47 protein-coding genes and 7 pseudogenes (2 of these 54 only partly in view) are annotated in these 57166 nt (G+C 59.5%); 18 read left to right on the top strand and 36 right to left on the bottom strand.

Annotated features, from left to right (window positions below):
• The 3 genes and pseudogenes from AAHB66_RS11570 to nhoA all read left to right on the top strand — a co-directional run.
• Nucleotides 1-177, top strand: partial view of an ABC transporter substrate-binding protein gene (locus tag AAHB66_RS11570; protein WP_347116368.1) — the end only. The gene continues 750 nt to the left of window position 1, outside the view; 177 of the gene's 927 nt are visible here — the last part of the coding sequence; its start codon lies beyond the left edge, outside the window; the stop codon is at nucleotides 175-177.
• Nucleotides 178-215: 38 nt separating this feature from the next.
• Nucleotides 216-1872, top strand: a pseudogene (locus AAHB66_RS11565) (iron ABC transporter permease).
• A gap of 73 nt (nucleotides 1873-1945) precedes the next feature.
• A complete protein-coding gene (nhoA, locus tag AAHB66_RS11560) occupies nucleotides 1946-2791 on the top strand; it encodes an N-hydroxyarylamine O-acetyltransferase (RefSeq protein WP_347116366.1) in 846 nt (281 codons plus the stop codon).
• Between the two features lie 28 nt (nucleotides 2792-2819).
• Here the strand turns inward: nhoA and mazF are convergent, their stop codons facing one another.
• Nucleotides 2820-3146: an endoribonuclease MazF gene (gene mazF / locus AAHB66_RS11555; RefSeq protein WP_106992912.1), complete on the bottom strand. Its 327-nt coding sequence runs from the start codon at nucleotides 3144-3146 to the stop codon at nucleotides 2820-2822.
• The gene (locus AAHB66_RS11550) at nucleotides 3146-3394 is read right to left on the bottom strand and encodes an AbrB/MazE/SpoVT family DNA-binding domain-containing protein (protein WP_059307895.1); all 249 of its coding nucleotides are present in this window, start codon (nucleotides 3392-3394) and stop codon (nucleotides 3146-3148) included. Before AAHB66_RS11550 ends, mazF begins: the two co-directional genes overlap by 1 nt.
• Nucleotides 3395-3686: 292 nt before the next feature.
• Here AAHB66_RS11550 and AAHB66_RS11545 point away from each other — a divergent pair, with 292 nt between their 5' ends.
• On the top strand, nucleotides 3687-4136 hold the full coding sequence (locus tag AAHB66_RS11545; RefSeq protein WP_347116364.1) for a hypothetical protein: 450 nt from the start codon (nucleotides 3687-3689) through the stop codon (nucleotides 4134-4136).
• Nucleotides 4137-4292: 156 nt separating this feature from the next.
• Here the strand turns inward: AAHB66_RS11545 and narI are convergent.
• From narI to AAHB66_RS11515, 6 genes and pseudogenes are all read right to left on the bottom strand, one after another.
• Nucleotides 4293-4974 (bottom strand): annotated as a pseudogene (gene narI / locus AAHB66_RS11540) (respiratory nitrate reductase subunit gamma).
• Nucleotides 4971-5666, bottom strand: coding sequence for a nitrate reductase molybdenum cofactor assembly chaperone (gene narW, locus AAHB66_RS11535; RefSeq protein ID WP_347116362.1), 696 nt, complete (start codon nucleotides 5664-5666; stop codon nucleotides 4971-4973). Before narW ends, narI begins: the two are co-directional and overlap by 4 nt.
• Nucleotides 5666-7150: pseudogene (gene narH, locus AAHB66_RS11530) on the bottom strand (nitrate reductase subunit beta); the annotation flags it as partial. The pseudogene narH and the gene narW, both read right to left, overlap by 1 nt.
• A 60-nt stretch (nucleotides 7151-7210) precedes the next feature.
• Nucleotides 7211-10948 (bottom strand): annotated as a pseudogene (locus AAHB66_RS11525) (nitrate reductase subunit alpha); the annotation flags it as partial.
• A gap of 68 nt (nucleotides 10949-11016) precedes the next feature.
• Complete coding sequence (locus AAHB66_RS11520) at nucleotides 11017-12408, bottom strand: NarK family nitrate/nitrite MFS transporter (protein WP_347116360.1); 1392 nt, start codon at nucleotides 12406-12408, stop codon at nucleotides 11017-11019.
• A 199-nt stretch (nucleotides 12409-12607) separates the two neighbouring features.
• A complete protein-coding gene (locus tag AAHB66_RS11515; protein WP_347116359.1) occupies nucleotides 12608-13183 on the bottom strand; it encodes a TetR family transcriptional regulator in 576 nt (191 codons plus the stop codon).
• Between the two features lie 115 nt (nucleotides 13184-13298).
• Here AAHB66_RS11515 and AAHB66_RS11510 point away from each other — a divergent pair, with 115 nt between their 5' ends.
• Nucleotides 13299-14786: an MFS transporter gene (locus AAHB66_RS11510; RefSeq protein ID WP_347116357.1), complete on the top strand. Its 1488-nt coding sequence runs from the start codon at nucleotides 13299-13301 to the stop codon at nucleotides 14784-14786.
• A 324-nt stretch (nucleotides 14787-15110) separates the two neighbouring features.
• Here the strand turns inward: AAHB66_RS11510 and AAHB66_RS11505 are convergent, their stop codons facing one another.
• The 7 genes from AAHB66_RS11505 to AAHB66_RS11475 are packed head-to-tail and all read right to left on the bottom strand — an operon-like array spanning nucleotide 15111 to nucleotide 21562.
• Nucleotides 15111-16337, bottom strand: a complete 1227-nt coding sequence (locus AAHB66_RS11505; RefSeq protein ID WP_347116356.1) for a Zn-dependent hydrolase — start codon at nucleotides 16335-16337, stop codon at nucleotides 15111-15113.
• A complete protein-coding gene (locus AAHB66_RS11500; protein ID WP_347116354.1) occupies nucleotides 16334-16816 on the bottom strand; it encodes an L-2-amino-thiazoline-4-carboxylic acid hydrolase in 483 nt (160 codons plus the stop codon). The genes AAHB66_RS11505 and AAHB66_RS11500 overlap by 4 nt, the downstream gene beginning before the upstream one ends.
• A 17-nt stretch (nucleotides 16817-16833) precedes the next feature.
• Nucleotides 16834-17991, bottom strand: a complete 1158-nt coding sequence (locus AAHB66_RS11495) for a branched-chain amino acid ABC transporter substrate-binding protein (RefSeq protein ID WP_347116353.1) — start codon at nucleotides 17989-17991, stop codon at nucleotides 16834-16836.
• A 28-nt stretch (nucleotides 17992-18019) separates the two neighbouring features.
• A complete protein-coding gene (locus AAHB66_RS11490) occupies nucleotides 18020-18739 on the bottom strand; it encodes an ABC transporter ATP-binding protein (protein ID WP_347116352.1) in 720 nt (239 codons plus the stop codon).
• Nucleotides 18732-19499, bottom strand: a complete 768-nt coding sequence (locus AAHB66_RS11485; RefSeq protein ID WP_347116350.1) for an ABC transporter ATP-binding protein — start codon at nucleotides 19497-19499, stop codon at nucleotides 18732-18734. Before AAHB66_RS11485 ends, AAHB66_RS11490 begins: the two co-directional genes overlap by 8 nt.
• On the bottom strand, nucleotides 19496-20602 hold the full coding sequence (locus AAHB66_RS11480; RefSeq protein WP_347116349.1) for an ABC transporter ATP-binding protein: 1107 nt from the start codon (nucleotides 20600-20602) through the stop codon (nucleotides 19496-19498). The genes AAHB66_RS11485 and AAHB66_RS11480 overlap by 4 nt, the downstream gene beginning before the upstream one ends.
• Nucleotides 20603-20611: 9 nt before the next feature.
• Nucleotides 20612-21562: a branched-chain amino acid ABC transporter permease gene (locus AAHB66_RS11475; protein WP_347116348.1), complete on the bottom strand. Its 951-nt coding sequence runs from the start codon at nucleotides 21560-21562 to the stop codon at nucleotides 20612-20614.
• A 171-nt stretch (nucleotides 21563-21733) separates the two neighbouring features.
• Here AAHB66_RS11475 and AAHB66_RS11470 point away from each other — a divergent pair, with 171 nt between their 5' ends.
• Nucleotides 21734-22696, top strand: a complete 963-nt coding sequence (locus AAHB66_RS11470) for a LysR substrate-binding domain-containing protein (protein ID WP_347116347.1) — start codon at nucleotides 21734-21736, stop codon at nucleotides 22694-22696.
• 171 nt (nucleotides 22697-22867) lie between these two features.
• Here the strand turns inward: AAHB66_RS11470 and yddG are convergent, their stop codons facing one another.
• A complete protein-coding gene (gene yddG / locus AAHB66_RS11465) occupies nucleotides 22868-23755 on the bottom strand; it encodes an aromatic amino acid DMT transporter YddG (RefSeq protein ID WP_347116462.1) in 888 nt (295 codons plus the stop codon).
• 222 nt (nucleotides 23756-23977) lie between these two features.
• Here yddG and fdnG point away from each other — a divergent pair, with 222 nt between their 5' ends.
• Genes fdnG through fdnI form a run of 3 tightly spaced genes read left to right on the top strand, consistent with a single transcriptional unit; the run spans nucleotide 23978 to nucleotide 28570 of the window.
• A complete protein-coding gene (gene fdnG / locus AAHB66_RS11460; protein WP_347116345.1) occupies nucleotides 23978-27025 on the top strand; it encodes a formate dehydrogenase-N subunit alpha in 3048 nt (1015 codons plus the stop codon).
• 11 nt (nucleotides 27026-27036) lie between these two features.
• Complete coding sequence (gene fdxH, locus AAHB66_RS11455; protein ID WP_347116344.1) at nucleotides 27037-27921, top strand: formate dehydrogenase subunit beta; 885 nt, start codon at nucleotides 27037-27039, stop codon at nucleotides 27919-27921.
• Nucleotides 27914-28570 (top strand): formate dehydrogenase-N subunit gamma, encoded by a 657-nt coding sequence (fdnI, locus tag AAHB66_RS11450; RefSeq protein ID WP_347116343.1) that lies wholly within the window; start codon nucleotides 27914-27916, stop codon nucleotides 28568-28570. The genes fdxH and fdnI overlap by 8 nt, the downstream gene beginning before the upstream one ends.
• A 46-nt stretch (nucleotides 28571-28616) precedes the next feature.
• Here fdnI and AAHB66_RS11445 read toward each other — a convergent pair whose 3' ends face one another.
• The 3 genes from AAHB66_RS11445 to ppk2 form a co-directional block, all read right to left on the bottom strand.
• Nucleotides 28617-28940: a CcdB family protein gene (locus AAHB66_RS11445; protein ID WP_347116342.1), complete on the bottom strand. Its 324-nt coding sequence runs from the start codon at nucleotides 28938-28940 to the stop codon at nucleotides 28617-28619.
• Nucleotides 28940-29128 carry a hypothetical protein gene (locus AAHB66_RS11440; RefSeq protein WP_347116341.1) on the bottom strand — a complete coding sequence of 63 codons (189 nt, stop codon included), beginning with the start codon at nucleotides 29126-29128 and terminating at the stop codon, nucleotides 28940-28942. The genes AAHB66_RS11445 and AAHB66_RS11440 overlap by 1 nt, the downstream gene beginning before the upstream one ends.
• Nucleotides 29129-29305: 177 nt before the next feature.
• A complete protein-coding gene (gene ppk2 / locus AAHB66_RS11435; protein ID WP_347116461.1) occupies nucleotides 29306-30124 on the bottom strand; it encodes a polyphosphate kinase 2 in 819 nt (272 codons plus the stop codon).
• A 208-nt stretch (nucleotides 30125-30332) separates the two neighbouring features.
• Between ppk2 and araJ the strand changes: the two genes are divergently transcribed.
• The gene (gene araJ / locus AAHB66_RS11430) at nucleotides 30333-31508 is read left to right on the top strand and encodes an MFS transporter AraJ (RefSeq protein ID WP_347116340.1); all 1176 of its coding nucleotides are present in this window, start codon (nucleotides 30333-30335) and stop codon (nucleotides 31506-31508) included.
• A gap of 109 nt (nucleotides 31509-31617) precedes the next feature.
• Here araJ and AAHB66_RS11425 read toward each other — a convergent pair whose 3' ends face one another.
• The 9 genes from AAHB66_RS11425 to AAHB66_RS11385 form a co-directional block, all read right to left on the bottom strand.
• On the bottom strand, nucleotides 31618-32217 hold the full coding sequence (locus AAHB66_RS11425; RefSeq protein WP_347116339.1) for an NAD(P)H-dependent oxidoreductase: 600 nt from the start codon (nucleotides 32215-32217) through the stop codon (nucleotides 31618-31620).
• Between the two features lie 73 nt (nucleotides 32218-32290).
• Nucleotides 32291-32884 (bottom strand): TetR/AcrR family transcriptional regulator, encoded by a 594-nt coding sequence (locus AAHB66_RS11420; RefSeq protein WP_347116338.1) that lies wholly within the window; start codon nucleotides 32882-32884, stop codon nucleotides 32291-32293.
• Between the two features lie 98 nt (nucleotides 32885-32982).
• Complete coding sequence (locus tag AAHB66_RS11415) at nucleotides 32983-34074, bottom strand: alkylhydroperoxidase domain protein (RefSeq protein WP_347116337.1); 1092 nt, start codon at nucleotides 34072-34074, stop codon at nucleotides 32983-32985.
• A gap of 9 nt (nucleotides 34075-34083) precedes the next feature.
• A complete protein-coding gene (locus tag AAHB66_RS11410) occupies nucleotides 34084-35073 on the bottom strand; it encodes a putative FMN-dependent luciferase-like monooxygenase (RefSeq protein WP_347116335.1) in 990 nt (329 codons plus the stop codon).
• Nucleotides 35070-36671 carry an ABC transporter ATP-binding protein gene (locus tag AAHB66_RS11405; protein WP_347116334.1) on the bottom strand — a complete coding sequence of 534 codons (1602 nt, stop codon included), beginning with the start codon at nucleotides 36669-36671 and terminating at the stop codon, nucleotides 35070-35072. The genes AAHB66_RS11410 and AAHB66_RS11405 overlap by 4 nt, the downstream gene beginning before the upstream one ends.
• A complete protein-coding gene (locus tag AAHB66_RS11400; protein WP_347116333.1) occupies nucleotides 36668-37519 on the bottom strand; it encodes an ABC transporter permease in 852 nt (283 codons plus the stop codon). The genes AAHB66_RS11405 and AAHB66_RS11400 overlap by 4 nt, the downstream gene beginning before the upstream one ends.
• Nucleotides 37516-38460 (bottom strand): ABC transporter permease, encoded by a 945-nt coding sequence (locus AAHB66_RS11395; protein ID WP_347116332.1) that lies wholly within the window; start codon nucleotides 38458-38460, stop codon nucleotides 37516-37518. Before AAHB66_RS11395 ends, AAHB66_RS11400 begins: the two co-directional genes overlap by 4 nt.
• Before the next feature lie 10 nt (nucleotides 38461-38470).
• Nucleotides 38471-40090 (bottom strand): TIGR04028 family ABC transporter substrate-binding protein, encoded by a 1620-nt coding sequence (locus AAHB66_RS11390; protein WP_347116331.1) that lies wholly within the window; start codon nucleotides 40088-40090, stop codon nucleotides 38471-38473.
• A gap of 144 nt (nucleotides 40091-40234) precedes the next feature.
• Entirely contained in the window at nucleotides 40235-41437 is a 1203-nt protein-coding gene (locus AAHB66_RS11385; RefSeq protein WP_347116330.1) for an NAD(P)/FAD-dependent oxidoreductase, read from the bottom strand.
• Between the two features lie 200 nt (nucleotides 41438-41637).
• On the opposite strand from AAHB66_RS11385, the gene AAHB66_RS11380 reads away from it, so the two are divergent.
• Nucleotides 41638-42144 (top strand): Rrf2 family transcriptional regulator, encoded by a 507-nt coding sequence (locus AAHB66_RS11380; RefSeq protein WP_347116329.1) that lies wholly within the window; start codon nucleotides 41638-41640, stop codon nucleotides 42142-42144.
• A gap of 33 nt (nucleotides 42145-42177) precedes the next feature.
• Here AAHB66_RS11380 and adhP read toward each other — a convergent pair whose 3' ends face one another.
• Nucleotides 42178-43188: an alcohol dehydrogenase AdhP gene (adhP, locus tag AAHB66_RS11375; protein ID WP_337015059.1), complete on the bottom strand. Its 1011-nt coding sequence runs from the start codon at nucleotides 43186-43188 to the stop codon at nucleotides 42178-42180.
• A 274-nt stretch (nucleotides 43189-43462) separates the two neighbouring features.
• On the opposite strand from adhP, the gene AAHB66_RS11370 reads away from it, so the two are divergent.
• Entirely contained in the window at nucleotides 43463-44062 is a 600-nt protein-coding gene (locus AAHB66_RS11370; RefSeq protein ID WP_059307925.1) for an inorganic diphosphatase, read from the top strand.
• Between the two features lie 39 nt (nucleotides 44063-44101).
• On the opposite strand, the pseudogene AAHB66_RS11365 reads toward AAHB66_RS11370, so the two are convergent.
• Nucleotides 44102-45809, bottom strand: a pseudogene (locus AAHB66_RS11365) (ABC-F family ATP-binding cassette domain-containing protein).
• Nucleotides 45810-46234: 425 nt separating this feature from the next.
• On the opposite strand from AAHB66_RS11365, the gene AAHB66_RS11360 reads away from it, so the two are divergent.
• Both AAHB66_RS11360 and yajD read left to right on the top strand, forming a co-directional pair.
• On the top strand, nucleotides 46235-47449 hold the full coding sequence (locus tag AAHB66_RS11360; RefSeq protein ID WP_347116327.1) for an MFS transporter: 1215 nt from the start codon (nucleotides 46235-46237) through the stop codon (nucleotides 47447-47449).
• Nucleotides 47450-47502: 53 nt separating this feature from the next.
• Nucleotides 47503-47850, top strand: coding sequence for an HNH nuclease YajD (gene yajD / locus AAHB66_RS11355; RefSeq protein WP_106992874.1), 348 nt, complete (start codon nucleotides 47503-47505; stop codon nucleotides 47848-47850).
• 109 nt (nucleotides 47851-47959) lie between these two features.
• On the opposite strand, the gene AAHB66_RS11350 is transcribed toward yajD, so the two are convergent.
• The 4 genes from AAHB66_RS11350 to AAHB66_RS11335 all read right to left on the bottom strand — a co-directional run bounded on the left by AAHB66_RS11350 (nucleotide 47960) and on the right by AAHB66_RS11335 (nucleotide 50929).
• Nucleotides 47960-49657, bottom strand: coding sequence for an NAD-dependent malic enzyme (locus AAHB66_RS11350; RefSeq protein WP_347116326.1), 1698 nt, complete (start codon nucleotides 49655-49657; stop codon nucleotides 47960-47962).
• 174 nt (nucleotides 49658-49831) lie between these two features.
• Nucleotides 49832-49969 carry a stationary-phase-induced ribosome-associated protein gene (sra, locus tag AAHB66_RS11345; RefSeq protein ID WP_347116325.1) on the bottom strand — a complete coding sequence of 46 codons (138 nt, stop codon included), beginning with the start codon at nucleotides 49967-49969 and terminating at the stop codon, nucleotides 49832-49834.
• An 80-nt stretch (nucleotides 49970-50049) separates the two neighbouring features.
• Complete coding sequence (bdm, locus tag AAHB66_RS11340; RefSeq protein WP_106992870.1) at nucleotides 50050-50265, bottom strand: biofilm-dependent modulation protein; 216 nt, start codon at nucleotides 50263-50265, stop codon at nucleotides 50050-50052.
• A gap of 142 nt (nucleotides 50266-50407) precedes the next feature.
• Nucleotides 50408-50929 carry a VOC family protein gene (locus tag AAHB66_RS11335; RefSeq protein WP_347116460.1) on the bottom strand — a complete coding sequence of 174 codons (522 nt, stop codon included), beginning with the start codon at nucleotides 50927-50929 and terminating at the stop codon, nucleotides 50408-50410.
• A gap of 134 nt (nucleotides 50930-51063) precedes the next feature.
• Here AAHB66_RS11335 and AAHB66_RS11330 point away from each other — a divergent pair, with 134 nt between their 5' ends.
• Nucleotides 51064-51492 carry an OsmC family protein gene (locus AAHB66_RS11330; RefSeq protein WP_106992868.1) on the top strand — a complete coding sequence of 143 codons (429 nt, stop codon included), beginning with the start codon at nucleotides 51064-51066 and terminating at the stop codon, nucleotides 51490-51492.
• 37 nt (nucleotides 51493-51529) lie between these two features.
• Here AAHB66_RS11330 and AAHB66_RS11325 read toward each other — a convergent pair whose 3' ends face one another.
• On the bottom strand, nucleotides 51530-52435 hold the full coding sequence (locus tag AAHB66_RS11325; protein WP_347116324.1) for a LysR family transcriptional regulator: 906 nt from the start codon (nucleotides 52433-52435) through the stop codon (nucleotides 51530-51532).
• Between the two features lie 125 nt (nucleotides 52436-52560).
• On the opposite strand from AAHB66_RS11325, the pseudogene AAHB66_RS11320 reads away from it, so the two are divergent.
• A pseudogene (locus AAHB66_RS11320) lies at nucleotides 52561-53311 on the top strand (SDR family oxidoreductase).
• Here AAHB66_RS11320 and AAHB66_RS11315 read toward each other — a convergent pair.
• Nucleotides 53308-54288: a mannuronate-specific alginate lyase gene (locus tag AAHB66_RS11315; RefSeq protein WP_347116323.1), complete on the bottom strand. Its 981-nt coding sequence runs from the start codon at nucleotides 54286-54288 to the stop codon at nucleotides 53308-53310. The pseudogene AAHB66_RS11320 and the gene AAHB66_RS11315 overlap by 4 nt on opposite strands.
• Nucleotides 54289-54442: 154 nt before the next feature.
• On the opposite strand from AAHB66_RS11315, the pseudogene AAHB66_RS11310 reads away from it, so the two are divergent.
• Nucleotides 54443-55676: pseudogene (locus AAHB66_RS11310) on the top strand (diguanylate phosphodiesterase).
• Between the two features lie 203 nt (nucleotides 55677-55879).
• Nucleotides 55880-57166: the 5' portion of a methyl-accepting chemotaxis protein gene (locus tag AAHB66_RS11305; protein ID WP_347116322.1), read on the top strand. Its footprint extends 264 nt past the window's final position; only the first 1287 of its 1551 coding nucleotides appear in the window; it begins with the start codon at nucleotides 55880-55882; the stop codon falls past the right edge of the window.

The raw sequence follows: 57166 nt of genomic DNA, 5'->3' as shown, positions 1-57166 counted from the left end.
GTCCTGTCGCCGGAAGGCCAGGCGATGGTGGCTGATGCCTGGCTGATGCCGGCCCGCGGCGACGTGCAGGCCAAGCGCCCGCTGCTTAACGATCTGAAAATCCTGCCGACCAAAAGCGACGGTACAAGCGAACGCAGCGATATCCTCAAGCGTTTCAACACGCTCTTCACCTTATAATCACCTGACGGGGGCAACCCCGTCTTCAGGACTGTTTTGTGAATCCTAAATTCCTGTCGGTGACGACGCTGGCGCTGCTGGTGATCCTGGTGGCGTGTCCGCTCACCTTTATTCTGCTGCAGGCGGTGTTTCCGCAGTTCAGCGCCGGGATCTTCTCCGGCGCTTTTAGCGGCCTCGCAACCCTGCTGGCCGAGCCGCAACTGCCCACCATGCTCGGCGGTACGCTGCAGGTGGCCGTCGGCGTGGCTCTGGTTAGCGCCCTGATTGGCTTTCCCCTTGGCGTGGCGCGCGGGCTGCTTAACCTGCCGCTGCCCCGGCTGTGGGATCTGCTGTTTCTGATCCCGTTTTTAACCCCGCCCTATATCGCCGCGCTGTCGTGGATGCTGGTGCTGCAAACCAACGGCTATCTGCAACAGCTCACCGGCCTCAACCTGAATAATCTGCTGTTCAGCCAGACCGGAATTGTGCTGGTGATGGCCCTGAATATCTTCCCGGTGGTCTATTTCGCGGTGTCGCGCAGCCTGCTGGCCAGCGGGCAGCGTCTGGCGTTGGTAGCCCGGGTGCACGGCGCCACTCCCGGACGGGCGTTCTGGCATATCACGCTGCCGATGCTGTCGCCGTCGCTGGCGGCGGGGATGCTGCTGGCCTTCACCCTGGCGATTGAGGAGTATGGCGTGCCCGCAGCGCTCGGGACCCGCGCCGGGGTGTTGATGCTGACCACCGATATCGAGAAAAAACTGGCCGAATGGCCGATAGACCTGTCTGGCGCGTCGATGCTCTCGGTGGTGCTGGTGACTATCGCCCTGAGCGCCTGGTGGCTGCAGAAAAAGCTGACCGGCAATCAGGATGTGACCAGTATTACCGGCAAACCGACGGAGAACATGGGCGCGGATGCCGGGGGCTTTACCCTGCCGGTAGTGGCGCTGCTGGCCCTGGCCGGGTTTATCGCGGTGATACTACCGGGTGCTTCCATGGCCTTGTCCGGGGTGCTGGGCACCCTGTCGGGCGGGGTGACGCTCGCCAACCTGACCGCCTCTCACTATGGGGCGCTGTTCAGCCAGCAGGGGGGATGCCCTGTCGGCGCTGGGCACCAGCCTGTCGCTGGCGCTGGGCGCGGCCTGTATCACCGGGTTACTCGGCCTGCTGGCCGCCTGGCTGGTAGTGGTGCAAAAAATCAAAGGGCACGGGCTGCTGGATGCGCTGTCGCTGATGCCTGCCGCGCTGCCCGGCGTGGTGGTCGGGGTGGGGCTGATCCTGCTGTGGAACCAGCCGTTCTGGCCGGTCTCTCCCTATAACAGCTGGGCGATCCTGCTGCTCTCCTACTGTTGTCTGCTGCTGCCGTGGCCGGTGCGCTATGTCGGCAGCGCGCTGCGTCAGCTGGGTGGCAATCTGGAGCCTGCCGCGCGGGTGCATGGCGCGTCGGCATTGCAGGCGCTGCGCTTTATCGTCCTGCCACTGGTCTCTCCGGCGATGCTGGCGGCGATGCTGATGGTGTTTGCCATCGCCTCGCGGGAGCTGGTTACCTCGCTGCTGCTGGCCCCGGCGGGGACGCAAACCGTGTCGGTGTTTATCTGGCGGCAGTTTGAGCAGGGATCCGTCGGGCAGGGGATGGCGATGGCGACCCTGACGCTGCTCACCGGTCTGGTGTTGATGCTGACGGCGCTGGGGATCATGCAACGTACGACCCGCGGGTAAAAAAGCACTTTTGCGACAGTGGACGGGTAAAAATAGTTTATAAACAAGGAAGAACTGTAAAAGGAAACTCATTATGACCCCGTTTTTAAGCGCGTATTTCGCCCGTACCGGCTGGCAGCAGCCGGTTTCTGTGGATATCGACACCCTGCGGGCGCTACATCTGCAGCACAACAGCGCCATCCCGTTTGAAAATATTGATGTGGTGCTGCCGCGGGAGATCCAGCTCGACGATCAATCCCTAGTCGATAAGCTGGTCACCGCCCGGCGCGGCGGTTACTGCTTTGAGCAGAACGGCCTGTTCGAGCGGGCGCTGCGTGAGGTGGGGTTTAACGTCCGCAGCCTGCTGGGTCGGGTCGTGCTGGCGAACCCGCCGCAAATGCCGCCGCGCACTCACCGCCTGCTGCTGGTCGAGCTGAACGGCGAACGCTGGATCGCCGATGTCGGCTTCGGCGGGCAGACGCTGACGGCGCCGATTCGGTTGATCGCCGAAGAGGAGCAGGCGACGCCGCACGGTATTTACCGGCTGATCAACGATGGCCAGGACTGGGTGCTCCAGTTCCGTCACCATGACCACTGGCAGTCGATGTATCACTTCGATCTCGCCGCCCAGTATCAGACCGATTACGTGATGGGCAACTTCTGGTCCGCACACTGGCCGCAGTCCCATTTCCGCCATCATCTGCTGATGTGTCGGCATCTGCCGGACGGCGGCAAACTGACCCTCACCAACCTGCACTTTACCCACTGGCAGGACGGACACGTGGTCGAGCAAATCAACCTGCCGGACGCAGAGGCGCTGTATCAGCTGATGCAGGAGCGGTTCGGACTGGGTGTGGACGATCCGAAGTACGGCTTTTCACTGGCAGAACTCACGGCGGTGATGGCCGGGTTTGAAACCCATCCGCAGGCGGGCAAATAGTGTGGGAAGGGGCGTAAGCCCCTTTCTGTTAGCCGATTAAAACCTTAGCGCGCATTCTCACGGCATCCAGTTCTTCGGCGGTTGCCGTTCCCTTTTTCACCGCGTTACGCGCCCGCCAGTCCAGATTTTTGATCTGGTCGGCGAGGGCGACGTTGCGGCGTGAACCGCTAATAACCACTTCGAAGGGATAGTTTTTGATTTGCGACGTGAGCGGACAACAGAGCATTAAACCGGTACGTCCATTGTAGGTGGCGGGTGAAATAACCAGCGCGGGGCGATGTCCTGCCTGTTCATGTCCTGACTGCGGATCAAAATCCAGCCAGACGATATCGCCCGCTTCCGGGATGTAGTCCATTACAGCAGCTCCTTACCTTGCGGTTCCCCAAAGGTGACTTCGTGATGCAGATTGTCGTCGGTGATCGCCGCGAGCAGCGATTCCAGCGTCGGTTCGTCCTTTCTGACCGGTGTCAAAATAATACGTCCTTCTTCGTCTACGTTAACGTTCACCACATCGTCAACGTGCAGTTCTGCCTCACGCATAACCGCGACAGGAAGCCTGACGGAAGGGCTATTACCCCATTTTTTAACGGTGACCTGCGGCATAAAAACACTCCAGATGTTGATACAAAGTTTCGCCATCTTAGGCGGGGTCATTCTGGCGTGTCAACATTGTTGATACATTGGAGTTGTTGCAACGCCGGGCGGCGCTGGCGCTTGCCCGGCCTACGTGATGACGCCGCTTGTAGGCCGGGTAAGGCGTAGCCGCCACCCGGCAGGATGTATAGACCCGGACCTCCAGCGAGTATCTCTTCGCATGTTACTGATGTTGAGTACAATAATGCCGCCTGGATAATAAACCAGGACGCTTATACTCATCATCACAAGGCATATTGATATGGAAATCTTGTCGCAGAATAAATTTAGCTCACTGGGCATGCTGCTGGGCGCTATCGCCCTGGTGCTTGGGATGGTGCATTTCTCTTTTGGTCCTTTCTCCTCACCGCCTCCATCCCTTGAAATGGTGGTTGCTGAGCAGGTCGCTGCCGTTAAAAAAGGCATTATTGCTGGCATAACCGGGAAAACGCCTGCAACCGCAGAAAACCGCACCCTGGATGTTGACCGGCTTATCCATAATGGTGGGATTGTTCTTGCCATCGCAGGGCTGGGGCTCGCGTTTATCGGCGGTATGCGCAAGGAGAATCGCTGGGGCATACGTGGCGCTATGACGTTTGCCGGAGAGACGTTGATCTTTCATACCGTGCTGTTTGGCATCGGGGTTGTTTGCGCCATTCTTGTGCTGATGGTGATCCTGTCCATCGTGAGTGGTGCTTTGCCAAGTATCTAGTCAGTCGGTAACGCCGGGCGGCGCGTGCGCTTGCCCGGCCTACGTGGTGCGGTTTTCCGGATTTTGTAGGCCGGGTAAGGCGTAGCCGCCACCCGGCGTTTTTGTGCGGCCCGATGCCCTCACCCTAACCCTCTCCCACAGGGAGAGGGAATAACTCTACCTTCTTGATCGCACCAGCTGATAGCGCCGGGTGATGTATTCGAACGGGGCGCTCCAGACGTGGACCAGGCGGGTGAAGGGGAAGAGCAGGAAGATGGTCATCCCCAGCACCAGATGGACGCGGAAAATAAAGGCCACGCCGCTCAACATCTCAGACGATCCCCCCGTGAAAGGTGACGATCCCCTGGGCCCAGCCGACCAGCTTCAACATTTCGCTGCCGTCCGGGTATTGCGCCGAGAACGGAATGGTCGTCAGGCCGAGCACGCACTGTGTCAGCAGTATGCTCATGATAATGATATCCGGCGTCGTGGAGGTGGCGCGCACCCGCTGATTAAACAGGCGGCGATACAATAGCATCGAGCCGCCAATCAGGGTCAGCACGCCGCAGATCCCGCCGGCGATCATCGCCAGCTGCTGTTTGACCGCCATCGGCAGGAACCAGGCGTACATCCAGTGCGGGGTTAACATCCCGAACAGGTGGCCGAAGAAAATCCCCAGAATCCCGATGTGGAACAGGTTAGAGCCCCAGTTCATACCGCGCTTGCTCAGCAGCTGGCTGGAGGAGGCGCGCCAGGTGTACTGGCCGTAGTCGTACCGCAGCCAGCTGCCGAGGAAGAAGACCGCGGCGCAGATGTACGGATAAATGTCGAAGAAAAAGACGTTCAGATGGTGTGTCATTTTGGGCCTCCGGCACTGACGTCCACGTACTGCGGCGCGACGTCCTGGCTAAAGCGTCGTTGATATTGCTGCATCGGCGAGCTGTCGCAGGCCGTCGCGTTATCCTCGATAAACTTCACCTGCTCCTCTTCCCAGACCGCATCCAGCGCCTGGCGGGTGTCGTCACGTTTTTCACCCGCCACCTGCTGCGTGACACTGTCACTGGACAGCTTGCTGCCCGCAAACCTCAGCAGGGCATCGAACAGTAGATAATGCGCCACCTCGCGCTGTTTCAGCCGCCCGCCAATCAGCGCCAGAATCGGCGCCACGTTCTGCAAGCCCTCCCGGGCCTGCGCCTCGGGCAGAATGCTCAGATACTCCAGATAGAGCGGCAGATAGTCCGGCAGCTCGCGGCAGTCGAGCTGCAGTCCGGCCTGCTCGTACTGGTTCATCAGGTCGACCATCGCCTGGCCGCGATCCCGCGATTCGGCATGGACATGTTCGAACAGCAGCAGCGAGGTGGCGCGCCCGCGCTCGAACACCTCACACCACTCGGCCTGACGGTCGAGCAGCGGGGCGTTGAGATACTGCTGCGCAAAGGGCAGCAGCACCGGCGCGTCCTGCGCCACCAGGGCGATCGCCTCGTCACGGCTCTCCCACAGCGCCTCGTCCGGGTACTCAATCAGCAGGGCGATAATTTTGAGGATCTGCATTACTCTCCCTCCCCGTGATCGCGCACCTCGGTGATGTTGATGGCGTCGATGCGGCTGCTGTTGAACAGGTTGAATTTAGTGTCGGAGCCGTGGCAGCCGTCACCGAAGGTAAAGCCGCAGCCGTTTTTCTCCGGGAAGGCGTCGCGGGCCATCTCCCGGTGGCTGGTCGGGATCACGAAGCGGTCTTCGTAGTTGGCGATGGCGAGATAGCGGTACATCTCCTCCACCTGTTCGACGCTCAGACCCACTTCCTCAATAGCGCGGGTATCGGTCACGCCTTCTACGGTCTGGGAGCGTTTATAGTGGCGCATCGCCATCATCCGTTTCAGGGCGCGCAGCACCGGGCCGGTGTCGCCCGCGCTGAGCATATTGGCAAGATACTGCACCGGAATGCGCAGGCTTTCGACCGCCGGGAGGATGCTGTCGGTCTGCGGCAGGCCACCGGCATCGGCGTAGGACTGAATAGGCGACAGAGGTGGAACATACCAGACCATTGGCAGGGTGCGGTACTCCGGGTGCAGCGGCAGGGCCAGCTTCCAGTCCATCGCCATTTTGTACACCGGGGAGCGCTGTGCAGCGTCAATCACGTTCTGCGGAATACCTTGCTTCACCGCTTCTTCAATGATTGCCGGGTCGTGCGGGTTGAGGAACACGTCGCACTGACGTTCATAGAGATCGGTTTCATGTTCGGTGCTGGCCGCCTCTTCGATACGGTCTGCGTCATACAGCAGCACGCCGAGATAGCGGATGCGTCCAACACAGGTTTCCGAGCAGACGGTCGGCTGGCCGGACTCGATACGCGGATAGCAGAAGATGCATTTTTCCGACTTGCCGCTCTTCCAGTTGAAGTAGATTTTTTTGTACGGACAGCCGCTGATGCACAGGCGCCAGCCGCGGCATTTGTCCTGGTCGATCAGGACAATGCCGTCCTCTTCGCGCTTGTAGATCGCCCCGCTTGGGCAGGTCGCCGCGCAGCTCGGGTTCAGGCAGTGCTCGCACAGGCGCGGGAGATACATCATGAAGGTGTTTTCGAACTGGCCGTACATCTCCTTCTGCATCCGGTCGAAGTTGCGGTCCCGGGCGCGCTTCTCAAATTCGCCGCCGAGCAGCTCCTCCCAGTTCGGCCCCCACTTAATCTTGTCCATCCGCTTGCCGTCAATCAGCGAGCGCGGGCGGGCGGTGGGCAGGTGGTTACCCTCCGGGGCGCGATGCAGATCCTGATAGTCAAAGGTGAAGGGTTCGTAGTAGTCGTCGATCTGCGGCATCTGAGGGTTGGCGAAGATTTTCGACAGCACCCCCAGCTTGCCGCCCAGGCGCGGGGTCAGCTTGCCGGAGATGCCGCGGATCCAGCCGCCTTGCCACTCCTCCTGGTCCTCCCAGTTTTTCGGATAGCCAATGCCCGGCTTGGTTTCGACGTTGTTAAACCAGGCGTACTCCATGCCTTCGCGCCCGGTCCAGACGTTTTTGCAGGTCACCGAGCAGGTGTGACACCCGATGCATTTATCGAGATTAAGTACCATGCCAACCTGTGAGCGTATTTTCATTTTTTTCGCCTCCTGTACCTGATCCCGACCTTCGCCATCCAGCCAGTTAATGTTTTTCATTTTGCGGATCATGATGAACTCGTCGCGGTTCGAGCCGACGGTGCCGTAGTAGTTGAAGCCATAGGCCAGCTGGGCGTAGCCACCGATCATGTGCGTCGGTTTCGGGCAAACGCGGGTCACGGAGTTGTGGATCCCGCCGCGCCGTCCGGTTACCTCGGAGCCCGGAATGTTCAGAATGCGCTCCTGGGCGTGGTACATCATGGTCATCCCCGGCGGCACGCGCTGGCTGACCACCGCGCGGGCGGTAAGGGCACCGTTGGCGTTGAAGCACTCGATCCAGTCGTTATCTTCGATGCCCAGCTCGCGGGCGTCGGTTTCGCTGATCCAGACAATCGGCCCCCCGCGCGACAGGGTCTGCATCAGCAGGTTTTCGCTGTAGGTGGAGTGGATGCCCCATTTCTGGTGCGGCGTCAGGAAGTTCAGCGCCTTCTCCGGGAAGCCGTTGGGCGGGATCTCGCGCATGTGGGTCACGCTGCGGGTATCAATCGGCGGTCGATAGGCCACCAGGCTCTCGCCGAAGGCGCGCATCCACTGGTGATCCTGATACAGCTGCTGGCGGCCCGAGAGGGTGCGCCACGGGATCAGCTCGTGGACGTTGGTGTAGCCCGCGTTGTAGGAGACATGCTCGCTCTCAATGCCGGACCAGGTCGGGCTGGAGATGATTTTACGCGGCTGGGCCTGAATATCGCGGAAGCGTATCTTCTCGTCTTCCTTGTTCAGCGCCAGATGGCTGTGCTCGCGGCCGGTGAACTCGGCCAGCGCCTCCCAGGCTTTGACCGCCACTTGGCCGTTGGTTTCCGGGGCGAGGGCGAGGATCACCTCCGAGGCGTCAATCGCCGTCTCGATGCGCGGGCGGCCTTTCGCCGGGCCGTCGAGCTTGACGTAATTGAGCTTGCCGAGGAAATCGACCTCGTCCTGGGTGTTCCATGAGATGCCTTTCCCGCCGTTGCCGAGCTTGTCCAGCAGCGGCCCGAGGGCGGTAAAGCGCTCGTAGGTATCCGGGTAGTTACGCTCCACCACGGCGATGTTCGGCGCGGTTTTACCGGGGATCAGATCGCATTCACCTTTACGCCAGTCGGCGATGTCGAACGGCTGGGACAGCTCGGCCGGGGAGTCGTGCTGCAAGGGTTGTAACACCACATCGGTTTCAGTGCCCAGATGCCCGACGCAGACCTCGGAGAAGACTTTGGCGATGCCCTTGTAGATCTCCCAGTCGCTGCGCGACTCCCAGGCCGGATCCACCGCGGCGGAAAGGGGATGAATAAACGGATGCATGTCCGAGGTATTCATATCGTCTTTCTCGTACCAGGTGGCGGTGGGCAGGACGATATCCGAGAACAGGCAGGTGCTGGACATGCGGAAATCGAGGGTCACCAGCAGATCCAGCTTGCCCTCGATGGCGGCGGTCTGCCACTCCACCTCTTCCGGCTTCACGTCATCCGTCGAGCCGAGGTCATCGCCCTGAATGCCGCTCTCGGTGCCGAGCAGGTACTTGAGCATGTACTCATGGCCCTTGCCGGAGGAGCCGAGCAGGTTTGACCGCCAGACGAACAGGTTGCGCGGGTGGTTATTGCCGCTGTCCGGCTGCTCGCAGGCCATGCGGATATCGCCCGATCGCAGCCCCTGCGCAGTATATTCCTGAGGCGACATGCCGGCTGCCTCGGCCTGAGCCTTAATGTGCAGCGGGTTGAGGTTGAGCTGCGGCGCGGACGGCAGCCAGCCCATGCGCTCGGCGCGCACGTTAAAGTCGATCAGATGGCCGGTGAACTTCGAGGCGTCCGCCAGCGGGGAGAGCAGCTCCTGGGCGGTGAGTTTTTCATAGCGCCACTGGCTGGCGTGGTTGTAGAAGAACGAGGTGCTGTTCATCTGGCGCGGCGGGCGGTTCCAGTCCAGCGCAAAGGCCAGTGGAAGCCAGCCGGTTTGCGGACGCAGCTTCTCCTGGCCGACATAGTGCGACCAGCCGCCGCCACTTTTGCCCACGCAGCCGCAGAAGACCAGCATGTTGATCATCCCGCGGTAGTTCATGTCCATGTGATACCAGTGGTTCACCCCGGCACCGAGGATAATCATCGACCGGCCGTGGGTCTTATTCGCCGTGTCGGCAAACTCCCGGGCGATCTGCTCGATGTGGCGACGCGGCACGCCGGTGATCTGCTCCCCCCAGGCCGGGGTGTAGGCTTTGATCTCAGCGTAATCTTTTGCGGCGTGAACATCCTCCAGGCCGCGATCGAGGCCGTAGTTGGCCAGCACCAGATCATAGACGCTGGCGACGTGCAGCTGGCGGCCATCGGCGAGGGTCAGGGTTTTTACCGGCAGCTGGCGGACCAGCACCGGATCCTGCTTCACGCTGCGGAAATGCGGATTTTCATTGCCGCCAAAGTAGGGGAAAGCCACCCCGGCAACGCTGTCGCGGGTGCCGAGGAGGGAGAGCGCCAGCTCGGTCTCCTGGCCTGCCGCCTGAGGTTCGAGATTCCATTTGCCTTTTTCGCCCCAGCGGAAGCCGATGGAGCCGTTCGGCACCACCAGATCGCCCGTGGCGGTAAAGGCGACGGTTTTCCACTCCGGGTTATTGGCTTCGCCCAGGCCGTCGGCGAGATCGGAGGCGCGCAGCATCCGGCCCGGCACGTAGCTGCCGTCCTCGCGCGGATCGAGCATCACCAGCATCGGCATGTCGGTATAGCGACGGCAGTAGTTGAGGAAATAGTCGCTCGGGTTATCGAGGTGGAACTCTTTCAGGATCACGTGGCCCATCGCCATCGCTAAAGCGCTGTCGGTGCCCTGTTTCGGTGCCAGCCACTGGTCGCTGAGTTTCGCCACTTCCGAAAAGTCGGGGGTGATGGCGATGGTTTTGGTGCCTTTGTAGCGCACCTCGGTAAAGAAGTGGGCATCCGGGGTACGGGTCTGCGGCACGTTGGAGCCCCAGGCGATGATGTAGCTGGAGTTATACCAGTCGGCGGACTCCGGCACGTCGGTCTGCTCGCCCCAGGTCATCGGCGAGGCGGGTGGCAGGTCGCAGTACCAGTCGTAAAAGCTAAGACAGGTGCCGCCCAGCAGGGAAAGATAGCGTGTGCCCGCGGCGTAGGAGACCATCGACATCGCCGGGATCGGCGAGAAGCCAGCGACCCGGTCCGGGCCGTAGTGCTTGATGGTCCAGACGTTGGCGGCGGCAATAAGCTGGTTCAGCTCTTTCCAGTTCGAGCGGATAAACCCGCCGTGACCGCGCGCCTGCCTGTAGCTCTGGCTCTTTTGTGGGTCATTCTGAATGGCGTTCCAGGCCAGCACCGGATCGCTGTGCTGTGCCAGCGCCTCGCGCCACAGCTCAATTAGCTTGCGGCGCACCAGCGGGTACTTCAGGCGGTTGGCGCTGTAGAGATACCAGGAGTAGCTGGCCCCGCGCGGGCAGCCGCGCGGCTCATGGTTCGGCAGGTCGGGGCGGGTTCGAGGGTAGTCGGTCTGCTGGGTTTCCCAGGTCACCAGACCATTCTTGACGTAGATTTTCCAGCTACAGGAGCCGGTGCAGTTCACGCCGTGGGTGGATCGCACAATTTTGTCGAACTGCCATCGCTGGCGATAGCTGTCCTCCCAGTCGCGGTTGGTGTGCATCACCTGACCGTGTCCATCCGCGAAGGTCTCGCCTTTTAGTTTGAAATAACGAAAGCGATCCAACAATTTACTCATGACGTTTCTCCTGACGGGGCGACTCCCGCCCCGTGGTTACACTGCTCACAAAAAAATTGAACAACTCGTTATGATTTGACGTGCTTCTGCCGACGGCCATACACCAGCCAGGTGACGAATACGCAGACGATATAGAACACCAGGAAGACCTTCATCGCCCCCACCGGTGAGCCGGTCATTGCCAGCGAGGTGCCGAAGGCTTTGGGAATGAAGAACCCACCGACGGCCCCAATGGCTGAAATAAAGCCCAGCGCGGCGGCGGTGTCAGTGACGGCCTCTTTCTGGGCCTGCTCGTCCGTGCCACCGTGCAGTTTGACTCTATAGACGGTGATTTGCCGGAAGATGACAGCGATCATCTGGAAGGTGGAACCGCTGCCAAGCCCGGCGGTGAGGAACAGCCCCATAAACACCAGATAAAAGGCGGTAAAGTTGCCGGAACCGGAGCCCGGCAGGGTGAGGAACAGCAGGGCGGAGAAGAGGGCCATAAAGATGAAGTTCACCAGGGTGACGCGCACCCCGCCGAGCTTATCCGAGATCACCCCACCGGCAGAGCGCGCCAGGGCCCCAATCAGCGGGCCAAAGAAAGCCAGATGGAGGATATTAACGTCCGGGAACTGGGTTTTCGACAGCATGGCGAAGCCGGCAGAAAATCCGATAAACGAGCCGAACGTGGCCAGATAGAGCAGGCTCAGCAGCCACAGGTGCAGACGCTTCAGCACCGGCAGCTGGCTGGCGATGGTTGCCTTCGAACTGGCGATATCGTTCATGCCAAAAAAGGCAGCAATGGTCGCCAGCAGCAGCAGCGGGGCCCAGATCCAGGCGGCGTTGGCGAGGAACAGCGTCGAGCCATCATCCTGCGGCACGCCGTGCACCCCAAGGAAGGTGAACATCGGCAGAAAGATCACCACCGGGGCCGCCATCTGCATCACGCTGACGCCGAGGTTGCCCAGCCCACCGTTAATACCCAATGCGCTGCCCTGTTTAGCTTTGGGGAAGAAAAAGCTGATATTGCCCATGCTGGAGGCAAAGTTCGCCCCGGCAAAACCACACAGCAGGGCGATAGTGATAAATACCGCATAAGGAGTAGCCGGGTTTTGCACCGCAATACCGAGCCATACGCAGGGAATAATAAGAATAACGGTACTTAATACCGTCCAGTATCTGCCGCCAAATATAGGCACCATAAAGGAGTAGGGGACGCGTAATATTGCCCCGGAGAGCGAAGGCAGGGCCGTTAACATAAACAGCTGATCGGTCGTGAAATTAAAACCCACCTTATTCAGATTTACCGCCACCGCGCTAAATAACATCCAGACGCAAAACGCCAGCAGCAGACAGGCAACCGAAATAACTAAATTTCGTCGCGCAATCTTTTTGCCTTTATTTTCCCAAAATGCTGCGTTTTCCGGTTTCCAGTTGCTTAATAAATAATGATTATTCTTCTCAGCTTGTTGCGACATATTACCCTCTTGCATATCCGTAAATGGCAGGAAGAGAAAGTCATTCAGGCAGATGCCTGAGTTTTTGATGAGAAATTATTGGATGTGTTTTGGGAGTCTTCTGAAAGGATAGATAAAAAAAGCGAACCCCTGAGTTTAGAAGGGAGATATGGGCTCGCTTAATGTGTTACAAATCGTAACAGTTAAGAAATGCTGATGATTAGCCGAGCTCGAGAGTCATTAACGTATTAAGGTGCTGATTAAATGCGGCATCATCCATCTCCGGCATGGATAACACATACAGCCCGTCCAGCCCGCATACCAGGCCTATCAGCCGCCAGGCGATATTTTCCGCACTGTCTTTCAGCCGGAAGGCATTCGCCTGTTCACCCGCCCGTATGATGGCGACCGTCTCCTGATGCCACATCTCCATCGTTAGCACATAAGCACCTTTTATTTCGGCATCGCGGGTGGCCAGCAGCTGGGCTTCCCGCCACAGACGAATATAGGGTTCAAAACTGCGGTCGTCGCTGCCGAGCATGGCGTAAAGCCGTTCGCGCCAGCTGGCGTTTTCTGCGACCACGTCGGCATCCAGCAGGGCGCGGATCAGGCGGATAAACGCCTGCGACTTGAGCTCCCCCGCAGAGGCAAAGTGGTGATGCACCTGGCCGGTCGCCACTTTTGCTTCGGTGGCGATACGTCGCACGGTCATTCCGGTAAAGCCTTCGCTCAGCGCCACGCGCATCGCTGCATGCAGGATCTCTTCCCGCCGCTCGTCCTTGCTCAGATAGCTCATTCTTTTCACTCTCAACTGGGGGACAACGAGTGTAACAAAGAGCTGGACATGCGTTCAACTTTCCGTAGGATCGCAATCTGGACATGTGTCCAGGTTTGCATAAAAAAGGACAGTTATGGTTCGTCAGTGGTTAGCGTTAGTGATAATTGTGTTGGTCTATATCCCGGTGGCGATTGATGCCACGGTGCTGCACGTCGCCGCGCCGACGCTGAGCATGACCCTGGATGCCAGCGGCAATGAATTGCTGTGGATCATTGATATCTACTCCCTGGTGATGGCCGGGATGGTGCTGCCGATGGGGGCGCTCGGGGATCGCATCGGCTTTAAGCGGCTGCTGATGATGGGCAGCACCCTGTTTGGTCTCTCGTCGCTGGCCGCTGCGTTTGCCCCCTCGGCGGGGTGGCTGATTGCGGCGCGGGCCTCGCTGGCTATCGGCGCGGCGATGATTATTCCCGCAACCCTTGCCGGGATCCGCACGCTGTTCCCGGATGCGCGTCGGCGCAATATTGCCCTCGGCGTCTGGGCGGCGGTGGGCTCCGGCGGGGCGGCCTTTGGCCCGCTGGTGGGCGGTATGCTGTTGGCGCATTTCTACTGGGGCTCGGTGTTTTTGATTAACGTCCCGATTGTGCTGCTGGTGGTCTCCCTGGCGGCACGTTTTGTGCCGGCGCAGCAGGGGCGGCCTGAGCAGCCCCTGAACATCACCCATGCCCTGATGCTGATCGTGGCAATTTTACTGCTAGTCTACAGCGCCAAAACGGCGCTGAAAGGAGGGATATCTCCGTGGCTGGTGGCGGGCACGCTACTGACCGGGGCGGCGATGCTGTGGACCTTTATCCGCATCCAGCTCCGCGCCGGCAGGCCGATGATCGACATCCGCCTGTTCGGCCACCGCATTATTCTCAGCGGAGTGGTGATGGCGATGACGGCGATGATCGCCCTGGTGGGCTTTGAGCTGCTGATGGCCCAGGAGCTGCAGTTTGTCCACGGCTTCACTCCGTTTGAGGCGGGCATGTTTATGCTGCCGGTGATGGTTGCCAGCGGCTTTAGCGGGCCGATTGCCGGAGTGCTGGTGGGCCGTCTGGGGCTGCGGATCGTGGCGACCGGCGGAATGGGGCTGAGCGCGCTTAGCTTCATCGGGCTGTCGATGCTTGATTTCAGCACCCAGCAGTGGCAGGCCTGGAGCCTGATGGTGCTGTTGGGCTTTAGCGCGGCGAGCGCGCTGCTGGCCTCCACCTCGGCGATCATGGCCGCCGCACCAAAAGAGAAGGCCGCTGCGGCCGGGGCAATTGAAACCATGTCCTACGAGCTGGGAGCCGGGCTGGGGATTGCGATCTTTGGTCTGCTGCTCACCCGCAGTTTCTCAGCGTCGATCGAACTGCCGCCGGGGCTGGATGCGTCGCTGGTGGATCATGCCGCCTCCTCCATCGGTGAGGCGGTGAAGGTGGCCCAGCATCTGACGCCAACGCTGGCTGAATCGGTGATTGAGGCGGCGAAAACCGCGTTTATCACCTCCCACAGCGTGGCGCTGGGCAGCGCAGGGGGAATGCTGTTGCTGCTGGCTATCGGGATTTGGTTCAGTCTGGCGAAGGTATCACAACAGTAAAAACACGCCCGGCGGCGCGGTGTGCTCTCTCTCCCTTGAGGGAGGGGGTTGGGGTGAGGGGGGAACAGGCGGCTCAAAAGCGCCCGGCGGCGCTTCGCTTGCCGGGCCTACAAATGCAACAAAAACGGCGTTATTTTACAGCTCCTGCGCCCGCAGCAGTAAAAACACGCCCGGCGGCGCGGTGTGCTCCCTCTCCCTTGAGGGAGAGGGTTGGGGTGAGGGGGGAGCAGTCGGCTCAAAAGCGCCCGGCGGCGCTGCGCTTGCCGGGCCTACGAAGGCGATAACGGCTCGGACCGTAGGCCGGATAAGCGCAGCGCATCCGGCTTATTTTTCAAGAGCTGCTGCTAGCACGCTGTGCAGCAGCACGTTGGCCCCTTTCTCAGACCACTCCGGCAGGATCTTTTCCGCTTCGTTATGGCTGATGCCCTTTACGCAGGGGATAAAGATCATGCTGGCAGGGGCGATTTTGCTGATGTAGCAGGTATCATGCCCGGCACCGGACACCATAGGCTTGGCGGTGTATCCCAATTCCGCCACCGCTTTCTCGCTACGCGCCAGACAGTCGGCGTCAAAGTTGATGGGCGCATAGTCAAAAATGCGCTCAACCTTCGCGCTCACGCCCCGCGCAGATAGATTCTCCGCCGCCTGATGCAACGCAGCCTCCATCGCCACCAGCGCCTCGCTCTCCGGATGACGGAACTCGACGCTGCATACCACCCGGGAAGGGACCACGTTGCGCGAGTTCGGCGTGATTTCCGCCATCCCAATGGTCGCCCGGCCGTCGGGTGCATGCTGATAGCCAATGGCCTCCACCTTCAGTGCCAGCTCTGCAAAGGCGGTTAAGGCGTCGCGGCGGCTGTGCATCGGCGTGGTGCCCGCATGCGCAGCGAAACCGTCGAGGGTGATGGTAAACCAGCGCTGTCCCATCGCCACGCGCACCAGCCCGATATCCACGGCTTCATCTTCCAGGATTGGCCCCTGTTCGATATGCAGCTCGTAGCAGGCGTGGATCGGGAAGGCGCGGGCAGGGCGCTCGCCGCGATAGCCGATGGTGTCCAGGGCCTCAGCTACGGTAATGCCATCCCGGTCAGCCCGGGCGTGGGCATATTCTTCGCTGAACTGCCCGGTCCAGACGCCGGAGGCGAGCATCGCCGGGGCAAAGCGCGCCCCTTCTTCGTTAGTCCAGTTCACCAGCACGATATCGCGCTCGGTTTCAACCTGATGGTCGTTCAGGGTGCGCAGCAGCTCCAGTCCGGCCAGCACGCCGTAGATCCCGTCGTAGTTGCCGCCCAGCGGCTGGGAGTCCACGTGCGAGCCGGTCATCACCGGGGCCAGAGCAGAGTTCCTCCCCGCACGGCGGATAAACATGTTGCCCATGCTGTCGACATCGCAGGAAAACCCCGCCTCCAGCGCCCAGTCGCGCAGCAGGTTGCGGGCAATGCGGTCCTCGTGGCTTAGCGCCAGGCGGGTGGCGCCACCGGCGGGTGTACCGCCGATGTGCGCCATCCTCTCCAGCGTCGACCATAGCCGGTTTGCATTCACCTGGATCATGCTTTGTCCTTCGTGCTGCGGTAGCGGAAGTCACAGCACTTACCGCCCTGCATGATGGTGGTGGTACGGGTCAGCTCCACGTCCGGCGCGTAGCCGACGATGAATTTCTCATCGCGGGCGCACGACAGCAGGTGGCCGATCTCGCCCAGGCCCATCTCGTGATACATCTCGGCATAGCGACAGCGGGTGACGTTGTAGTTGTACTGCTGGTCGTCGGCGTCGATCACCTTCACGTCCAGCGCGTTATCTTTCTCCCACAGATACTGCAGGGCGATAAAGCTCTTTACGTCCGCGCCGTTCGGCTCCTGACTGGCAAACGCTTTGCCCGCGTTGATGGCGGCCTGCTCAATGGCCTCGCCAATCACCGCCTGGGCGCGGGTCTTGCCGATCTCGCGCACCAGGATCTCGTAAATTGGCTTAATAATTTCTGCTTCAATTTTGCGGCGGGCGAGAATGCCCAGCTCATTATTATCACTCATCACATTGCCTCACTGCGTTACTTAGCTTTTGCGCCGCCCAGCACGGTTTGCGGCTGCCATTTGCCGTCGATCACTTTATAGACGGTGAACGACGGGGTTTTCAGGTTGCCCTGGTTATCAAAGGCGATCTGCCCGGTGACGCCGGAGTAGCTGATAGCGCGCAGGGCAGGCAGGTATTCGGCCGGATCCACCGAGTCGGCTTTTTCCATCGCCGCCACCAGTACGCGGGTGGCGTCATAGGCGAACGGGGCGTGCAGTTCGATATGGGTGTGGTAGCGGGACTGATAGGCCTGCTCGAAGGTCTTGCCGCCCGGCATCTGATCCACCGGCAGGCCCGGCTCCAGCGCCACCACGCCTTCACCCTCTTTCTGCGCCAGCTGCAGGAAGGTCTGGCTGACAAAGCCGCCCGCGCCCATCAGGGTGGCATTCATGCCCAGCTGTTTAATACGACGCGCCAGCGGTGCAGCCTGGCTGTCCACGCCGCCGAAGAAGATCAGATCGGCGTTTTTGCTGCGGATCGCGGTCAACACGGCGCTAAAGTCGACGGTTTTGTCGTCAACGTACTGACGGTCGACAATCTTCACCCCCTGGGCTTCCAGCGATTTAATAAACTCATCCGCAAGACCCTGACCGAAGGCGGTACGGTCGTCGATCACCGCAATGCGTTTAGCTTTCAGGTCGTTGATGGCGTACTGCCCGGCAAACTGGCCGCCGTCATCGTCGTGGCCCATCACGCGGAAGCTGGTGTCGAAGCCCTGTTGGGTATAGGCATGACCGGTCGCCACCGGGGCTACCTGGGCGATACCGGCATCGTGATACACCCGTGCAGCCGGGATGCTGGTGCCGGTGTTCCAGTGACCGACCACGCCCGCCACGCCGCTGTCCACCAGACGCTGGGCCATGGCTACTGCGGTACGCGGATCCGACTGGTCATCTTCGGACTGCAGTTTGAAGGTCACCGCTTTGCCGCCGATGGTCGGATGCTGCTTGTTGATGTCGTCAATCGCCAGCTGCGCGCCGTTCTCCAGATCCTTACCGATACGGGCAGACGGGCCGGTGAGCGGGCCCGCCAGGCCAATCACTACAGTTTCGCTGTCGGCGGCCCAGGCACCGGTAGAGGCGAACCCGCTGAGCAGAATAGCGGCGCTGAGCGCGCTGATTTTTACGGTTTTCATTATTTTTCCCTGATGTTGGTTGGTGTTGTTAAACGGGCATTTCGCCCAAATAAATCTGTGCAATCTGGTCATCCTCGAGCATCGCTTTCGACGCGCCCTGGTGGACGATGCTGCCGCTGTCCATCACCCAGGCCCGATCGGTCACTTCCAGCGCCAGGCGGGCGTTCTGCTCGATCAGCAGCAGGGCGACGCCGCGCTCGCGCAGCCCGGCGATAACGGCAAAAATGTTCTCCACCATCTTCGGTGCAAGCCCCATCGACGGCTCGTCGAGGATCAGCAGGCGCGGCTGGCTGAGCAGGGCGCGGTTAAGGGCCAACAGCTGCTGTTCCCCGCCGGAGAGCAGCCCGGCCAGCTGGTGCTGGCGTTCGCCAAGGCGCGGGAAACGCTCGAAAATCTCGTTCATTTCCTGCCTGACTGTGACAGTGTCACGGCGCAGCCAGGCCCCCATCTGTAAATTTTCCAGCACCGTCATCCGGCCGAAGATGCCGCGTCCTTCCGGGACCATCACCAGCCCGTCGCACAGCAGCGCTTCGGCCCTGTGTTTGCGCACCGCTTTGCCGTTGAATTCAATATGGCCGCCAAAGCGTTCCAGCCCGGTGATGGCCCGCACGGTGGAGCTTTTGCCCGCGCCGTTGGCACCAATCAGGGTGGCCTGTTCGCCTTCGCGCAGGCCAAAGGAGACGTCCCGCACCGCCTGGATCCCGCCGTAATGCACGTCCAGACGTTCCACTTTCAGTAATTCAGACATGGGCATTGCCTCCAAGCCAGGCGGCGATCACCGCCGGGTCGCGTCGGACGCTGTCCGGGGTACCGCTGGCCAGCGTTTTGCCGTAATCCAGCACCGTGAGGCGATCGCAGATCCCCATCACCAGCTTGACGTCGTGTTCTATCATCAGCAGGGTTTTCCCGTCGTCACGAATGCGGGTCAGCAGTTCGCCGAGAGCCATCTTTTCCGCTGCGTTCATACCTGCAGCGGGTTCGTCCAGCGCCAGCAGCAGCGGATCGGTGGCCAGCGCGCGGGCGATCTCCAGCCGACGCTGATGGCCATAGGCCAGGTCGCACGCGCGGTAGTGGGCGAACTTCGCAATGCCGGTGTACTCAAGCCAGTGCCAGGCCTGCTCCAGGGTCTGCGCCTCTTCTTCCCGGGCGCGCTTGTGACGGCTCAGTGCCGCCCACAGCCCGTTGCGGGTGCGCACGTGGCGACCGACCATTACGTTCTCCAGCACCGACATCTCGTTAAACAGCCGCACGTTCTGGAAGGTGCGGGCGATGCCCGCGGCGGTCACTTTCTCGATCTGGGTCGGGAAGTAGGGTTTATCGGCAATGGCAAATTCGCCGCTGTCTGCCGGATAAAGCCCGGTGATCAGGTTAAAGCAGGTGGTTTTGCCCGCGCCGTTGGGGCCAATCAGGCCGTAGATCTCGCCCTTGTTGATCGACAGTGAGACGTTATCGACCGCCGTCAGGCCGCCAAAGCGTTTGGACATGTTGCGCACGGTTAACAGGCTCATGCTTTGACCTCCTTGTGGCGCTTGGGCCAGATGCCCGACGGCCGCACCAGCATCACCAGCACCAGCGCCAGGCCGTAAAACAGCTGACGCAGGATCTCCGGGTCAATCAGCACCGAACCAAACAGCACCTGCTGCACCGGGGCCGCCTGGCTGCGCAGCAGCTCCGGCAGGGCGGTAAGCAGCACCGCGCCGAGGATCACGCCCGGGATATGGCCCATCCCGCCCAGCACCACCATTGCCAGCACGGCAATGGATTCCTGCAACGTGAAGGATTCCGGGGAGACAAAGCCCTGGAAGGCACCGAACAGCGCCCCGGCCACGCCGCCGAAGGAGGCGCCCATGGCGAAGGCCAGCAGCTTAAAGTTGCGCACGTTGATGCCCATCGCCCGGGCGACATCTTCATCTTCGCGGATGGCGTGCCACGCCCGGCCAATGCGCGAGTGCTGCAGGCGCAGGCAGACAAAAATGATCCCGACAATCACCAGCATCAGCAGGTAGTACCACAGCCACAGCGCCGGTACCTTGACGCCGAACCAGTGGTAAACGCCGCTGAACTTGAGGCCGAACAGGTTCAGGGTATCGACGCCGGTAATGCCTTTTGCGCCGTTGGTGATGTTCACCGGACGGTCGAGGTTACGCATCAGGATGCGGATAATCTCCCCGAAGCCGAGGGTGACGATCGCCAGGTAATCCCCGCGCAGCTTCAGGGTCGGCGCACCGAGCAGAATGCCGCATACCGCTGCGACCAGCGCCGCAATGGGGATAATCAGCAGGTAAGAGGTGTGCAGCCCGTCCGGGAACCAGACGTTGAGGATCGGGAACACCTCCGCCAGATGCGGTGACGCCAGCAGCGCCGCCAGATAGGCTCCGACGGCATAGAAAGCGATAAAGCCCATATCCAGCAGGCCGGTGTAGCCCACCACGATATTCAGCCCCAGCGCCAGCATGATGTAGAGCAGAGCGAAGTCGATCACCCGCACCCAGTAGTTGCCGCCCAGTTGGGTCGCCACCACCGGCGCAAGGAGCAGGGCAAGGACGAAGAGCGTCATGCCGGACCAGAATTTGCCGCTGGTCGCCGGTGTTTTGAGTTCAATGGCAGTCATGATTTTCCCTTACGCCCTGTGCGCCACGCGCTCGCCCAGCAGACCCGCCGGACGGAAGACCAGCACCAGAATCAGTACGATAAAGGCGAACACGTCCTGATAGTTGCTGCCAAATACGCCGTTGGTGAGCTCGCCCAGATAACCCGCGCCCAGCGCTTCGATAATGCCGAGCAGGATCCCGCCAATCATCGCCCCGCGAATATTGCCGATGCCGCCGAGTACCGCTGCGGTAAAGGCTTTAATGCCGGGCAGAAAGCCCATCGAGAAGCTGGCGTTGCCGTAGTTGCTGGCCATCATCACCCCGGCCAGCGCGGCAAAAACGCCGCCGATGGCGAAGGTCAGGGTGATGATCGCATTTGGGTTAACACCCATCAGGGTGGCGACGCGCGGGTTTTCCGCCACCGCGCGCATGCCGCGACCGAGACGGGTGTACTCCACCAGCAGCCACAGGCCGGTCATGACGATCAGAGCCAGCGCCACGGTAACCATGCCGGTGACGGTGACGATCGCCGGGGGATGGGCTTCGCTGCCCTTGGTGATGGCAATCGGGTCCATCGGCAGGATCTGCGGGAACATCAGCGGATTTCGCGTCCAGATAATCATCGCCACGGTTTGCAGCAGCACCGACACGCCAATCCCGGAGATCAGCGGTGCCAGCCGTGGGGCGTTACGCAGGCGGCGATAGGCAAAGCGCTCAACGGCCATCGCCAGCAGGGCGCAGACCGCCATGGCGATCAGTAGCGCAAAGCCGAGCTGCAGCAGCTGCGGCATGGCCGGGAAATGATTGCTGAGAAGGTTCAGCCCTGACAGCGTGGTCAGCGCCCCGACCATCAAAATATCGCCGTGGGCGAAGTTAATAATGCGCAAAATGCCATACACCATGGTATAGCCCAGCGCGATCAGCGCGTAGATGCTGCCCAGCATCACGCCGTTGATCAGTTGTTGTATGAGTGTGTCCAACGTTGTTACCCGACAAAGTGCTCTTTCCAGCGGGTAACATCTAATAATTGAATTAAATTGTGAAATACGCATATATTCTTTCTTATGATTTTTGGAGCTTGCGTTATCTGATTGATTTTAATGATGATGCTAAATGGCTGAATAACCTGATTATCCATAACAGATCAATATATGAATAAAACAGAACAATCCCTGACGCTGTCGACCTTTGCCGAGAGCCGGCTGGCGAACGATCCGCCGCTGCGGGCGGTGCGGGCCTTCGAGGCGATAGCCCGGCTGGGCAGCGTGACGCAGGCGGCCCAGGAGTTGGACATCTCCCCGTCGGCGGTGAGTCATCAGCTGAAGGTGCTGGAAGGGTATTTGCAGATGCCGCTCACCGAGCGCCAGGGGCGCAGGCTGATCCTCAGCCAGCAGGGGCGGGACTATTACCGCTCCATTCGCGCGGCCTTTAACGTGCTGCGCCAGGCCACGGAGCATCTGCTGGAGCAGGTGCAAACCCGCCAGGTGACCATCAGCCTGATCCCGCTGTTTGGCATGGGGTGGTTTATTCCGCGTCTGCCGGGATTTATGCGGGCGAATCCGCAAACCGAGATTAATGTGGTCTATGCCAACCACCGCAACTACCTGAGCGATGCCTCGGATATGTCGATCCGCTTTGGCAACGGGCAGTGGACGGGCTATCAGAGTGAAAAGCTGATCTCCGGGCAGATGGTCCCGGTCTGTAGCCGGGCCTTTTTGCGCCTGCACGGGCATATCGACACCCCCGAACAGCTGCTGCAGATGCCGCTCCTGCATGACGAGGAGCGTAGCTCCTGGCAGCAGTGGTTTATCCAGCAGGGGGTGAAGCGTCCGCCGCGACGCAGCGGACCGATGTTTGAAGACGGGCTGTTAACCCTGGCAGGGGTGCAGGCGGGGCTGGGCTGCGCCCTGATGCGCGAGCCGCTGATAGCGCCATACCTGGAGAGCGGGGAGCTGGTGAAGATTTTTGATCTGCCGATTGATGATGGCCGGGATTACTACCTGTGCGTGCGACAGGACGGCGAGATGAGCGAGGACGGCATGCTGCTGCAAAGCTGGCTGCGGCGGAACAGTTCCCTCTCCCCGGAGGAGATGCCGGGTGGCAGCTCCGCCTGACCCGGCCTACAAATACGATGACGTTGGATGGCCGGGCTCGAACGGTTCCCTCTCCCTGGAGGGAGAGGGTTAGGGTGAGGGGGAACATGCCGCACCGCAGACAACCTACAAAACCGACAAACGGCTCCACGCCGTAGGCCGGGCAAGCGCATGCGCCGCCCGGCGAAGCCCTCAGCCTCTCCGAGTGCGAGTAGCGTACCAGCACAACAACGACCCCGCGCACACCATCATCGCTCCCTGCCAGAAGCTGAACGACAGGGGCGCATTCAGCAGCACCGCCGCCAGCGCCGCTGACAGCACCGGGGTAAAATAGGAGGCCGCCGCCAGCAGCGTCACGTTGCCGTGCAGAATGCCGGTATTCCATGAGGCATAGCCAAATCCGAGCGCCACGCCGCACATCAGCAGTTTGAACACCACCGGCACGCTGAACACCATCTCCGGCTGATCGCTGAACAAATATTTAACCCACAGGGTCAGCGCCGTCAGCAGCACAAACAGTGTGATCCCATTCTGCCCCTTCGCATATTTGCTGGTCACGGTGCAGTAGGCCGCCCAGATAAAGGCCCCGACAAAGGCCAGGCCATAACTCAGCGGATTAGAGACGATGTTGCGGGTAATCTCCGCCGGATTGAGCCCATTATCGCCGCCTAACACCCAACTGACGCCCAGCAGGGAGATAATCAGCCCCGGGATCACCCACAGGGTTGAGCGCTGGCGGTTAAACAGAATGGCAAACACGATGGTCAGGCTCGGCCAGAGGTAGTTCACCATCCCCACCTCAATCGCCTGATGGCGGGTAGAGGCATAGCCTAACGACAGCGCCAGACAGATTTCGTAGCTGACAAACAGCACGCTGCCGGCCATCAGGTAGCGGGGCGAGAACCGCCGCAGTTTGGGAAACCCTACCGTGACCAGGCACAGTAGACCGCTGAGCGTGTAGATCATCGCCGCGCCGCCCACCGGGCCCAGCCCCTCGCTGACGCCCCGAATCAGGCCTACCATCGTGCTCCAGAGCACAATGGCGGCCAGCCCGATCAGGGTGGCTCTTTTTCTGTCCATCATTTTCCCATTGCCATGATATTTTCAGGGGCAAATTTATAGCACTGTTTCAGTACCTTCCGCGAATTAATCTCCCCGCAGCTACTCCCTAAGCAGTAATAAAACGGCTCCCGCCTGACTATTAAGAGGGCGAAAATTTGCGTTCTTGATTTGCCGCAAAAAAAACAGGGGCTTTGCTGTTAGTTTTCCGCCGGAATTCTCAATGTTCTAACGAGGACAGCAATGGACGTCAGCCGCAGACAGTTTTTTAAAATCTGCGCGGGCGGTATGGCCGGTACGACAGTCGCTGCTTTAGGGTTCGCCCCCAAAATGGCGCTGGCTCAGGCGCGCAACTATAAGTTGCTGCGCGCGAAAGAGATCCGTAACACCTGCACATACTGCTCCGTGGGATGCGGGCTATTGATGTATAGCCTGGGTGATGGCGCGAAGAACGCCAAAGAGTCGATTTATCATATTGAAGGCGATGCGGATCATCCGGTCAGCCGTGGGGCGTTATGCCCGAAAGGGGCGGGCCTGCTGGACTATGTCCACAGCGACAACCGCCTGCGTTACCCGGAATACCGAGCGCCAGGATCCGACAAGTGGCAGCGACTCTCCTGGGATGAGGCGTTTACGCGCATCGCGAAGCTGATGAAGGCCGACCGCGACGCCAACTTCGTCGAGACCAACGACCAGGGCGTGACGGTTAACCGCTGGCTCTCCACCGGGATGCTGTGTGCCTCTGCGGCAAGTAATGAAACTGGCATGCTGACGCAAAAATTTGTGCGCTCCCTCGGCATGCTGGCGGTAGACAACCAGGCGCGCGTCTGACACGGACCAACGGTAGCAAGTCTTGCTCCAACATTTGGTCGCGGTGCGATGACCAACCACTGGGTTGATATCAAAAACGCTAACGTCGTGATGGTGATGGGCGGTAACGCCGCTGAAGCCCATCCGGTGGGATTCCGCTGGGCGATGGAAGCGAAAAACAATAACGATGCGACGCTGATCGTCGTCGATCCGCGCTTTACGCGCACGGCATCGGTGGCCGATATCTATGCGCCCATCCGCTCCGGCACGGACATTACATTCCTCTCCGGCGTGCTGCTGTACCTGATCGAAAATAACAAAATTAACGCCGAGTACGTTAAGCACTACACCAACGCCAACCTGCTGGTGCGGGAAGATTTTGCCTTTGAAGACGGGCTGTTCAGCGGCTATGACGCCGAAAAACGCCAGTACGATAAGTCCTCCTGGAACTATCAGTTCGACGAAAACGGCTATGCCAGACGCGATGAAACCCTGACCGACCCGCGCTGCGTGTGGAACCTGCTGAAACAGCACGTCTCCCGCTATACGCCGGAGGTAGTGGAGAACATCTGCGGCACGCCAAAAGCCGATTTCCTGAAGGTGTGCGAAGTGCTGGCCTCCACCAGTGCCGCGGACAGAACCACGACGTTCCTGTACGCGCTGGGCTGGACGCAGCATACCGTCGGGGCGCAGAACATCCGTACCATGGCGATGATCCAGCTGCTGCTCGGCAACATGGGCATGGCCGGTGGCGGGGTGAACGCCCTGCGCGGTCACTCCAACATCCAGGGCCTGACCGATCTCGGCCTGCTGTCGACCAGCCTGACCGGCTACCTGACCCTGCCGTCCGAGAAACAGACGGATCTGCAGAGCTATATGACGGCGAACACGCCGAAAGCGACGCTGCCTGACCAGGTGAATTACTGGAACAACTATCCGAAGTTCTTCGTCAGCCTGATGAAATCGTTCTATGGCGAGGCGGCGCAGAAGGAGAACGACTGGGGCTTCAACTGGCTGCCGAAATGGGATCAGTCCTACGACGTCATTAAGTATTTCAACATGATGTCGAAGGGCAAAGTCACGGGGTACATCTGCCAGGGCTTTAACCCGGTGGCGTCGTTCCCGGATAAGAACAAGATTGTCGCCAGCCTCAGCAAGCTGAAGTACATGGTGGTGATCGACCCGCTGGTAACCGAAACCTCGACCTTCTGGCAGAACCACGGTGAGATGAATGACGTGGATCCCGCCTCAATTCAGACCGAGGTCTTCCGTCTGCCGTCGACCTGTTTCGCAGAAGAGGACGGCTCCATCGCCAACTCCGGTCGCTGGCTGCAGTGGCACTGGAAGGGACAGGATGCCCCGGGCGAAGCGCGCAACGACGGCGAGATCCTGGCCGGGATTTACCATCGCCTGCGCGAGATGTACCGCACCGAAGGCGGCAAGGGCGTCGAGCCGCTGCTGCGGATGAGCTGGGATTACAAACAGCCGGATCACCCGGAATCGGAAGAGGTGGCGAAAGAGAACAACGGCTATGCGCTGGCGGATCTCTATGACGCCAGTGGCGTGCTCATCGCCAAAAAAGGCCAGCTGCTGAGCAGTTTCGCCCAGCTGCGTGATGACGGCACCACCGCGTCGTCGTGCTGGATCTACACCGGGAGCTGGACCGAGCAGGGCAACCAGATGGCTAACCGCGATAACGCCGACCCGTCAGGGCTGGGCAATACGCTGGGCTGGGCATGGGCGTGGCCGCTGAACCGTCGCGTGCTCTACAACCGCGCCTCGGCGGACATCAACGGCAAGCCGTGGGATCCAAAACGTATGCTGATCCAGTGGAACGGGACGAAGTGGACCGGGAACGATATTCCGGACTACAACACCGCCGCGCCGGGCAGCAACACCGGGCCGTTTATCATGCAGCCGGAAGGGCTGGGACGTCTGTTTGCCATCGACAAGCTGGCAGAAGGGCCGTTCCCGGAACACTACGAGCCAATGGAAACGCCGCTGGGCACCAATCCGCTGCACCCGAACGTGGTCTCCAGTCCGGTGGTGCGTGTCTACGAGGAAGATGCCGTGCGGATGGGCAAGAAAGACAAGTTCCCGTACGTCGGCACCACCTATCGCCTGACCGAGCATTTCCACACCTGGACCAAGCATGCGCGACTGAACGCCATCGCCCAGCCGGAACAGTTTGTCGAGATCAGCGAGACCCTGGCCCAGGCCAAAGGCATTGCCAACGGCGATCGCGTGAAGGTCAGCAGCCAGCGCGGGTTTATTCGTGCCGTGGCGGTGGTCACCCGTCGTCTGCAGGCCCTGAACGTTCACGGTCAGCAGGTGGAAACCGTCGGTATTCCGCTGCACTGGGGCTTTGAAGGGGTGGCGCAGAAAGGCTATATCGCCAATACCCTGACGCCTGCGGTAGGGGATTCGAACTCGCAAACGCCAGAGTATAAGGCGTTTCTGGTCAACATCGAAAAAGCATAAGGAGCGAAGTAATGTCGATGGAAACACAAGACGTCATCAAACGCTCCGCCACCAACGGCTTTACCCCCGCGCCTCGTGCGCGGGATTACAAAGCGGAAGTGGCAAAGCTTATCGATGTCTCCTCCTGCGTGGGCTGCAAAGCCTGCCAGGTGGCCTGTTCCGAGTGGAATGATATCCGCGACGAGGTGGGGCACTGCGTCGGGGTGTACGACAACCCGGCCGATCTGAGCGCCAAATCCTGGACGGTGATGCGTTTTAGCGAAACCGAGCAGAACGGCAAGCTGGAGTGGCTGATCCGCAAAGACGGCTGTATGCACTGCGAGGATCCGGGCTGCCTGAAGGCTTGTCCGTCCGCCGGGGCGATTATTCAGTACGCCAACGGCATCGTCGATTTCCAGCAGGATAACTGCATCGGCTGCGGGTACTGCATCGCCGGGTGTCCGTTCAACGTGCCGCGCCTCAATAAAGAGGATAACCGGGTCTATAAATGCACTCTGTGCGTGGACCGCGTCAGCGTCGGTCAGGAGCCGGCCTGCGTGAAAACCTGTCCGACCGGGGCCATTCACTTTGGCACCAAGAAGGAGATGCTGGACGTTGCCCAGCAGCGGGTCGATAAGCTGAAGGCGCGCGGCTATGCCAACGCGGGCGTCTACAACCCGCAAGGGGTGGGTGGGACGCACGTGATGTATGTCCTGCACCATCTCGACCAGCCGGAGCTGTATCACAAACTGCCGAAGGATCCGGCGATCGATACCTCCATTAACCTGTGGAAAGGGGCGCTGAAACCGCTCGCTGCAGCGGGCTTTATCGCCACCTTTGCCGGGTTGATTTATCACTACGTGGGGATCGGGCCGAACAAAGAGGTGGATGACGATGAGGAGGAGCATCATGAGTAAGTCAAAGATGATCGTGCGCACGAAGTTTGTCGACCGCGCCTGTCACTGGACGGTGGTGATCTGCTTCTTCCTCGTGGCGGTATCGGGGATTTCGTTCTTCTTCCCGACGCTGCAGTGGCTGACCGAGACCTTCGGTACGCCGCAGATGGGACGCATCCTGCACCCGTTCTTTGGGGTGCTGATTTTCGTGGTGCTGATGTTTATGTTCGTGCGTTTCGTGCATCACAACATCCCGGACAAGCAGGACATCCCGTGGGTGAAGGGCATTGTTGAGGTACTGAAAGGCAACGAGCATAAAGTCGCGAAAGTGGGTAAGTACAACGCTGGTCAGAAGATGATGTTCTGGACCATCATGAGCATGATTTTCGTGCTGCTGGTGACCGGGGTCATTATCTGGCGTCCGTACTTTGCCCACTATTTCCCGATGCAGGTGGTGCGCTATAGCCTGCTGATCCACGCCACTTCGGCCATTATTTTGATTCACGCCATTCTGATCCATATGTATATGGCGTTCTGGGTCAAAGGCTCGATTAAAGGGATGATCGAAGGCAAGGTGAGCCGCCGCTGGGCGCAGAAACACCATCCGCGCTGGTATCGGGACGTGGAGCGTCTGGAAGCGCAAAAAGATGTTAGTGAAGGGATGAAGTAAGTGCCCCCCCGCTCCGGACTGTGTTTCGGAGCGGGTTTTGGGGAGGTCAGGTGTTGGTGATTAAGGCATCGATTGCTGCAACTATCCGGGCCCTCGCACTTTGCATATTACTGACGAAATATCTACTGGTGAGCTTCTTTTTCTCCACGCTGGTAATGCCAGGTGTATTCATAAATAACGTCTGGAAATCGATATTAATGACGGCGGATGCCGGATTAATATGCCCCGATAGATTATTGCGATAACTTAATGGAAGAATTAAGCGGGTCGATAAATCATCGTAATAATCGTGTTGGATTACCATCAGGTAGGGATGCAATTCGCTTGTTCTGCCTGATGGGTTACGGTAAACGTCAAATTGAAAGCACATTAAATCCCTCCGAAAAAGGGATCGTCAGACAGTAAGCCAGCCTTCGCAACAAATTCATTCATTGCTTGCATGAATTCCTTATCACGTCTGCGTTGCTCAATTCTCTCTTCTGCCGTTAGTGGCGGACGCGGTGCCACGCCAGTTAAGTGTTCTTTGATTGCGCTGCTCTGCGGAATATCCAGTTTCATTGTTATTCTCTCCTGTATTGGTGCAGCCATTATCAACCGCCAACCATAAAAAACAATACCGACTCCCCTGGTAATTCAGGAATTGCGAGCACGCTTCCAGACAAAAGCAATACGGTGAAATCAGGCAAGATTATTGTGAAGCACCCTCCCGATAAATAACCAGGAGGGCAGTAACAGTCAGAACTTCTCTTTAATATAACGGAACGGATAAGCGGTTGGCTTAATTTTACCGATTTTACGTTTCGGTAATTTAACCTCTTCTTCCGGCAAATCCTTATAAGGAATCTGCGTCAGCAGGTGAGAGATAATATTCAGCCGCACGCGCTTTTTATCCTCGGAGCGGGCGACAAACCACGGGGCCCAGGCGGTGTCGGTGGCGGCAAACATCGCATCGCGCGCCTCGGTGTACTCATCCCAGCGGTTGAAGGATTTAACGTCCATTGGCGACAGTTTCCAGGTTTTGCGCCCGTCGTTGATGCGGTCGCGCAGACGGCGCTCCTGCTCTTTGGGCGTCACTTCCAGCCAGTACTTGATCAGAATAATGCCCGCATCGACCATCGCCTTTTCGATGATAGGCGCACCGTCGAGAAACTTCTCGACCTGTTCCTCGGTACAGAAGCCCATCACGCGCTCCACGCCCGCACGGTTGTACCAGCTGCGGTCGAAAATCACGATTTCACCTGCCGACGGCAGATGCGGCACATAGCGCTGGAAGTAAAGCTGGCTTTTCTCTTTCTCGGTCGGGGCAGGCAGCGCGACCACCCGGAATACGCGCGGACTAACGCGTTCGGTCAGCGCCTTGATGGTGCCGCCTTTACCGGCGCCATCGCGCCCTTCAAAGACCACGCACACCTTCAGGCCCTTGCTCACCACCCAGCGCTGCAGCTTAACCAGCTCCACGTGCAGGCGATGAAGCTCTTGTTCGTACTCCTTACGCTTAAGCGGGACGGGGGGGCGCGATATTCGCAGCGGGTTTACTTTTCTTCTTATCTTTATCTGCCATGATGCGTTCCTTTACGGGGAGTCTGACGGTACGGTGAGACATAACACTTTGAAGTGTAATCAGGGCTGAGCGCCCTGGTGAAAAATATTCACAGCCCACCCGAATTGATGGAGGAATCGGCCAGCGGCGCGATTTGAACTGGCTCACCATACAAGATTGGTCGATAATGGCTGTTGCAATTTTTTAACAACTGGTTGTGGTATGAAAAAGACGGTGTTTTCGTTAGCACTTGGCACCTTTGGCCTGGGCATGGCTGAATTTGGCATTATGGGTGTGTTAACCGAGCTGGCGCGAGACGTGGGGATCACCATTCCCTCCGCCGGGAATATGATTTCGTTTTACGCCTTTGGGGTGGTGATTGGCGCACCGATCATCGCGCTCTTTTCGAGTAAGTTCTCCTTAAAGTCGATCCTGCTGTTCCTGGTGACGCTGTGCCTTATAGGCAATGCGATTTTCACCTTCTCTACCTCCTACACCATGCTGGCCATCGGGCGGCTGGTCTCCGGCTTTCCGCATGGGGCATTCTTTGGCGTCGGCACCATCATCCTTTCGCGCATCGCGCCGCCGGGCAAAGTGACGCTGGCGGTAGCGGGGATGGTTGCCGGGATGACGGTCGCCAACCTGGCGGGGGTGCCGCTCGGAACCTGGCTCGGGCATCAGTTCAGCTGGCGCTACACCTTCTTCCTGATCGCCGCCTTTAACCTGCTGGTGATGGTATCGATCGTCCTGTGGGTGCCGCAGACCTTTGATAAATCGCAAACCCGCCTGAGTGAGCAGTTCCACTTCCTGAAAAAGCCGGAGCCGTGGTTTATCTTTGCCGCCACCATGTTCGGTAACGCCGGGGTCTTTGCCTGGTTCAGCTTTGTTAAGCCGTTCATGATCAACGTGTCGGGCTTTTCCGAAGGGGTGATGACCGCAATCATGATGCTGATGGGGCTCGGGATGGTGCTGGGGAACCTGTTCAGCGGCAAGCTCTCGGGGCGCTACAGCCCGCTGCGGATTGCGGCGATCACCGATCTGGTGATTGTGCTGTCGCTGCTGCTGCTGTTTGCCTTCGGTCAGCTGCCTGCGGCCTCGCTGGTGATGGGCTTTATCTGCTGTGCCGGTCTGTTTGCGCTGGCGGCACCGTTGCAGATCCTGCTTCTGCAAAATGCGCAGGGTGGGGAGATGCTCGGCGCGGCGGGGGGCCAGGTAGCGTTTAATCTCGGCAGCGCCATTGGCGCATACTTTGGCGGGATGATGATTACCCTGGGCTTTAGCTGGAGTTACGTGACCTTGCCTGCGGCTGCACTGTCGTTCTGCGCCATGTCGTCGCTGTTGATATATGGGTATCTGAAAGCCCGCCGGGCGGGGGGGAATGCCCGGGCGTTAGCCTGAGCAACGTGCGCGCGGATTGCCCGGCGGCGCTGCGCTTGCACGGGCCTACGTTTTACCCGGCCTGGCTTTTGTAGGCCGGGTAAGCAAAGCGCCACCCGGCAAAACGCACTCACATAACGCTTTCGAGCTTTTTCAGGAAATCTTCAACCTGTTCTGACGAGGCAGTGTCTGCCTCATAGAGAATATCCAGCCTGACGTTCTTCAGGCCGCAAAAGCCAAAAACACCTTCGACTAACTGGGTTTGTATCGCCGTGGAATAACCGTGCTTATCGAAGCCCTTGAGATCGCTGCCCGCGGTGGCGATCAGGCGTACCGGAACATCGCGTAAATTACCCACAATCCGGCCATCTTCCGCCACTTTGTAGGCCCAGTTCAGGGTGAGCACCCGGTCAAACCAGCCCTTCAGCAGGCCAGGAACCGACCACCAGTACACCGGGAAGACAAACACCAGCATATCTGCCCGCTCCACTCGCTGTTGCTCACGCAGAATATCGGCGGGAAGGGCGCTGGCATCCCCGTGATACAGCGCAAGATCGGGACGTAGCATAGAAGGCGTGAAGGCTTCGGCATGCAGATCGGCAATTTCGACCTGAGTGCCTTGTTCCCGCAGGCGCGCGGCAATTCGCGCTGCCAGCGTGTGGGATAAGGAATTTTCAACAGGGTGAGCCGTCACGATCAGCGCATTATCAATGACATTTGTTCCAGACATAACCACCTCAGCACGGAGTTAACCTGCCACCTATATTACTATTGGTAACTTAGGTGTCAATTCGTCTGCGCTCTCATTTTGTGCTGTCGGTACAGCTGTTCAGTACGCCAAACATCGCCCCGCTGAGCATATTTTCCGCGACATTACGCGCCAGTACGCCGTTGCTCGCGGCGGTGCTAAGCGCATCCGCCGCCCCAATGATGGCCGTCAGCGCTGCTTCACCCTCCACCCCTTTCAGGGTGATATAGGGGGAGAGCGCCATGCGCAGGCAGTCTGCACATTCGGCGACGCAGGCCTCCCGAAACGTCAGCAGGGCCCGGGAGCCGGAGAGTGCAGCGGCGATGGGCCCTGTCTCTGGCCCGGCGCTGATCGCGCAATCAATATAGGCGGCACTGAAAAAGCGGACAGTCTTTTCCAGCGTTTTGTTATCGACGTTCAGCGTCTCACGGAATTTTTTTAACTGTTGGTCGCTGTAATCCTGATACAGCGCCATCAACAACCCTTCCCGATCGCCGAAGTGATCGTAGGGAATAGGCTTGGTGACGTTAGCCCGCTCGGCCAGATACCCCAGCGTCAGCGCCTCGGTGCCTTGCTGACGTACAATCCCACGTGCAACCTCCAGCAGCTGCACACGGCGATCCTCTTTTCTTAACCGCTTAACAACCATATTTCCCTCGCGCCCGTTGTCTACTAAAGGTAGTTTACACGGTTTACTGGCGAGGCTGAATGATATCACAGGCTCCCGTAGCGGGAGCCTGCAGGAACTCACGGCAATGAGGGTTCACCCAGAGTGAGCATCAACCGGTTAGCCCAGGCGAAGAAGGCCGCGGACTGAACCAGATCCAGCTGGGCGAGGGTATCCAGCCCCTGACGCTCCAGCCCGGCCAGATGTCCCGGCGTCACCGCAGGCGGGGTTACCGACAGCGCGGCAGCAAAATCAATCCCCGCCTGCCAGCGCGGCGACTGCCCGCTGCTCAGCGACTGACCCGGCTCGACCGCCAGCAGTCTTTCCACGGCATCATCGTCCTTCGACAGCTGGCTGGCCTTCCGCGCATGAACAGAGGCGCAGTAAATGCAGCCGTTGACCTTGCTGGTCACCGTGGCGGCCAGCTCTCGCTCCGCCCGGGACAGCCCGCCCGACGTAAAGAAAATCCCTTTATCGGTCAGCGTTCGCTGCTCCAGCACTGGCAAGTTGCGTCCCAGCAGGCGGAAATAGTCGGAGTCGGTATGGCCGAATTTCGCGAGGATCGCCTGCTCGTCGGGGGTAAATTCCGCCAGCGGTTTGGGTTCCAGCCACGGCTCCCAGCCCAGCTCCTGCTGGGTAAAGGCCACCGGCGCGGCTTTGCCGTTTTTGGTCAGCGGCACGGTGTGCCAGTGGCCCGCCACCACCGGAACGTCGCTAGCCGCCACCGGTTTGTCATTGAGCAGACGCAGGCCGACGATCAGGCGGCTCTGGAAGCTGACAAAGGCGATCAGCTGCGCCAGGGTCACAATGCCCTCTTTGCTCCAGCCCGCGAGGGTCAACGCATTGATCGCCCCGGGCGTGGCTTCGACCGGGGAGAAGGTCAGCAGGCGGGCGAAGGTCAGGGCGGGGGTCAGGCGCAATGAGGTCGGATCCGCCAGACCAAACCCGGCGTAGTGGGCCGCCAGCGCGTCGGCGTTATGCCATTTCGCCACTTTTGCCGCCACGGCAAAGCGTTCGTCCAGCGCAAAATCAGCACTCTGCTGACTGAATAAGGTTTCGTAGCTCCCCTGCGCGTGACGCGTTGCCGCCTCGCGGGTGAGTCGTGCCTGTGCCAGCGGGGAACCCGGGGCGATCTCCGCCAGTTCGGCGAGAATATCCTGACTTAAAGCCATGGTGACTCCTTATAAAAGATGAGGGGCGATCTGCTCGGCGATTAACTCTATCGAACGTAAGGTGTCCTGATGCGACGGCTCAACCGAATGCACCTGGAACGAAATATCGGTGGCGCGCGCCAGCACCGAATCCTGCGCCAGCGAGGCGAGCACGGTCTGCGGCGCGCCGATATGGGCATCGAACTGGCGGATATAATCCGTGACAGTGTCACCAGTAAGGGGGTGCCCGGCAGCCTGATGCTGCTGCGCCTGGCGGGTCAGACCCGGTTCGGCCACCTTCAGGGCGTACGCATCGCTATCGGCGACAAAGGCGGTGCGTGAGGCCAGAATACGCGGGGCCACGCCGGACGGCAGGGCGTCGAGATAGGCGTCGATAATCGGGTTCTGGATCGCATCCAGCGGCAGCGCAAGATTATCCGCCGGGCGGGGCTGGGTGCGGGAGAGCATCAGCCCGTGCCCCTGCCGGGCGGCACGCACTGCACCCTCCACCGAGAAAGTGGCAATCCACACCCGCTCCGTCAGCCCTGGCGCAGGCGGGTAGAGATGATTATCCGGATGGGTCAGGGAATCCCCGCGCCAGGCGCTGTTAATCAGGTGCAGGTGATCGGCGAAGGTCGCCGCCCGCTCGTTAATGGTCAGCCCGAACGGTAAAAACGAGGTCGGCGTCCCGCCGGAGCCAAACCCCACCTCCAGACGCCCGTCGGCCAGCAGATCCAGCACCGCCGTGTCTTCCGCTACCCGCAGCGGATTTTCCAGCGGCAGGGTAATAATGGCGGTGCCGAGGCGGATGCGGGTGGTAAACGCCGCGACATGGGCGAGGAACACCAGCGGCGACGGCAGGCCGCCCTCATGCTCGTGGAAGTGGTGTTGGGCAATCCAGGCGGTGTCAAAACCGTAGCGTTCGGCATGACGGATCTGCTCTGTCGCCAGGCGATAGCGTTCTTTGGCTGGCACATCGTCCAGCAGGCGGGTGAAGAAACCCAGGCGTTTACGCGTCATGCGTACTCCTTCTGTGAAAAATGGGGAATGGCGTCGATCAGCTCGCGGGTATAGGCGTTCTGCGGGGTGGCGAACAGTGAACCCACCGCGCCGTGCTCCACGACCTGACCGCTGCGCAGCACGGTGACGCTGTGGGCGATGCGCCGGACGGTCGCCAGATCGTGGGTGATAAACAGATAGGTCAGGCCCAGCTGCTGTTGCAGCTGCTGGAGCAGGGCGAGGATCTGCGCCTGTACGGTGACGTCCAGCGCCGAGGTGGCCTCATCCAGCACCAGAATGGTCGGCTCGAGGATCAGGGCCCGGGCAATGGCCACACGCTGCCGCTGTCCACCCGAGAGTTCCCGCGCGGTGCGGGTTAACAGCTCCGGCGGCAGAGCCACCCGCCGGGTGACGCTCTCAACCCTGGCGGCGCGTTCGGCTTTGCTGACCGGGACGAAATTTTTCAACGGCTCTTCGATGATCTCAAACAGCGTCTGGCGCGGATCCAGCGAGGCAAAGGGGTTCTGATAGACGAACTGGATCTTCTGCCGCAGCTGGCGACGCGCCTCGTGGCTGAGGGTGGTGGCATCGATATCATCGATAATCACCTGGCCGCTTTCGGCCTGCTCAAAGCCCAACAGGATACGCGCGAGGGTGGTTTTACCCGAACCCGACTCACCTACCAAAGCGTGGGTGCTGCCGCGCTGTACGGCAAAACTGACGTTATCCAGGGCCTGCAGTTGATGGCCTTTGCCCAGCGCAAAGCGTTTGCTGATCCCCTCGGCGCGGATCGCCGGGGAGGCCAGCGGGCGACCCGCCACCGGAGCGATGGTTAGCCGCTGGCCGTTCAGATCGCTCAGCAACTGGCGGGTATAGGCGTGCTGCGGGGCGCGTACCACGTCGGCGGTCGCGCCGTGCTCCTGCACTTCGCCGTGGCGGAATACCAGCAGCCGGTCGGCCCGCTGGGCCGCCAGGGCCAGGTCGTGGGTGACGAACAGCACCGCGGTGCCGGATTCCCGGCGCAGCAGGTCCAGCAGATCGAGAATGCGTTTCTGCACCGTGACGTCCAGCGCGCTGGTGGGTTCATCGGCGACGATCACGTCCGGGCGCAGGGCAATAGCGATGGCGATCAGCACCCGCTGCTTCATGCCGCCGGAAAGCTGATGCGGAAACTGCTTCATCCGCTGTTCCGGGTGGCTGAGGCCCACTTTGGTCAGCAGGGCCAGCACCTGGCTGTCGCACTCGGCCTTATTGATTTTCTGATGCAGACGCAGGATCTCGCCCACCTGGGCACCGACGGTTTTCACCGGATTGAGGGAGTTACCCGGATCCTGCGGCACCAGGCTGATACGTGCTCCGCGAAGACTGTCGAGCCGTTTTGCCGACCACTGGCTGAGATCTTCCCCGTTCAGACGGATGCTGCCGGCGTCGCGGCGGGCGTTATCCGCCAGCAGGCCGATGATCGCCTGAGCGGTAGTCGTTTTTCCGGAGCCGGATTCACCGACAAAGGCCAGCATCTCGCCGCGCCCGAGGGTAAAGCTGACGTTATGCACCACTTCGCGCCACTCGCTACCGGTGCGATAGCTGAGGGTCAGGTTTTCCACTGATAACACGGTCATGAGCGACCTCCGCTTAACTGACGGCTGATACGGTTGGTGGCCAGCACCACGGCGATCACCACCAGGCCGGGGAAGGTGGTTAGCCACCAGGCGGTTGAGAGGTAGTTACGTCCTTCGGCAATCAGCAGGCCCCATTCAGGGATCGGCGGCGGGGTGCCGTAGCCGAGGAAGCTGAGGGTCGACAGCGCCAGGATTGCCTGACCAAACTGCAGGGTGGCAAAGGCCAGCACCGCGGTCAGGGAGTTGGGCAGAATGTGGCGCCATAGCACCGTCCAGAATGTGCCCCCGCTGCCAAACGCCGCTTCGACATAATCGGTGTGGCGGATGCGCACCACTTCACCGCGCGCCAGGCGGGCGAAGCTTGCGATGGACGCCACCCCAACGGCGATAGCGGCATTCACCGTACCAAAGCCAAGGAGAATGATCACCGTCAGGGACAGCAGCAGCGAGGGGATGGCAAGCAGAACGTCTACCAGGCGCATCAGCACCGATTCCACCCGTCCGGCAAAGGCTCCGGCAATCACGCCGATGGCGGTGCCAATAAACAGCCCCATCGCCACCGCCACCAGCGCGGCGCTCAGGGAGTGCGAGGCGCCATAGATAATCCGGGTATAAACGTCGCGCCCGAGCTGGTCGGTGCCGAGCCAGTAGTCGGCCTGGGGAGCCAGCCGCTGCGCGCCGGCAATGCCTTCAATCGGGCTGAAATGGGTAAAAAGCCCCGGCGCGATGGCCGCCAGCGCGGCAGCGGCGATAATGGCCCAGGCCAGCCACAGTCCCGGCTGCCAGCGCAATCCGCGCCAGGCGGGAATGCGTTTACGCGCCGCCGCAGCATAATCAACAAGGCTCATGCAGCACCTCCGGTCACAGTTTGCAGGCGGGGATCGAACAGCGGCATCAGCAGATCCACCAGCAGGTTAATCAGCACAAAGCCGAGGGCGGAAATCATCACCACCGCCTGTAACACGGCGATATCCTGGTTATTCACCGCCTGCTGGGTCAGCAGCCCCAGTCCGCTGCGGCCAAACACGGTTTCGGTGATCAGCGCCCCGGCAATCAGCTCGCCCAGCAGCAGCCCGGCGATGTTCAGCGCCGGCAGCAGGGCGTTGCCGGTGACGTGCCGCCAGAGGACGGCGGTTTCGCTCAACCCTTTGGCCCGCGCTACCGCCACAAACGGCTGGGCGGCCACCTGATCCAGACTGCGCATCAGGATCTGCGCCAGCGGGGCGGATATCGGTATGGCGACGGTGACAATCGGCAGGATCAGCCCCTGCAGCGGGGTTGGGTTAATCACCGGGATCAGCCGCAGCTGGAACGAGAACAGCTGTATCAGGGCAATCCCCAGCCAGAAGGTCGGCAGGGAGATAAACAGCACCGGCAGGGACTGGATGGCGTTGCTCAGCCAGCGCAGCCCCGGCAGGCGCGAGGCCAGCGCCAGGGAGAAGGCCAGCACCACCGCCAGCGCAAAGGCGGGCAGCGCCAGGCTTAAGGTGTCCGGCAGGTTGGTGGCGATAAGCTCACTCACCGCCACGCCCGCCTGCACCGAGAAGCCAAAATCGCCGCGCAGCATCGCTCCGAGGGTGTGCAGATACTGCTGCCACAGCGGGCTGTCGGCCCCGTAGGCAATCCGCATCTCTTCGATTTGCGCCGGGCTCAGGCCGAGGTCCGGGTTCTGGAACTTGATCAGCACCGCGTCCCCCGGCAGCACCTGGAGCAGCACGAACGACAGGGTGAACGCCGCCCAGAGCACCAGCAGCCCCAGCCCGGCCCGTCGCAGCAGATAGTGGCTCATCGTCGACTCCTTAATGTTTCTCGATCCACGCGCCGTAGAACGACGGGCGACCGACCGCTTCAAAACTCACCCCTTTCAGCCAGGGCGCACCGGCGAACACCTGCGGCTCCTCGAAGATCGGGATCACGTAGGCGTTATCCAGCAGGTAGCGCTGGGCATCGCCGGTGAGCTGGAGGCGCTTCTGCGGATCCACTTCGGAGGAGATGTTGACCAGCAGGTCGTTGAGCTTGTCGTCGCGGAAGCTGGTCACCTTGTCACTGGAGCCCCCTTTTTGCAGCAGGGCATCGCGGTTATTCGGATAGAACATGCTCTTCACCACGTCCGGGTCGGCGCGGCCCACTTCCGAGACGGTGAGCGGGGTTTTCAGCGGATCGAGGTTGTCGAGAACGTGGCTACCCGCGTCACCGGCCTTCACACTCAGGGCGACGCCCACCTGACGCCACTGCTGGGCCACCAGCTGTAACACCTCTTTATTCTGCGGCTGCGGCAGGGATTCATAGATGGTCAGGGCCAGGCGCTGGCCGTCCTTCGCGCGGATGCCGTCACTGCCCGCTTTCCAGCCCGCCTCATCCAGCAGGCTGCTGGCTTTGGCCGGGTCGAAGGTCAGCTTGTCGCTGAGATCGACATAGCCTGCGGCGGAATCGGCAATCACCGATTTGGCCTGCGGGTAGTTCGGCGAGAACAGGGTCTCGACCACCTGCTTCGCGTTGGTGGCGTGCAGCAGCGCCTGGCGCACCCGCACGTCGGCCACCAGCGGGTTATCCGGGCGGAAGCTGATGCTGTCGTTCACCCCGCGGGTGGGGGCGGCATAGATGTGGTACCCCTGTTCGGTGGCCTGTTTTTCGTCATAGGCCTGCACCTGACGGATAAAGTCGGCCTGTCCGGCCAGCAGCGCGCCAACGCGAACGCTGTCTTCTGGCGTCACCAGATAGGTGATGCCGTCCAGGTTAGCCGGGCCCTGCTGGGCAAGGTTTTTCGGCCCCCAGGCATAGTCTTTGCGCGCCTCGAGATTGACTTCGCGGCCCAGCTTTTCGTCTTTCACGACGAATGGACCGGAGCCGATGATATGGCGGGCATCGCCCAGCTCTTCAAAGTTACGTTGTAACGTGCTCAGGGAGACCAGACCCGAGCCAATGGTGGCGGTGCCCTGCAGGAAGCCCGGGGACGGCTTTTTAAAGTAGAACTTCACCGTCTGCGGGTCGATCACTTCGCTGTGGTCGTAGTTGTTGATCACTTCCGACACCGGCAGGCGCTGGGCCTTGTTGCCTTTGCCGTAGGTATCGAAGTTCTTCGCTACCGCGTTCGCGTCCAGCGGCGTGCCGTCGGAGAAGGTCACGCCGGGGCGGATCTTAAAGGTGTATTCGGTTTTATCGGCGTTGGTGGACCAGCTCTCGGCGATCCACGGCTCCACTTCCAGCGTTTTCGGGTTCTGCCAGGTGAGTTTGTCGGTTACCTGATTCAGGATCCCGCCGTTGGGGTAAAACCCGCCCGCCGGGGGATAGAGGTTGGTGTGCGCCTGTTGCTCCAGATAGACCAGCGTGCCGCCTTTAACCGGGGTATCGGCAGCATAAGCCGCCGTCGTCGCAAGAATGAGCGCCGTCAGCAGCGGCAGGCGAAATGGGGTTTGCATGGTGAATTCCTTATGTTTTTTCTTGTTAGCGTCGAAAGCATCTTCGGGCGGAGCTGAAAAGAAAGGAACCAAGGAATTGAGCTAAGGATTTGCAGAAAGTGGCAATAAAAACACCGCCCCGGGGGGCGGCGCGGTTAGCAGGGGCTAGACAAATTTTGCCAGCGGATCGGCGGCGGCAAAGGCCGCTGCGCGGTCGGCCGCCGGGGGGTAGATCAGCTCGTTGGTGATGGCGATTTTGATTTTCTTCGCCTCATCGCGGACGCATTTCACCTTCTGCTCCCAGCCTTCGCTGTAGACCGCACCCCAGCCGCCCAGATCGAGACAGGTGACGTAGTTCACCTGTCGATAGGGACAGGGAGCCACGTCCAGCAGGCTGGCCGCAGCGTTATGCCCGGCGAATTTGCCCAGCTGGATGGCGTGCTGGCAGGTCATCAGCGCCGTGTTACCGAGATCGTCGGTGCGGGCATGAGCCATATCCCCGGTGGCGTAGACCTCCGGGTGGGCTGGCACCTGCAGGCACTCGTTGACCATCAAGCGCCCCTGGCCGTCGCGCTCGCCCGCAATCTGCTGGCTGAGGGGATGGGCTTCCACTCCTGCCGTCCAGACCACGGTGGCGGCAGGGATGCGCTCACCGTCTTTCAGGGTGACGCCGCGGGCATCAATGGCTTCGATCTCACTGTTAAGACGCCACTCCACGCCCAGTTCATGGCATGCCTCTTCGATAGTGCGGCGCAGCTCTTCGCTATAGCGCCCGCCAATCACGGTACCACGTTCAACTACGATAACCTTAGTCTGTGTATCCTCTCCAAAACGAGTCCGCAGACGGGCAGGGAGTTCGGTGGCCAACTCAATGCCGGTGAAACCACCCCCGCACACCACCACGGTGTTACGTTCCGCCGTGGAAGGGCGTGAGGCCAGTGAATCAAGGTGATTTTCGAAAGCCTGAGCGGATTCCAGCTGGTCGATATCAAAGGCATGTTCGGCCAGTCCGGCAATGGCCGGGCGGCGGGTCTGGCTGCCGGTAGCCACAATCAGACGATCGTAAGTGGCCAGCGTCACGTTGCCCTGAGGATCGCGATACCAGACGCTTTTCTCTTTAGCGTCAATGCGTTCAGCGGAACCGGCAATAAAATGAATTTTCAGCTCAGCAAAGAGATCGCTTAACGGGGCGGCATAGCCCGCGACCTGCTCTTCATAAAAGCGCGGGCGGATCCGCAGTTCCGGACGGGGTGCCAGCACGGTAATTTGCAGGTCGTCGCTGCCCGTTAAATGAGCAAGACGCGCGGCGCTCACCGCAGCCCACATACCCGCAAAACCACTGCCCACAATTAAAATTTGCTTCTTCATCTTCGATCCTTTTCCTCATCAGGCCCTGTGGCTGACGTGACTGCAACTATACTTGTCGGAGTTAACTGCGACAACTTCTTTCTGAGTTAAATGTTCTAAGAGTGTAAAAACAGGGGGTTAGAAGGCGCAGGGGAATGTGACTGTCTTTCTTTCATCGAACGCAGCTATAATGACCAGGAATAATAACTTCGGAGTTAAGCATGGCTTTTTACAGTTCCGGTGTGGAGTACGGCATTCATAGCCTGATGACCATGGTGGATGCGAAAGGGAACGACCGCGAGATGAGCGTCAGGGAGATGGCGGCGCTACAGGGCGTGCCCTACGACTATCTGGGCAAGATCTTCACGCGTCTGTCGCGCGCCGGGCTGGTGAGCAGCACCGAAGGAAAGGGCGGCGGTTTCCGGCTGGCACGGCCTGCGGAACTGATCACCGTGCTGGATGTGGCCCACGCCATTGACGGCGAGAAGAACATGTTTGAGTGTCGGGAAGTGCGTCAGCGGCTGGCGGTGTTCGACGAAACGCCCCCGGCATGGGTCTGCGACGGGCCCTGCGGCGTGCGTTCGGTGATGGACAGCGCCCAGCAGCGGATGGAAGAGGAGCTGGCGCGGCATACCATTCTCGACCTGGCGCGCAAAATGTACCGTAAGGCACCGGATACCTTTCAGATTGAGGTGCAGGAGTGGATTGCGGATCGGCGTAATGTGTAGGCCCGGCAAGCGCAGCGCCGCCGGGCATTCAACTTATGAACGGAAATCAATCACCATACGGCCGCGGATCTGGCCTTGCTCCATCTCTTTGAAGATGGCGTTGATATCCCCCAGCGGACGCAGCGCCACTTTCGGCACAACCTTGCCTTCGGCGGCAAACTGGAAGGCTTCGGTCAGGTCCTGACGGGTGCCGACCAGCGAACCCACCACCTGAATACCGTCCAGCACCAGACGCGGAATATCCAGGCTCATCGCTTCCGGCGGCAGGCCGACCGCCACCACGCGGCCACCGGCACGAACGGCATCCACCGCCGAGTTAAAGGCGACTTTCGCCACCGCTGTCACTACCGCAGCGTGGGCACCACCGGTTTTTTCCTGAATGAATTTCGCGGCATCGTCGCTGCGGGAGTTAACGACCAGATCGGCCCCCATGCTTGAGGCCAGCTTCAGCTGTTCATCGTTGACGTCAACGGCGATCACCTTAGCGTTAAAGACGTTTTTGGCGTACTGCAGCGCCAGGTTGCCCAGCCCGCCGAGGCCATAAATGGCAATCCACTGGCCGGGTTTGATCTCCGACACTTTCACCGCTTTATAGGTGGTCACCCCGGCGCAGGTGATGCTGCTGGCGGCGGCGGATTCCAGTCCGTCCGGCACTTTTACTGCATAATCGGCGGTGACGATACACTCTTCGGCCATGCCGCCGTCCACGGAATACCCGGCGTTCTTCACGGTACGGCACAGGGTTTCGTTGCCGGAGTTACAGTATTCACAGTGGCCGCAGCCTTCGAAGAACCACGCTACGCTTGCGCGATCGCCCGGTTTCAGCGAGGTCACGCCCGGCCCAACCTCCTTGACGACCCCGATGCCTTCATGGCCGAGGATCACACCGGTCTTATCACCAAAATCGCCGTTCTTAACGTGAAGATCGGTGTGGCAGACGCCACAGCACTCCATCTTCAGCAGCGCTTCGCCGTGCTTCAGCGGGCGCAGGGTTTTCTCGGTCACTTCTACCTGATGGTCTTTTGTCACGACAGCAGCTTTCATATGTTTCTCCATTTTCATAATGAGGATCTGCGAGGCAGGTATGGCGTCCAACAGCGCGACATACCTCTTTAGGATTAATTTTTTTAATGATTGAGGCAAGGGCTGTGAAACATAATGTCATCATTTAACGAGGATTTAGCGCAACGGTGTTAGCAGAATAAGTAATAACCATAATCAATGGAGGGAGAACATTTCTGCAGTGAAACTGTCATTTTTCTGACATTTCGCAACCGTAAGGTGTGGTCTTCTTAAAAACCGAAGAGTTAACAAGACAATGCATCTGGTAAAAAAACTTCTCGCAGTGAGCGTCCTCCTGTCGGCTTCCGTACAGGCGCAAAATATCCTCGAATTCCCACAGCCTGATAACAACCCGGAAGAGTTTTACGCCGTCACCGAAATCCCTGCGGGCGGAATTATTAAGTATGAAACGGATGCCAAAACCGGCTTTATCGTCGCCGACCGCTTCCAGTCGATGCCTGTCGCTTACCCGGCAAACTACGGCTCGCTGACCCAGTCCCTGGCGGGCGATGGCGATCCGCTGGACGTGATCTTCTATACCCGCGCACCGATGGCCCCGGGCACCCTGATTAAACTGCGCGCCATTGGCGTGCTGAAGATGATTGACGGCGGCGAGAAAGACGACAAAATCGTGGCCGTACCGGCGAGCAAAATTGACCCGACCTATGACGACATCAAAGAGCTGAGCGATCTGCCGAAGATTGAGCAGCAGCGTCTGGAGTCGTTCTTCCGTGTCTACAAGCAGCTGCCGGAAGGGCGCAAGTCGGTGGAGCTGAACGGCTTTAACGATGCCGCCACCGCGAAGCAGGAAATTAAACAGGCATGGGATGCCTGGAAAACGAATCAGCCGAAGTAAAAAAAATGGCCCGGCGGCGGCTACCCGCCGGGCGATTTCCTACAGTTGCGCCGTCAGCGCGGCAATCTCCTCCTGCCACTGGGCCTGAAGCTGCGGCTTCTGATGTTTAGGCTTACGCAGCCGATCTTCTTCCAGCAACGTCTCCAGCATAATCAACCGTTCCAGCAGATCGTCATGTGCCTCGGGTTCATCACGCCGCGCGGCCTGAACCGGCACAGCACCCTGTCCGTTGCCGTCCCGCAGGCGGGCAAACACCGCGTCGGCATCGTGCCATTCGCTGAGCTGGCCATTTTCTATCAGCCAGAAGCGGTTGCAGCTCTGACTGATGAGCTGTCGGTCATGGCTGACCAGCAGCACGCCGCCCTCGAACTGTTGCAGCGTTTCGGCCAGCGCCTCTTTACCTTCCATATCCAGATGGTTAGTCGGTTCGTCGAGCATCAGCAGGCTAAAGCGGGCCAGGGTCAGGCCAATAAACAGCAGCCGCGAACGTTCCCCGCCGCTGAGGGTACTGACCTTTTGCCCGTGCCGGGCCCAGGCGAAGCCGGCGGAGATCAGCGCCATCTTGCGCTCCTGCGGGTTGGGGGCGAACGGCTCCAGGGCCTCGATCAGGGTGGCGTCATCCGCCAGCTGGTGCAGGGTCTGGTCGTAATAGCCCATTGCCACACGGGGGGTGGATCTTCAACCCGGCATGCGTTTCGCTGGTAATACACTGCCGCCAGATCAGGCGCATCAGAGAGGATTTGCCGCAGCCGTTGCGCCCGACAATCGCCACCCGATCGCCACTTTTGAGCCGGACGTTTTCTGCCGAGAACAACGCCGGCAGGCCCGGTGCAGGCGGCACGTCGAGGGCGTCGATCTCCAGCAGCCGGTCGGCCCGCAGCGCGTCGCCGCGCAGGGTCAAGGTCCACGGAGTGCCGGAGGTCAGCGCCGTCTGGCTCTCCTTCAGCCGCTCCACCTGACGTTCCATCTGCTTGGCTTTGCGGGCCAGATCCTCGTTGTCGTAGACCTTGCCCCAGGTCGCCAGCCGTTTGGCGCTGGCAGTGACCCGGTCGATCTCCTTTTGCTCGGCTTTATGACGCAGGGCGTCGCTTTCATCCTTCTCCGCCAGGGCCTGACGCGCACGGGTGCAGGGAAGGGCGAAGTAGTGCAACGTTTTGTCACGCAGGATCCAGCTGCCGTTGGTGACGGCATCCAGTAACTGCCTGTCGTGCGACACCAGCACAAAGCTGCCGGACCAGTTCTGTAAGAACTGTTCCAGCCACAGCAGCGTGGGCAGGTCGAGGTGGTTGCTGGGTTCATCCAGCAGCAGCAGATCCGGCTCGTTAATCAGCGCCCGCGCCAGCAGCAGACGGGTGTGCTGTCCGCCGCTGAGGGTAGCCGATTGCAGGCCGGTGTCCTGCGGGGTAAAGCCCATGCCCGCCAGCAATGTTTCCGCCCGCCAGCGCAGGCTTTCGCGCTCGGCCAGCGGAAGCTGCGCCAGCACCGCGTCGATCATGGTCAGCGGATAGACAGATTCCGGGAGATGTTGCTCCACCCGTGCCATCAGGCAGTGTCCGGCCAGCGCGACCGTTCCGGAGAGGGGCGTGTCTGTGCCGTCGAGGATCTTCAACAGGGTACTTTTGCCGCAGCCGTTATCGCCCAGCAGACCAATGCGGTCGCCTTTCTTCAGGCTAAAGGTGAGGTCGTTGAACAGCGTGTCAAAGGCGGTATCAACACGGAGAGAAAGTGCAGTCAGTAATGTGCTCATTTGCTTACTCAAGAGTTACAGGCATAAAAATGCCTCGTCATACATCGCTGACGATAACCCGGTAAGCCCGAGAGAAGGGATTCAGTCTTAGGTGTCTTCGCTCAAGCCGAAGTTATCGCAGCACGAAACCGATAACGCTTGAGCAGGTGCGATCACCAAGGTGAAGTGAAATATCAAAGATTTCACAGCACAGCATAATTAGCCTCCTTTTATATTCAGTGGGTTGATGAATGAAAGGAGTGTAGCGGGGTTTGGTATGGCGGGCAAGGGGGCGCGAGGTTTGCTCCCTCTCCCTTTGGGAGAGGGTTGGGGTGAGGGCATCAGGCCGCACCGAGGGTTTCGAGTAATGTAGTTGCATTTTAAAACCTACCGTCCTATCTTTAATTTGGTTTCACTATGCAACCAAATTAAAGGAAGCTGACCGCATGAATGAGCACCTGAACGCGCGTATATCACCCAGCCTGATGTGGCTATTTGCCATTGCCAGCGGCCTGAGCGTGGCGAATGTCTATTACGCTCAACCGCTGCTCGACGCCCTGGCGCGGGATTTCGCCATCAGCCAGGCGGCGGTGGGCGGGGTGATCACCGCCACCCAGCTGGGCTGTGCGCTGGCGCTGCTGTTTCTGGTGCCGCTGCGCGATCGGCTGGATCGCCGCCGCCTGATGGCGCTGCAAATGCTGGCCCTGATCGTCGCCCTGATTGCAGTGGGGATGGCGCAGTCCGCGCCGGTATTGCTGTCAGGCATGCTCGCCGTCGGGCTGCTCGGTACGGCGATGACCCAGGGGCTAATCGCCTATGCGGCCAGCGCTGCGGCCCCTCATGAACAGGGCCGGGTGGTGGGAACGGCCCAGGGCGGGGTCTTCATCGGTCTGCTGCTGGCGCGGGTCTTTGCCGGGGGCGTCAGCGATCTGGCAGGGTGGCGCGGGGTCTACCTCTGCGCCGCGCTTCTGATGCTGGCGATTGCGATCCCGCTGTGGCGACGGCTGCCCGTCCTGCCTCCGGCCTCACGCGCGCTGAGTTATCCCCGTTTGCTGGCCTCGATGCTGACCCTGCTGCGTGACGAGAAGGTACTCCAGGTGAGGGGCACACTGGCGCTGCTGATGTTCGCTGCCTTTAACATCTTCTGGAGCGCGTTAGTGTTGCCCCTGAGCGCGCCGCCCTACAGCTTTTCGCATACCGCGATTGGCGCGTTCGGGCTGGCGGGCGTGGTCGGCGCGCTGGCCGCCGCCCGGGCCGGGGAGTGGGCGGATCGGGGTTATGCCCGCCGCACCAGCAGGTTGGCGCTCCTGGCGCTGCTGCTGGCCTGGTGGCCGCTGTCGCTGATGCCGGTGTCACTCTGGGCGCTGGTCATCGGCATCGTGCTGCTGGACCTGGGCGGTCAGGCGCTGCACGTCACCAATCAGAGCCTGATTTTTCGCACCCGCCCGGACGCCCACAGCCGCCTGGTGGGGCTCTACATGCTGTTTTATGCCGTAGGCAGCGGGCTGGGGGCCATCGGCACGACCGTCACTTATGCTCATTTTGGCTGGCAGGGGGTGTGCATGCTGGGGGCGTTGGTCAGCCTGCTGGCCCTGGTGTTCTGGTGGGTAACGCAGCGCCAGCTCACAGAAACCCTGAGTAGCGCCAGTGAACGCAGGTGAATTCCCGGCCGTACTGGCGTAAAATTAGCTTTTTGCCACAGGTAACTTCAGCAATGGCTCTGATCCCGAAAAACTACGCGCGGCTTGAAAGCGGCTACCGCGAGAAAGCATTAAAAATCTATCCGTGGGTATGCGGACGTTGTTCGCGGGAGTTCGTTTATTCGAACCTGCGTGAATTAACGGTTCACCATATCGATCACGACCATACCAACAACCCGGAAGATGGCAGTAACTGGGAGTTGTTGTGTCTGTTTTGCCACGATCACGAGCATTCCAAATACACGGAAGCGGATCTGTACGGTACCACCGTGGTCGCCGGTGAAGACGCGCAAAAAGATGTAGGCGCGGCGACCTACAACCCGTTTGCCGATTTACAGGCGATGTTGAATAAGAAGAAGTAATGATCGCGTTGTCGGAGGGATGTGCGGCCTGATGCCCTCACCCCAACCCTCTCCCACAGGGAGAGGGCGCAAACATAAAAAAAGGCAACTTATGTTGCCTTTTTTGCTTTTATATCGACGTTCTACGGTAGCTCCGGTATTCCGGCTGCCAGAAGTTCTCGTCAATCGCCTGCTGCAGTGCATCGGCAGAGGTTTTCACCGCCACCCCTTGCTGCTGCGCCATCTTGCCCACGGCAAAGGCAATCGCCTTCGACACCACGTGAATATCCTTCAGCTCCGGCAGCACCAGCCCTTCGCCGTTGTTCACCAGCGGTGAGTGCTTGGCCAGGGTTTCGCTGGCGGACATCAGCATCTCATCGGTAATGCGCGAGGCGCCAGAGGCGATCACCCCGAGGCCAATCCCCGGGAAGATATAGGAGTTGTTGCACTGGGCAATCGGGTAGGTTTTATCCTTCCACACCACCGGGGCAAACGGGCTGCCGGTGGCAACCAGCGCATTGCCTTCGGTCCAGGCGATGATGTCCTGCGGGGTCGCTTCCACGCGGGAGGTCGGGTTCGACAGCGGCATCACGATTGGACGAGCGCAGTACTTATGCATCTCGCGGATGATCTCTTCGGTGAACAGCCCGGTCTGCCCGGAGACGCCGATCAGGATATCCGGCTTGACGTTGCGCACCACGTCCAGCAGGGAGAGCACTTCGTTATCCGTATCCCAGTTTTTCAGATTTTCGCGCTTTTGCACCAGTTTGGTCTGGAACGGGAGCAGGTTCGGCATGGCGTCGGTCAGCAGGCCGAAGCGGTCTACCATAAAGACGCGCGAGCGGGCCAGCTCTTCGCTTAAGCCTTCACGCTGGGTCTGGGCGATGATCTGCTCGGCAATGCCGCACCCGGCGGAACCGGCACCGAGGAAGACGATCTTCTGATAGCTTAACTGGTTACCCGCCGCGCGGCTGGCAGCAATCAGGGTGCCGACGGTGACCGCCGCGGTGCCCTGAATATCGTCGTTAAAGGAGCAAATTTCGTCGCGATAGCGATTCAGCAGCGGCATGGCGTTTTTCTGCGCGAAATCTTCAAACTGCAACAGCACATCCGGCCAGCGATGTTTTACCGCCTGGATAAAGTCATCCACGAACTGGTAATACTCTTCGTCGGTGATGCGCGGGTGACGCCAGCCCATATACAGCGGATCGTTGAGCAACTGCTGGTTGTTAGTACCGACGTCCAGCACCACCGGCAGGGTGTAAGCCGGGCTGATACCGCCGCAGGCGGTGTAGAGCGACAGCTTGCCGATAGGAATACCCATCCCGCCGATCCCCTGGTCGCCCAGACCGAGAATACGTTCCCCGTCGGTCACCACGATCACCTTGATGTTGTGGTTCGACACGTTCTGCAGAATGTCATCCATGTTGTGACGGTTCTGATAAGAGATAAACACGCCGCGCGAACGACGGTAAATCTCAGAGAAGCGTTCGCAGGCGGCGCCGACGGTCGGGGTGTAGATCACCGGCATCATCTCGTCGAGATGGTTTTGCACTAATCGATAGAAGAGGGTTTCGTTAGTGTCCTGGATATTGCGCAGGTAGATGTGCTTATCGATCTCGGTTTTGAAACCCTGGTACTGGATCCACGCGCGCTCGGCCTGTTCTTCGATGGTTTCCACCACTTCCGGCAGCAGGCCCAGCAGGTTGAAGTTGCTGCGCTCTTCCATGCTGAAGGCGCTGCCCTTGTTCAGCAGGGGAAATTCCAGCAGAACCGGTCCGGCGTAAGGGATGTAAAGGGAACGATGTCGGGTTGCTTTGTTGTCCATGTCACTCACTTAATTTTGGGAAATCCGTCCCTGGCACTGGTGTTGATCATTGTCGCTGTCGTGCCCGCAGGGGATGTCAGGCGGCTAGTATAAAGGAGGTGAATGTTAAAAACCGCAACATACAAACAAAAACACCATCGGTTTTGCCGATGGTGTCGGGGATCTTTAGCGAACTTACTTAGGTTCGTGGCGCTTTCTGCCGGTAGCGTGGGTGACCTGCGTTTCGCTGTCGCCCTCAATCACCACTTTACGCTGGTTAGAGAGTTTGTAGCTCAGTCCCAGGATATGGCGTGCCTGACGGTTCGATTTCATAGTAACTCCTCATTCCTGTTGATAGTGATAAGGCGAACGAAATGTAACCCCTAAGGTTGCAGATCCAGCATAGCAGGTTTTCAGAAACTGGCGTGCTGACCGCTGACGACGTAGTTAATGGTCTGCTGGTAGATGTCACTGAGGATGTCATTGTCTGATGCTTCTACCCATTTGGTGAGTTCCATCAAAATGTCATCTTCGGTGACAGCGCCCAGCTCTGCGCGTAAACCCTGTGCAATGGCATTGACCAGCTCCGGCTGCGCGGATGGTGTGGTTGCTGAAGTATAAGTAAACATAGTGCCTCCGTGTCGTTTTCTATTTAATGTTCCGGTTCGCAATGACGTAATGCACATTCAGAATGGCAAACTTTTTAATCACTGTGACTAAGACTCGTCCTGGAAATAAAAATATCATAATCACCGCAATTCCATGAATATATTATGGCTTCCAGCGACGCACGTTTGTGTATTTTTCATAAGGCATAGGCGAGGGCCAGGATATCAATTCAATCACGCTGCCCCAGGGCGTTTTACCGTAGCAAAAAGCGTTGCCTTCTCCCTGTTCGGCCGGGAAGGAGAGCGCCTTAGGCTCGGTAAACATTTCGCCACCCGCCGCCGTAAAGCGCGCTATCGCCTGTGCAAAATCATCGACATAGACGGCGAAATGCTGCAATCCAAAGTCGCTCGCTCTTGCCGGTGGCTGCTGCTCCGGCCCGTGCATTTCAAACAGCTCTATCCCCGGCCCGTGGGGCATCGCCAGCATCCGAATGGCGCGAACGTCGGTTCCGGGGAATAAGCGTAACGTCTTCTGTTGGGCATCGGGATCGATATTTCCGTCACCGGGTTCGACGGAACGATATATTTCTTTCGCATTAAAGGCCTGCTCAAAAAATAGCGTGGCCTGATTAATATCCGGGACGGTAATACCGATGTGGTCGATACCTCTGACGGGTGAATTCATTTTGTCCTCCTTATTAAAAATTAAAATATAGCAGGTGAATATCTGCGCAACGGCATGAGACTGTTCCGTCTTTGCGGCAAAGCCCGATCCCTCTTCTATACTTAACCCCTTGTAAGCCAAAAGGAGAACACACTATGACGATTCACAAACACGGTTCGGCACACTGGTCTGGCGATATCAAACGCGGCAAAGGGACGGTTTCCACCGAAAGCGGCGTCCTTAATCAGCAACCTTACGGCTTTAATACCCGCTTTGAAGGGGAAAAGGGCACCAACCCGGAAGAGCTGATTGGCGCAGCACACGCAGCCTGCTTCTCAATGGCGCTGTCGCTGATGCTGGGCGAGTCTGGTTACACTGCCGATTCCATCGACACTACTGCGGATGTATCGCTGGATAAAACCGACAGCGGCTTTGCGATCAGCAAAATTGCGTTGCAGAGCAAAGTGACCGTACCGGGCATTGATCCGCAGCAGTTTGACGGCATCATTCAGAAGGCCAAAGCCGGGTGTCCTGTGTCGCAGGTGCTGAAAGCTGAAATCACCCTCGACTACACCCTGAACTGAATCCTGAACCGATCCTTTCGCCGGGCGTTGCGCCCGGCTATCCTTTTACCGCCTCAGGAAAGACTTCCGCCAGCCACGCGATAAATACCCTCAGACGCTGCGTCACATGCCGGTTTTGCGGATACACCACGTAAAACGGATAGTGCGGCGGACGCCATTTCGCCAGAATTTCCACCAGCGAACCCGCCTCAATCAGCCCGCCGGCAGAGTAGCGAAAGGTCTGGATAATCCCCATCCCGGCAACCGCCGCCGCAAGGTGGGCGTTACTTTCGTTAACTCCGATATGGTGTCGCAGGCTGATGTCGCGAACCTCATCGTCGTGGGTAAAGCGAAACGGCACCGCGCGGCCGCTCACCGGCGACAGATAGCTCACCAGCTTATGACCATTGCGCAGCTCCTCCGGGTAGGCGGGTATTCCGTGCTGCTTCAGGTAGCCCGGGGTGGCACAGGTGACCATCTCCGCATTGCCGATATGCCGGGCGATGAGGGAGGAGTCCCCCAGCGCGCCGCCGCGGATCACACAGTCCACGTTGCCGCTGATCAAATCCACCGGCCGGTCGGCCACGCCCAGGTCGATGCGGATGTCGGGATAACGACGCATAAAATCCGGTAGCACCGGGATCAGCACATCCCGCGCCGTCGAGCCACCCACATCAATTCGCAAATGTCCCTGCGGCTGCTGCTTTACCGCGCTGAAGGAGGTGTCGATATCTTCAATATCAATCAGCACCCGCCGGGCCTTTTCATAATAGTCCTGTCCCTCCGGCGTTGGGGTTACGCGCCGGGTGGTGCGCTGTAACAGCCGCACGCTCAGATGTTCCTCAAGCGCTTTCACCAGCTTGCTGAGGGTGGCGATGGGCATGTTCAGCGAGTCTGCCGCCCGGGTAAAGCTGCCGGTTTCCACCACGCGCGTAAAGGCGCGCATTGCCATTAACTGATCCATAGAACAGTCTCGTCGAAACGGGGATTATTCCCACCGGGAAAAAGTGATTTCAATTTTTGCTGATTTTTCCGTAATCCCGCAAGCGGTAGAGTGCATTCACACCAACAACACAGAAGGTAAATCACATGAACTCAGCATTAACAGGTAAAGTCGCACTCGTCACCGGCGGTACCAGCGGTATCGGTCTGGCAACGGCAAAAGAGCTGGCCGATCAGGGGGGCCAGGGTTTACATCACCGGTCGCCGTCAGGCAGAGCTGGATAACGCCGTCGCCAGCCTCGGCGGGCAGGTGACCGGCATTCGCGCCGATGCCTCACGCCTTGACGATCTTGATACGGTGTATGCGCAGATCGCCGAGCAGGCAGGACGGCTGGACGTGCTGTTCGCCAACGCCGGTGGCGGCGATATGCTGCCGCTGGGGGCCATCACCGAAGAACACTTCGACCGCATCTTTGCCACCAACGTGCGCGGCGTGCTCTTTACCGTGCAGAAGGCGCTGCCGCTGCTGGTTTCCGGGTCGTCGGTGATCCTCACCGGCTCGACCGTCTCGGTTAAAGGCACCGCCAACTTCAGCGTCTACAGCGCCAGCAAGGCGGCAGTGAGAAACTTTGCCCGCTCATGGGCGCTGGATTTGCAGGGGCGCGGGATCCGCGTCAACGTGGTCAGCCCGGGCCCGATTAAAACCCCGGGGTTGGGGGATCTGGTGCCGGAAGATCAGCGTCAGGGGCTGTTCGATGCCCTGGCCTCGACGGTGCCGCTGGGGCGCATTGGCGAACCGGTAGAGGTGGCCAAAGCGGTGGCGTTCCTCGCCTCCGATGCCTCCAGCTTTATCAACGCCGCCGAGCTGTTCGTGGATGGCGGGATGGCGCAGATTTAACGCTGATAGACCAGGGTGAGATTGCCGCCGAGGCGGCGATCCTGTAACGGACGGCTGGCGTCCAGGCGCGACAGGGTCACTGAGCTGCAGTGATGCAGGGCGCACCAGGGCTCCAGCCATTCCAGATGCGCTTCTTGGTGCTGCAAAACATAACCCGCCAGCCGCGCCAGCGCGCCGTTATTCTCTTTCGTCACATCTACCTTATTCGCATCGGCGAAACTGGCGATCATCACCAGCGGCTGCAGGGCGTAATTGTGATAGGCCCGGGAACGCTCGCGGCGGCGCTGTTCGTTTGCCAGCGTGCCGTCGGCGGCAATCTGCCCGGCGGCGATGCGGTATTCTTTTAACGACCAGTTGAACAAATCCCGTCGATCAAGGGCCACGGCGCTGGCCATCACCGCCCAGGCCGCCCAGTAGCTGTGGTTATTGGTGCTCTTCAGCGGCAGGCCGTCCCACTCCAGTACCACCCGATCCGCCAGCTGGCCCAGCCAGCGCTCGGTGGCCTGTTGTCCGGCAAGGGACGTTCCGGGGGTAAACTTCAGCTCCAGCCAGCTGCTGGCCAGGGTTGCCAGCGCCCATTTGCGCATGGCGCGCCCGGTATGGCTGGTCTCCCCGGAGAGCAACGCGTCTGCTTTAGCCCAGGCCGCATAGCCGTTGAGAATACAGTTCAGGGTATGCGGATCCCCGCTCTGTTTATAGCGCCAGACCATCTCCGAGATCCCGCGCTCAAAGCCGACGACAGGTTTAGACGCGGCGCGAAACGCCTGTTCCGCCTGCGGATTTAGGGTGGCGCGGGCGCTATCCGACCCCTCATATTTACTGCGTAAGGTCAGCGGGGCGGTGAAGGGCGCGGGGAGGGGCACGCAGCCGCCCGAAACGGTGCGCGGCAGCGGTCGGGTAAAGCCATCGGGCGGCACCAACGGAGCGGCAAGAGCGTACACCGGTAAACAGAGCAGCAGCCGCAATGTACGTTTCACATTCACCTCCGCCTGAATTAAACATTCACTTTGTTTATTTTTGAGCCGAATCGCTTCTTTCCGGATATATCCCTTTAATACTATTAGTCGACGAATGTAAATTATGCTAAACAATAGCTTATAAGGCCTAACAATCGACCCGGGAACAATAGCTGTGCTGACTACTCTCATTTACAAAAGCCAGTTAAATTCATCCTGTAAATCGTTATCCCTCCTTTCACTGGTTGAAAAGGCCAAACACAGTAATGCCGCGCTGAATGTCACGGGCATTTTACTGTTTAACGGCGTCGATTTTCTGCAGATCCTTGAAGGATCTGAAGAGGTTATTGAGACGTTGTTTGTGAAGATCCGCCAGGACAAGCGCCATGACAGCGTGGTAGAGCTAATGCGCGATTACGGCCCACGGCGACGCTTCGAGAACGTCGGCATGCTGCTGTTCGATCTGCGTATCGACACGCCAAAATCGGTGCGCTCCTCCGTGTTGCGCTACAGCAAGCTGGAAAATTATCTGGCGGCGGAAGACCGGGTATTTAAATTTATTCAGACTTTTATTCACCAGCAGAAAAAAGCACCGGGGGGTGTCCAGCTTTCGACCGGATAAGTGGACGCTGGCCCCGGAGCATGCGCCTTTTGGCAAATCCATCAACGGGCTGATTGAGAACCAGGTCTGCCAGTTTGCCCTGCAGCCGATCGTCGAACCCACCGAAGGGAAAATCTCCTCGCTGGAGGCGCTGATCCGCAGCAACGACGGCGGGAGCCCGGAGCGGTTCTTTAACGCCCTCGATCAGGACAACGTGTACAAAGTCGATCTGCTGACCAAGTCCTACGCCTTTGCGCTGGCAGAGAAGATTGGCATTGGCGACCTTAAAATCGCCATTAACCTGCTGCCGATGTCGCTGGTCAACGTGCCCGGCGCCGTCGATTATCTGATGGACCAGATCCTCTCCCACGGTTTGCAGCCGGAGCAGGTGGTGATTGAGGTTACCGAAAACGAGATGATCTCCGGCTTCAACCAGTTTAACAGCGCTATCAAACAGTTAAGGGCGGCGGGGATTGGTCTGGCGATTGATGATTTTGGCTCTGGCTATGCCGGGCTGTCGCTGCTGACCCGTTTCCAGCCGGATAAACTAAAAATCGATCGCGAGATTGTCAGCGATATCCACTTAAGCGGCCCGAAACAGGCCATTGTGAAGTCGATCATCAGCTGTTGCACCGACATGGAGATTGCGCTGGTGGCCGAGGGCATCGAGAAAATCGAAGAGTGGTGCTGGCTGGAGTCGGCAGGCATTAAGCGTTTTCAGGGCTTTTTATTCGCCCGGCCAAAATTAAACGGCGTAGGTGAAATTCACTGGCCGCAATATACTAATGCTGTTTATTTAAGCGATTAACTATCCCGCAAATAATTAGCCGTAAAAGAGATAAAAAATTTCCATCTATGGCAGGGTCAAAAATATAAGGTCCTGCCGTGCAATATGATGATTTAAATACCTATTAACGCTGTTATTGTTATCTTCATAAATAAATAACTTTAATTCAATATTAAGGGGCGGATGCCGATAATACTTCAGACCGTTTTATTTCTGAGGTAGTTATGTCGCTTAAAAAGTCGTCCCTTGCCATTCTGCTTGCCCTGCTGTTTTTCTTTGTTGCCAGTGCCGCAACCAACGTCTGGCTGGCCATAAAAAGTAATGATTCACTGGATAACGTCAATAAAGAGATCCAGGTGGTGCTATCCATTATCGATCCCATTAACCACAGCCGTACCCTGCGGGTGCGGGTCATGGAGTACATGAAGCAGGTGGAGAGCGGGGACACTGCCGGTATCGCCGAGAAGCTGGATTCGGTGAAGCTGGCCCTGACCAAAGCGGATGGCGCGTTTGCCGCCTTTAATGCCGCGCCGCGTCTGGCGGATGAAGCCCCGTTAGTGAAGGATTACGACGACGCCTGGCTCGCCTACCGTAATCAGGGGCTGGAGCCATTGATTGCCGCGGCCTCGGCGCACGACGCGGCAAAATTTGATGCCCTGATCCCGCAGATCTCCCGCCTCGATCGTCAGTATGAGATCGTCCTCGACCAGGTGCTCTCTGTGCACCAGAAATACGCGAAGCAGCTCAACGAAGATGCGCGTTCGCACTTTGCCTCCGGCTTAATCATTATTGCCGCTTTTGCCGCGCTGTTTGTGGTGGTGATTATCGGGGTGAGCGTCCTGATGAAGCGGTTTGTCTTCGCCCCGATTAACCTCGCGCGGGAGCACTGCAGCCAGATCGCCGCCGGTCAGCTGACCGAAGCGGTGCCGCAGAAGGCGGGCTCGAACAGCGAAATCGATCTTCTGATGGGCTCGATGGAGCAGATGCGTCTGGCCCTGCTGGAGACCATCTCTCAGGTGCGCGAAGCCTGCCGCACCGTCAATTATGCCTCGCAGGAGATTGCCTCCGGCAACATCGATCTGGCCTCGCGTACCGAACAGCAGGCCTCGGCCCTGACGGAAACCGCCGCCAGCATGGAGCAGCTGAGCGCCACCGTCGCCAATAACACCGACAACGTGCACCAGGCCGGTAAGCTGGTGCAGGATGCGGTGAACAATGCCCGCACCGGCGAGGCGGTGACCCGCGAAGTGATCGAGACCATGAACACCATCGCCGCCAACTCCCAGCGTATCGAAGATATTACCAGCGTGATCAACAGTATCGCCTTCCAGACCAATATTCTGGCGCTGAACGCCGCGGTAGAAGCCGCTCGTGCCGGTACCCAGGGGCGCGGTTTTGCGGTGGTGGCAACCGAAGTTCGTACCCTGGCGCAGAAGAGTGCCGTGGCGGCGAAGGATATCGAAAACCTGATTGCCCAGTCGGTTTTGAGCGTGAAAAACGGTTCGCAGCTG

Source organism: Leclercia sp. S52 (genome assembly GCF_039727615.1).
GTDB classification, from domain to species: domain Bacteria; phylum Pseudomonadota; class Gammaproteobacteria; order Enterobacterales; family Enterobacteriaceae; genus Enterobacter; species Enterobacter adecarboxylatus_B.
The sequence above is the reverse complement of the archived record's forward strand: the minus strand, read 5'-3'. Positions and strand labels throughout refer to the sequence as shown.

Bases quoted from the DNA above. Each gene is read 5' to 3' on its own strand.
- AAHB66_RS11360 (WP_347116327.1), top strand. From the start codon at position 46,235: ATGAATGAGCACCTGAACGCGCGTATATCACCCAGCCTGATGTGGCTA.
- araJ (WP_347116340.1), top strand. From the start codon at position 30,333: ATGAAAAAGACGGTGTTTTCGTTAGCACTTGGCACCTTTGGCCTGGGC.
- yddG (WP_347116462.1), bottom strand. From the start codon at position 23,755: ATGGACAGAAAAAGAGCCACCCTGATCGGGCTGGCCGCCATTGTGCTC.
- narW (WP_347116362.1), bottom strand. From the start codon at position 5,666: ATGCAGATCCTCAAAATTATCGCCCTGCTGATTGAGTACCCGGACGAG.
- AAHB66_RS11330 (WP_106992868.1), top strand. From the start codon at position 51,064: ATGACGATTCACAAACACGGTTCGGCACACTGGTCTGGCGATATCAAA.
- AAHB66_RS11550 (WP_059307895.1), bottom strand. From the start codon at position 3,394: ATGCCGCAGGTCACCGTTAAAAAATGGGGTAATAGCCCTTCCGTCAGG.
- AAHB66_RS11335 (WP_347116460.1), bottom strand. From the start codon at position 50,929: ATGAATTCACCCGTCAGAGGTATCGACCACATCGGTATTACCGTCCCG.
- AAHB66_RS11490 (WP_347116352.1), bottom strand. From the start codon at position 18,739: ATGTCTGAATTACTGAAAGTGGAACGTCTGGACGTGCATTACGGCGGG.
- adhP (WP_337015059.1), bottom strand. From the start codon at position 43,188: ATGAAAGCTGCTGTCGTGACAAAAGACCATCAGGTAGAAGTGACCGAG.
- AAHB66_RS11445 (WP_347116342.1), bottom strand. From the start codon at position 28,940: ATGTGCTTTCAATTTGACGTTTACCGTAACCCATCAGGCAGAACAAGC.
- bdm (WP_106992870.1), bottom strand. From the start codon at position 50,265: ATGTTTACTTATACTTCAGCAACCACACCATCCGCGCAGCCGGAGCTG.
- nhoA (WP_347116366.1), top strand. From the start codon at position 1,946: ATGACCCCGTTTTTAAGCGCGTATTTCGCCCGTACCGGCTGGCAGCAG.
- yajD (WP_106992874.1), top strand. From the start codon at position 47,503: ATGGCTCTGATCCCGAAAAACTACGCGCGGCTTGAAAGCGGCTACCGC.
- AAHB66_RS11405 (WP_347116334.1), bottom strand. From the start codon at position 36,671: ATGACCGTGTTATCAGTGGAAAACCTGACCCTCAGCTATCGCACCGGT.
- AAHB66_RS11420 (WP_347116338.1), bottom strand. From the start codon at position 32,884: ATGGTTGTTAAGCGGTTAAGAAAAGAGGATCGCCGTGTGCAGCTGCTG.
- AAHB66_RS11495 (WP_347116353.1), bottom strand. From the start codon at position 17,991: ATGAAAACCGTAAAAATCAGCGCGCTCAGCGCCGCTATTCTGCTCAGC.
- AAHB66_RS11425 (WP_347116339.1), bottom strand. From the start codon at position 32,217: ATGTCTGGAACAAATGTCATTGATAATGCGCTGATCGTGACGGCTCAC.
- AAHB66_RS11505 (WP_347116356.1), bottom strand. From the start codon at position 16,337: ATGATCCAGGTGAATGCAAACCGGCTATGGTCGACGCTGGAGAGGATG.
- fdxH (WP_347116344.1), top strand. From the start codon at position 27,037: ATGTCGATGGAAACACAAGACGTCATCAAACGCTCCGCCACCAACGGC.
- fdnI (WP_347116343.1), top strand. From the start codon at position 27,914: ATGAGTAAGTCAAAGATGATCGTGCGCACGAAGTTTGTCGACCGCGCC.
- AAHB66_RS11515 (WP_347116359.1), bottom strand. From the start codon at position 13,183: ATGAGCTATCTGAGCAAGGACGAGCGGCGGGAAGAGATCCTGCATGCA.
- AAHB66_RS11415 (WP_347116337.1), bottom strand. From the start codon at position 34,074: ATGGCTTTAAGTCAGGATATTCTCGCCGAACTGGCGGAGATCGCCCCG.
- AAHB66_RS11380 (WP_347116329.1), top strand. From the start codon at position 41,638: ATGGCTTTTTACAGTTCCGGTGTGGAGTACGGCATTCATAGCCTGATG.
- AAHB66_RS11470 (WP_347116347.1), top strand. From the start codon at position 21,734: ATGAATAAAACAGAACAATCCCTGACGCTGTCGACCTTTGCCGAGAGC.
- mazF (WP_106992912.1), bottom strand. From the start codon at position 3,146: ATGGACTACATCCCGGAAGCGGGCGATATCGTCTGGCTGGATTTTGAT.
- AAHB66_RS11350 (WP_347116326.1), bottom strand. From the start codon at position 49,657: ATGGACAACAAAGCAACCCGACATCGTTCCCTTTACATCCCTTACGCC.
- AAHB66_RS11480 (WP_347116349.1), bottom strand. From the start codon at position 20,602: ATGACTGCCATTGAACTCAAAACACCGGCGACCAGCGGCAAATTCTGG.
- AAHB66_RS11395 (WP_347116332.1), bottom strand. From the start codon at position 38,460: ATGAGCCACTATCTGCTGCGACGGGCCGGGCTGGGGCTGCTGGTGCTC.
- AAHB66_RS11485 (WP_347116350.1), bottom strand. From the start codon at position 19,499: ATGAGCCTGTTAACCGTGCGCAACATGTCCAAACGCTTTGGCGGCCTG.
- AAHB66_RS11410 (WP_347116335.1), bottom strand. From the start codon at position 35,073: ATGACGCGTAAACGCCTGGGTTTCTTCACCCGCCTGCTGGACGATGTG.
- AAHB66_RS11390 (WP_347116331.1), bottom strand. From the start codon at position 40,090: ATGCAAACCCCATTTCGCCTGCCGCTGCTGACGGCGCTCATTCTTGCG.
- AAHB66_RS11370 (WP_059307925.1), top strand. From the start codon at position 43,463: ATGCATCTGGTAAAAAAACTTCTCGCAGTGAGCGTCCTCCTGTCGGCT.
- AAHB66_RS11545 (WP_347116364.1), top strand. From the start codon at position 3,687: ATGGAAATCTTGTCGCAGAATAAATTTAGCTCACTGGGCATGCTGCTG.
- AAHB66_RS11520 (WP_347116360.1), bottom strand. From the start codon at position 12,408: ATGTCGCAACAAGCTGAGAAGAATAATCATTATTTATTAAGCAACTGG.
- sra (WP_347116325.1), bottom strand. From the start codon at position 49,969: ATGAAATCGAACCGTCAGGCACGCCATATCCTGGGACTGAGCTACAAA.
- AAHB66_RS11510 (WP_347116357.1), top strand. From the start codon at position 13,299: ATGGTTCGTCAGTGGTTAGCGTTAGTGATAATTGTGTTGGTCTATATC.
- AAHB66_RS11500 (WP_347116354.1), bottom strand. From the start codon at position 16,816: ATGAGTGATAATAATGAGCTGGGCATTCTCGCCCGCCGCAAAATTGAA.
- AAHB66_RS11400 (WP_347116333.1), bottom strand. From the start codon at position 37,519: ATGAGCCTTGTTGATTATGCTGCGGCGGCGCGTAAACGCATTCCCGCC.
- AAHB66_RS11440 (WP_347116341.1), bottom strand. From the start codon at position 29,128: ATGAAACTGGATATTCCGCAGAGCAGCGCAATCAAAGAACACTTAACT.
- AAHB66_RS11385 (WP_347116330.1), bottom strand. From the start codon at position 41,437: ATGAAGAAGCAAATTTTAATTGTGGGCAGTGGTTTTGCGGGTATGTGG.
- AAHB66_RS11325 (WP_347116324.1), bottom strand. From the start codon at position 52,435: ATGGATCAGTTAATGGCAATGCGCGCCTTTACGCGCGTGGTGGAAACC.